This is a genomic window from Caballeronia pedi, assembly GCF_001544915.2.
GTDB lineage: Bacteria > Pseudomonadota > Gammaproteobacteria > Burkholderiales > Burkholderiaceae > Caballeronia > Caballeronia pedi.
Map to the genome: position 1 here is coordinate 170,645 of NZ_FCOE02000004.1, position 57,020 is coordinate 227,664.

The 57,020-nt window shown below is 64.5% G+C and carries 53 protein-coding genes (2 of these 53 running past the window's edge); 28 read left to right on the top strand and 25 right to left on the bottom strand.

Translation table 11 applies throughout. The features are described from left to right. The 6 genes from AWB80_RS07915 to AWB80_RS07940 form a co-directional block, all read right to left on the bottom strand. Positions 1-594 carry the 5' portion of a glutamine amidotransferase gene (locus AWB80_RS07915; RefSeq protein ID WP_061174315.1) on the bottom strand. It extends 129 nt beyond the left edge of the window, so 594 of the gene's 723 nt are visible here — the first part of the coding sequence; it begins with the start codon at positions 592-594; the stop codon falls past the left edge of the window. A 129-nt stretch (positions 595-723) separates the two neighbouring features. Then, positions 724-1,368, bottom strand: coding sequence for a MarR family winged helix-turn-helix transcriptional regulator (locus AWB80_RS07920; protein ID WP_061174096.1), 645 nt, complete (start codon positions 1,366-1,368; stop codon positions 724-726). A 705-nt stretch (positions 1,369-2,073) separates the two neighbouring features. Next, positions 2,074-3,186 carry a YbdK family carboxylate-amine ligase gene (locus AWB80_RS07925; protein WP_061174097.1) on the bottom strand — a complete coding sequence of 371 codons (1,113 nt, stop codon included), beginning with the start codon at positions 3,184-3,186 and terminating at the stop codon, positions 2,074-2,076. A gap of 41 nt (positions 3,187-3,227) precedes the next feature. Beyond that, positions 3,228-4,430, bottom strand: a complete 1,203-nt coding sequence (locus AWB80_RS07930; RefSeq protein ID WP_061174316.1) for a cation:proton antiporter — start codon at positions 4,428-4,430, stop codon at positions 3,228-3,230. Positions 4,431-5,251: 821 nt separating this feature from the next. Continuing rightward, on the bottom strand, positions 5,252-7,051 hold the full coding sequence (mnmC, locus tag AWB80_RS07935; RefSeq protein ID WP_061174098.1) for a bifunctional tRNA (5-methylaminomethyl-2-thiouridine)(34)-methyltransferase MnmC2/FAD-dependent 5-carboxymethylaminomethyl-2-thiouridine(34) oxidoreductase MnmC1: 1,800 nt from the start codon (positions 7,049-7,051) through the stop codon (positions 5,252-5,254). Positions 7,052-7,069: 18 nt separating this feature from the next. Further along, the gene (locus tag AWB80_RS07940) at positions 7,070-8,116 is read right to left on the bottom strand and encodes a VTT domain-containing protein (protein WP_061174099.1); all 1,047 of its coding nucleotides are present in this window, start codon (positions 8,114-8,116) and stop codon (positions 7,070-7,072) included. Between the two features lie 297 nt (positions 8,117-8,413). Between AWB80_RS07940 and AWB80_RS07945 the strand changes: the two genes are divergently transcribed. Further along, positions 8,414-8,692 (top strand): HU family DNA-binding protein, encoded by a 279-nt coding sequence (locus AWB80_RS07945; protein WP_008352404.1) that lies wholly within the window; start codon positions 8,414-8,416, stop codon positions 8,690-8,692. Positions 8,693-8,782: 90 nt separating this feature from the next. Here the strand turns inward: AWB80_RS07945 and AWB80_RS07950 are convergent, their stop codons facing one another. Together AWB80_RS07950 and AWB80_RS07955 are read right to left on the bottom strand one after the other, a co-directional pair. After that, positions 8,783-10,045: a GTP-binding protein gene (locus AWB80_RS07950; protein ID WP_061174100.1), complete on the bottom strand. Its 1,263-nt coding sequence runs from the start codon at positions 10,043-10,045 to the stop codon at positions 8,783-8,785. A 125-nt stretch (positions 10,046-10,170) separates the two neighbouring features. After that, positions 10,171-10,614: a lytic transglycosylase domain-containing protein gene (locus tag AWB80_RS07955; protein ID WP_061174317.1), complete on the bottom strand. Its 444-nt coding sequence runs from the start codon at positions 10,612-10,614 to the stop codon at positions 10,171-10,173. Positions 10,615-11,212: 598 nt separating this feature from the next. Between AWB80_RS07955 and gspD the strand changes: the two genes are divergently transcribed. The 12 genes from gspD (at position 11,213) to AWB80_RS08015 (ending at position 22,605) form a co-directional block, all read left to right on the top strand. After that, the gene (gene gspD, locus AWB80_RS07960; RefSeq protein WP_061174101.1) at positions 11,213-13,582 is read left to right on the top strand and encodes a type II secretion system secretin GspD; all 2,370 of its coding nucleotides are present in this window, start codon (positions 11,213-11,215) and stop codon (positions 13,580-13,582) included. After that, positions 13,579-15,066, top strand: a complete 1,488-nt coding sequence (gene gspE / locus AWB80_RS07965; RefSeq protein WP_061174102.1) for a type II secretion system ATPase GspE — start codon at positions 13,579-13,581, stop codon at positions 15,064-15,066. Before gspD ends, gspE begins: the two co-directional genes overlap by 4 nt. 3 nt (positions 15,067-15,069) lie before the next feature. Further along, the gene (gene gspF / locus AWB80_RS07970; protein ID WP_061174103.1) at positions 15,070-16,287 is read left to right on the top strand and encodes a type II secretion system inner membrane protein GspF; all 1,218 of its coding nucleotides are present in this window, start codon (positions 15,070-15,072) and stop codon (positions 16,285-16,287) included. Next, the gene (locus tag AWB80_RS07975; RefSeq protein ID WP_061174104.1) at positions 16,287-16,700 is read left to right on the top strand and encodes a hypothetical protein; all 414 of its coding nucleotides are present in this window, start codon (positions 16,287-16,289) and stop codon (positions 16,698-16,700) included. Before gspF ends, AWB80_RS07975 begins: the two co-directional genes overlap by 1 nt. Positions 16,701-16,856: 156 nt before the next feature. Then, the gene (gspG, locus tag AWB80_RS07980; protein ID WP_061174105.1) at positions 16,857-17,327 is read left to right on the top strand and encodes a type II secretion system major pseudopilin GspG; all 471 of its coding nucleotides are present in this window, start codon (positions 16,857-16,859) and stop codon (positions 17,325-17,327) included. After that, positions 17,299-17,820: a GspH/FimT family pseudopilin gene (locus tag AWB80_RS07985; RefSeq protein ID WP_061174106.1), complete on the top strand. Its 522-nt coding sequence runs from the start codon at positions 17,299-17,301 to the stop codon at positions 17,818-17,820. The genes gspG and AWB80_RS07985 overlap by 29 nt, the downstream gene beginning before the upstream one ends. Then, positions 17,817-18,209, top strand: a complete 393-nt coding sequence (gene gspI / locus AWB80_RS07990; RefSeq protein ID WP_061174107.1) for a type II secretion system minor pseudopilin GspI — start codon at positions 17,817-17,819, stop codon at positions 18,207-18,209. The genes AWB80_RS07985 and gspI overlap by 4 nt, the downstream gene beginning before the upstream one ends. Continuing rightward, entirely contained in the window at positions 18,187-18,846 is a 660-nt protein-coding gene (locus AWB80_RS07995) for a PulJ/GspJ family protein (protein ID WP_087131110.1), read from the top strand. Before gspI ends, AWB80_RS07995 begins: the two co-directional genes overlap by 23 nt. Before the next feature lie 2 nt (positions 18,847-18,848). After that, a complete protein-coding gene (gene gspK, locus AWB80_RS08000; RefSeq protein WP_061174109.1) occupies positions 18,849-19,955 on the top strand; it encodes a type II secretion system minor pseudopilin GspK in 1,107 nt (368 codons plus the stop codon). Positions 19,956-19,991: 36 nt separating this feature from the next. Then, entirely contained in the window at positions 19,992-21,329 is a 1,338-nt protein-coding gene (gene gspL, locus AWB80_RS08005) for a type II secretion system protein GspL (RefSeq protein ID WP_061174110.1), read from the top strand. Next, a complete protein-coding gene (gspM, locus tag AWB80_RS08010) occupies positions 21,326-21,829 on the top strand; it encodes a type II secretion system protein GspM (RefSeq protein ID WP_061174111.1) in 504 nt (167 codons plus the stop codon). The genes gspL and gspM overlap by 4 nt, the downstream gene beginning before the upstream one ends. Next, entirely contained in the window at positions 21,826-22,605 is a 780-nt protein-coding gene (locus tag AWB80_RS08015) for a type II secretion system protein N (RefSeq protein ID WP_061174112.1), read from the top strand. The genes gspM and AWB80_RS08015 overlap by 4 nt, the downstream gene beginning before the upstream one ends. 13 nt (positions 22,606-22,618) lie before the next feature. Here the strand turns inward: AWB80_RS08015 and AWB80_RS08020 are convergent, their stop codons facing one another. Both AWB80_RS08020 and AWB80_RS08025 read right to left on the bottom strand, forming a co-directional pair. Then, positions 22,619-24,163 carry an efflux transporter outer membrane subunit gene (locus tag AWB80_RS08020; protein WP_061174113.1) on the bottom strand — a complete coding sequence of 515 codons (1,545 nt, stop codon included), beginning with the start codon at positions 24,161-24,163 and terminating at the stop codon, positions 22,619-22,621. A gap of 203 nt (positions 24,164-24,366) precedes the next feature. After that, positions 24,367-24,660 (bottom strand): hypothetical protein, encoded by a 294-nt coding sequence (locus tag AWB80_RS08025; protein WP_061174114.1) that lies wholly within the window; start codon positions 24,658-24,660, stop codon positions 24,367-24,369. 207 nt (positions 24,661-24,867) lie between these two features. Between AWB80_RS08025 and AWB80_RS08030 the strand changes: the two genes are divergently transcribed. Continuing rightward, positions 24,868-25,362, top strand: a complete 495-nt coding sequence (locus AWB80_RS08030; RefSeq protein ID WP_061174115.1) for a MarR family winged helix-turn-helix transcriptional regulator — start codon at positions 24,868-24,870, stop codon at positions 25,360-25,362. Between the two features lie 125 nt (positions 25,363-25,487). Then, entirely contained in the window at positions 25,488-27,050 is a 1,563-nt protein-coding gene (locus AWB80_RS08035) for a DHA2 family efflux MFS transporter permease subunit (protein ID WP_061174116.1), read from the top strand. 1 nt (position 27,051) lies between these two features. On the opposite strand, the gene AWB80_RS08040 is transcribed toward AWB80_RS08035, so the two are convergent. The 12 genes from AWB80_RS08040 to AWB80_RS08095 form a co-directional block, all read right to left on the bottom strand. After that, positions 27,052-27,612 carry a hypothetical protein gene (locus AWB80_RS08040; RefSeq protein ID WP_087131112.1) on the bottom strand — a complete coding sequence of 187 codons (561 nt, stop codon included), beginning with the start codon at positions 27,610-27,612 and terminating at the stop codon, positions 27,052-27,054. A gap of 156 nt (positions 27,613-27,768) precedes the next feature. Beyond that, positions 27,769-29,388, bottom strand: coding sequence for a glutamate--cysteine ligase (gene gshA, locus AWB80_RS08045; RefSeq protein ID WP_061174117.1), 1,620 nt, complete (start codon positions 29,386-29,388; stop codon positions 27,769-27,771). Between the two features lie 228 nt (positions 29,389-29,616). Further along, the gene (ada, locus tag AWB80_RS08050) at positions 29,617-30,699 is read right to left on the bottom strand and encodes a bifunctional DNA-binding transcriptional regulator/O6-methylguanine-DNA methyltransferase Ada (protein ID WP_061174118.1); all 1,083 of its coding nucleotides are present in this window, start codon (positions 30,697-30,699) and stop codon (positions 29,617-29,619) included. Between the two features lie 324 nt (positions 30,700-31,023). Then, positions 31,024-32,361, bottom strand: a complete 1,338-nt coding sequence (gene hslU / locus AWB80_RS08055) for an ATP-dependent protease ATPase subunit HslU (RefSeq protein WP_061174119.1) — start codon at positions 32,359-32,361, stop codon at positions 31,024-31,026. An 11-nt stretch (positions 32,362-32,372) separates the two neighbouring features. Further along, on the bottom strand, positions 32,373-32,909 hold the full coding sequence (gene hslV / locus AWB80_RS08060) for an ATP-dependent protease subunit HslV (RefSeq protein ID WP_014192734.1): 537 nt from the start codon (positions 32,907-32,909) through the stop codon (positions 32,373-32,375). A 375-nt stretch (positions 32,910-33,284) separates the two neighbouring features. Then, a complete protein-coding gene (gene dksA, locus AWB80_RS08065) occupies positions 33,285-33,701 on the bottom strand; it encodes an RNA polymerase-binding protein DksA (RefSeq protein WP_008352366.1) in 417 nt (138 codons plus the stop codon). 532 nt (positions 33,702-34,233) lie between these two features. Then, a complete protein-coding gene (locus AWB80_RS08070; protein ID WP_061174120.1) occupies positions 34,234-35,304 on the bottom strand; it encodes a CobW family GTP-binding protein in 1,071 nt (356 codons plus the stop codon). Between the two features lie 137 nt (positions 35,305-35,441). After that, positions 35,442-36,641: a class I SAM-dependent rRNA methyltransferase gene (locus AWB80_RS08075; RefSeq protein ID WP_061174121.1), complete on the bottom strand. Its 1,200-nt coding sequence runs from the start codon at positions 36,639-36,641 to the stop codon at positions 35,442-35,444. Between the two features lie 38 nt (positions 36,642-36,679). Then, positions 36,680-37,615, bottom strand: a complete 936-nt coding sequence (gene xerC, locus AWB80_RS08080) for a tyrosine recombinase XerC (protein ID WP_061174122.1) — start codon at positions 37,613-37,615, stop codon at positions 36,680-36,682. Between the two features lie 2 nt (positions 37,616-37,617). Beyond that, complete coding sequence (locus tag AWB80_RS08085; protein ID WP_061174123.1) at positions 37,618-38,337, bottom strand: DUF484 family protein; 720 nt, start codon at positions 38,335-38,337, stop codon at positions 37,618-37,620. Between the two features lie 15 nt (positions 38,338-38,352). After that, the gene (dapF, locus tag AWB80_RS08090) at positions 38,353-39,225 is read right to left on the bottom strand and encodes a diaminopimelate epimerase (protein ID WP_061174124.1); all 873 of its coding nucleotides are present in this window, start codon (positions 39,223-39,225) and stop codon (positions 38,353-38,355) included. A 50-nt stretch (positions 39,226-39,275) separates the two neighbouring features. Beyond that, the gene (locus AWB80_RS08095) at positions 39,276-40,160 is read right to left on the bottom strand and encodes a lipid A biosynthesis lauroyl acyltransferase (RefSeq protein ID WP_061174125.1); all 885 of its coding nucleotides are present in this window, start codon (positions 40,158-40,160) and stop codon (positions 39,276-39,278) included. Between the two features lie 275 nt (positions 40,161-40,435). Here AWB80_RS08095 and metK point away from each other — a divergent pair, with 275 nt between their 5' ends. Both metK and AWB80_RS08105 read left to right on the top strand, forming a co-directional pair. Further along, a complete protein-coding gene (gene metK, locus AWB80_RS08100; RefSeq protein ID WP_061174126.1) occupies positions 40,436-41,623 on the top strand; it encodes a methionine adenosyltransferase in 1,188 nt (395 codons plus the stop codon). A gap of 124 nt (positions 41,624-41,747) precedes the next feature. Beyond that, on the top strand, positions 41,748-42,827 hold the full coding sequence (locus tag AWB80_RS08105; protein WP_061174127.1) for an alkene reductase: 1,080 nt from the start codon (positions 41,748-41,750) through the stop codon (positions 42,825-42,827). A 7-nt stretch (positions 42,828-42,834) separates the two neighbouring features. Here AWB80_RS08105 and AWB80_RS08110 read toward each other — a convergent pair whose 3' ends face one another. Continuing rightward, a complete protein-coding gene (locus AWB80_RS08110; protein ID WP_208635625.1) occupies positions 42,835-43,185 on the bottom strand; it encodes a hypothetical protein in 351 nt (116 codons plus the stop codon). 312 nt (positions 43,186-43,497) lie between these two features. Here AWB80_RS08110 and AWB80_RS08115 point away from each other — a divergent pair, with 312 nt between their 5' ends. Continuing rightward, the gene (locus AWB80_RS08115; RefSeq protein ID WP_061174128.1) at positions 43,498-44,274 is read left to right on the top strand and encodes a phytanoyl-CoA dioxygenase family protein; all 777 of its coding nucleotides are present in this window, start codon (positions 43,498-43,500) and stop codon (positions 44,272-44,274) included. 10 nt (positions 44,275-44,284) lie between these two features. On the opposite strand, the gene AWB80_RS08120 is transcribed toward AWB80_RS08115, so the two are convergent. Next, on the bottom strand, positions 44,285-44,488 hold the full coding sequence (locus AWB80_RS08120) for a DUF3185 family protein (RefSeq protein WP_061174129.1): 204 nt from the start codon (positions 44,486-44,488) through the stop codon (positions 44,285-44,287). Between the two features lie 59 nt (positions 44,489-44,547). Then, positions 44,548-45,345 carry a mechanosensitive ion channel family protein gene (locus AWB80_RS08125; RefSeq protein ID WP_061174130.1) on the bottom strand — a complete coding sequence of 266 codons (798 nt, stop codon included), beginning with the start codon at positions 45,343-45,345 and terminating at the stop codon, positions 44,548-44,550. A 233-nt stretch (positions 45,346-45,578) separates the two neighbouring features. Between AWB80_RS08125 and mgrA the strand changes: the two genes are divergently transcribed. The 10 genes from mgrA to AWB80_RS08175 all read left to right on the top strand — a co-directional run. Continuing rightward, positions 45,579-46,622, top strand: a complete 1,044-nt coding sequence (gene mgrA, locus AWB80_RS08130; RefSeq protein ID WP_061174131.1) for an L-glyceraldehyde 3-phosphate reductase — start codon at positions 45,579-45,581, stop codon at positions 46,620-46,622. A gap of 481 nt (positions 46,623-47,103) precedes the next feature. After that, positions 47,104-47,874, top strand: coding sequence for a ferredoxin--NADP reductase (locus AWB80_RS08135; protein WP_061174132.1), 771 nt, complete (start codon positions 47,104-47,106; stop codon positions 47,872-47,874). 327 nt (positions 47,875-48,201) lie between these two features. Further along, positions 48,202-49,056, top strand: a complete 855-nt coding sequence (locus tag AWB80_RS08140; protein ID WP_061174133.1) for a sensor histidine kinase — start codon at positions 48,202-48,204, stop codon at positions 49,054-49,056. Between the two features lie 11 nt (positions 49,057-49,067). Next, positions 49,068-49,721: a response regulator transcription factor RqpR gene (gene rqpR, locus AWB80_RS08145; RefSeq protein ID WP_061174134.1), complete on the top strand. Its 654-nt coding sequence runs from the start codon at positions 49,068-49,070 to the stop codon at positions 49,719-49,721. A gap of 156 nt (positions 49,722-49,877) precedes the next feature. Then, positions 49,878-51,320 carry a branched-chain amino acid transporter BcaP gene (gene bcaP / locus AWB80_RS08150; protein WP_061174135.1) on the top strand — a complete coding sequence of 481 codons (1,443 nt, stop codon included), beginning with the start codon at positions 49,878-49,880 and terminating at the stop codon, positions 51,318-51,320. Positions 51,321-51,548: 228 nt separating this feature from the next. After that, the gene (locus AWB80_RS08155; protein WP_061174136.1) at positions 51,549-52,025 is read left to right on the top strand and encodes a (2Fe-2S)-binding protein; all 477 of its coding nucleotides are present in this window, start codon (positions 51,549-51,551) and stop codon (positions 52,023-52,025) included. Between the two features lie 60 nt (positions 52,026-52,085). Then, positions 52,086-54,467 (top strand): xanthine dehydrogenase family protein molybdopterin-binding subunit, encoded by a 2,382-nt coding sequence (locus AWB80_RS08160; protein WP_061174137.1) that lies wholly within the window; start codon positions 52,086-52,088, stop codon positions 54,465-54,467. 11 nt (positions 54,468-54,478) lie between these two features. After that, entirely contained in the window at positions 54,479-55,279 is an 801-nt protein-coding gene (locus tag AWB80_RS08165; RefSeq protein ID WP_061174138.1) for an FAD binding domain-containing protein, read from the top strand. Positions 55,280-55,284: 5 nt separating this feature from the next. Then, entirely contained in the window at positions 55,285-56,178 is an 894-nt protein-coding gene (locus AWB80_RS08170) for an AAA family ATPase (protein WP_061174139.1), read from the top strand. Beyond that, positions 56,175-57,020, top strand: partial view of a vWA domain-containing protein gene (locus AWB80_RS08175; protein WP_244206450.1) — the 5' portion only. The gene runs 345 nt beyond the window's last position; the window shows 846 of its 1,191 coding nt (coding positions 1-846); its start codon is at positions 56,175-56,177; the stop codon falls past the right edge of the window. The genes AWB80_RS08170 and AWB80_RS08175 overlap by 4 nt, the downstream gene beginning before the upstream one ends.

The window sequence follows — 57,020 nt, forward strand, 5'->3', positions numbered from 1 at the left end:
ATCGCCGGGATAGGCGACCAGCCAGCTCTCGAAGCGCTCCGTCAACACTTCCGGATGACATTGCAGCGCGAGCACGTGATCGCCCCAGGCGAACGCCTGATGTGCGCAGACATCGGTGGATGCGAGCAGCGTCGCGTCCTTGGGAAGATCGAAGGTATCGCCGTGCCAGTGAAAGACGGGCACGGCGGCGCCGTCGGCTTCGAGATGACGCAGCGCGGACGCGCGGCCCGCGTCGGTCAGCCTGAGCGGTGACCAGCCGAGTTCGAACTGGCCCGACGGATACACCCGCGCGCCGAGCGCCCGCGCGATCAGCTGTGAGCCGAGACAGATGCCGATGGTCGGCAAGCCCGCCGCGATGCGCTTTTCGAGCATCGACAGCAGCGGCGCGAGATGCGGATAGTGCGCGTCCTCGTATGCCCCGATCGGCCCGCCAAGCACGACGAGCAGCGAGGGATCGAGAGGGTTGGGCGCGTCGATGCGGCCGCGCCCGACGTCCAGATAGCGCACCAGGTGGCCGCGGTCGCCGAGCACGTGTTCGAGGCTGCCCAGATCTTCGAAATAGACGTGGCGAATCGCCAGGACTTCATGTTTCATCGGCGGCATTCTCGGACGGAGTTGTGACGAGCCGCGCCTCGCTGTGAGGCGCGACGGGCACAGTCTAACCGACTCGCCGCGGCCTCACAGCGCCAGATGACGCCAGATGCTGCTACCGACCGACCGCGCTCAGGCGAGCTGGGCGAAGATTTTCCAGCTCTTCTTCTGCGTGGCGAGGTCGGCTTCTTCGTATACCGAACAGTCGAGACGCAGATCGGTATCCGCCATGTCGAGGTGCAGAAGCGCGCAGTGATGCGGCGTCTTCTTCGGATTCTTGCTCGCTTCGAAGTGCGAGCAGGACAGGCACATGCGATGCGCCGGAATCTGCTGCTGCGATTCGAGCTGACGGATCGTCTTCAACAGCGTGCGATAGAACGCCACCTGCTCGTCCTCGCGCAGCGTGCCGACCGCCTTCGCGAGGAAGTCCGGCCATTGCAGCGCCTTTTTCGCAGCCGTGCGGCCACGCGCTGTCAGACGCACCGCGAGCGCGCGGCCGTCGTCGAGCGCGCGACGTTTCTCGACGAGACCTTTGCCTTCGAGCGTGCTCACCGCATCGCTCGTCGTGGCGGCGGTCAACGCCGTTTCACGCGCGATCTCGCCGAGGCGCATCGGCCCCTTGCGCTGCATCAGCAGAACGAGAATTTCACCCTGGGTCGGCGTCAGCCCCGCGCCTTCCGCCCATTCCCATGCCTGGCTGCGCATCGCGGTGCTCAGCCTCAGCAGGCCGTGGGTCACCCGCCCCGTCGCCTGCTCTCCGTAAACGCCTTCACTCATAATCTTTCGCTTGTTGTTCCGCTTATGTGTTCTGACGGCCCGTTCGCGCAACCGCCGCGAACACCTCGTTCGAAATGTCGCCCGCAGAATGTACTCCGAACCCCTTGCGAGCTGCCCTTCGTTCTCGGTCCCCGCCGTCTCAAAATTCAGGCGTGCCAACCCAATTAGCGGTGCCTGAATGGGGACGTTGCTACCCTCTTCGTTATGCGCCGTCTTATGTTGCTGCCAGTGGCGCTGTTTTCCTGCCGACTATAACGCCATATCCGCAGAGTCGCCATTCTAAGCGACATAGAACAAACGTACACCTTAATTATCCACGCAGAACTGTGGATAACCCGTGGAAAAGCGTGTTCTTTGTATGTGGACGTATTCTTGATAACACTTAACGCGCCGTCAAGCGACTTTCCGTTGTCCCGAATGTCATCTCGCGACGCACAAAGACCCCGCATGGTTATCGTCCTGCTAGCTGGTTGACTTTGCACTGCTTTTTGACGTTTTCCACAGCGAGGCACGGGACTTGTTAACTACTATTACGTATGTATACGGATTTCCTGAAGTAAACCTTAGCGACACCGAATCAGTTCTCCTTCTGACGGCGCACGTGATGCAAATGTTTCATACGAACCAGAGAAAAAGGCCGCTTCGAAGCGTATCGAAGCGGCCTTTCGTCGTGATTCGCTGATCTTTCTCAGCGTAAGCGCGGTGTTATCTGCGCCACTGCAGACATTGCTGCCTGACTGCCTCATGCAGCGATTTTTCCTTGTCCACCACCCCGCGCAGCCATGTCGCATCGTTCGTGCCGCGCGCGATCTCGGCCACCTCCGCGAGTGCGGCCTGCGAGCCGAGCACTTCGGCGTGAGGGCCGAGCAGATCGAGCGTTGCGAGAATATCCTCGCCGATGGTCCGGCGCTCGCCCGTCTGCGGATGGATGCAGGTGCCTTCCAGCCCGAAGCGGCACGCCTCGAAGCGATTGAAGGTGTACACGAGGTAATCGTCCTCGCGCGGCGTGAGCGGCTTGTCGAGCAGCAGATAGCGCGACAGCGTCTGGATGTAGCAGGCGATCGCGGCGGCCCTGTCGACCGACAGCGGCGTGTCCATCACGCGCACTTCGATCGTGCCGAAACCGGGCTTCGGCCGGATATCCCAGTAGAAGTCCTTCATGCTGTTGACCACGCCTGTTTTGACCATCTTCGAGAAGTATTCCTCGAAGCCGTCCCAGGTCAGCACGAACGGCGCACGGCCCGACAGCGGGAACGCGAAAACCGAATTCAGGCGCGCCGAATGAAACCCCGTATCGACGCCCTGAATGTACGGCGACGACGCCGAAAGCGCGATGAAATGCGGGATATAGCGCGACATCGAGTGCAGCAGGAACAGCGCGCTGTTCGGGTCGGGACAGCCGATATGGACGTGCTGGCCGAACACCGTGAACTGTTTGGCGAGGTAGCCGTACAGTTCGGAGATGTACTGAAAGCGCGGCGCGTCGTAGATCTGGCGATCGCTCCATTGCTGGAACGCATGCGTGCCGCCGCCGGCCAGGCCGACGTTGAGCTGGTCCGCCGCGGCGACGAGCGTATCGCGAATCTTGCGAAGGTCCGTGACGGCCTGCTCGTGCGTCGTGCAGATGCCGGTCGACAGCTCGATCATGCTTTCGGTGATTTCGGGCGTGATGTTGCCCGGAATCTTTTCGTCCTTGATGAGACGCATGAGGTCCGACGCGGCGCGGGTCAGATCGTAGTCGTGCGTGTTGACGACCTGGATCTCAAGCTCGACGCCGAACGTGAACGGTTCTGAGTTGATGAAGGGTTCGAGTGCCATGGCGCCTCTTGAATGATCAATGCCTGAGCGGAGGGGCGCGCTTACTCGCGCCGCTCGCCCACCGCCGACAGGCTACGGTACACCACGAAAGGCGAGACGATCTGCAGCACGACGATCGAGCACATGATGATCGCGCGCAGCGTCGGATCGTAGTCCGGATAGAGCACGTACATGTCGTCGACGAGCACGTACGCAAGCGCCGACATCGGCGTGAGCGCGAGGCCGAGCGCCGCGCCCTGCTTCCAGTCGAGGCCGCTCGGTTTGGCGAAGATCAGCACGCCCGCCAGCTTGCCGATGAAGCGCGCGACGATCAGCCCGAGCGCCGCGACGCCGCCGAGCGCGATATCGCGCCACTGGAACGACGTCAGCGTCAGCGCGAAAAGGATGACAGTGAGCAGCCATCCGGCGGAGCCGAAATGCGACGGCCAGAGTTGCGGCCGCTCATCGGCGTTCTTCACGATGATGCCGGCGGCGAGCAGTGCGAGAATCGTCGACAGCTTGAAGAGGTGCGCCACCGCGATGGCCAGCAGCACGAGCCCGAACAGCGCGACGAACGAATGCTCGTCGTTCGCGGGCAGACGCCGGACCAGCAGATTGCACGCGCGCGCCAGCAGGAACGCGAGCACGAGCGAGCCGATCAGCAGATAGAGCGGCTGAAGGATCGTCGCGAGCGCGTTGCCGTAGATTTCCTGATGCAGCACGCCGGCCGCGAGCTTTTCGACGATCACCGCATACATGCTGTTGAGCGCAGTGAGCGTCAGGAGACGCTGCGTCACCTGGCCTTCCGCGCGCAACTCGGTCTTCAACTGGATGACCATCGCGGGCGACGTCGCCATGGCGATCGCGGCGATCACGACCGAGGGCATCGTCGGCACATTGAGCAGCATCAGCGCGATCAGCACGAGGCCGAACGTGAGCGTCGATTCGGCGATGCTGGAGAGCACCAGATACGGATTGCGGCGGATCCATCGCAGATCGAGCCGCCCGCCCAGTTCGAAGAGCAGCAGGCCGAGCGCGACATCGAGCAATGGCCGCGACAAACCGCCCGCGCTGGAGTCGATGACGCCCAGCCCTGCGTTGCCGGCGATCAGTCCGATCACCGCGAACCCGGTGATGCGCGGCAGGCGCCACGCGCGCCATAGCAGTTCTCCGGCGAGTCCCGCCGTGACGAGCGCGAGACCGGCCCACAGAATGGCGTCGGGCTCAAGCGGCCACGCGGGCAAAAATGAAAATGCCGAATTCATCGTATTGGCTTCTCCTTCGTTGCTGCAGCAGAGCGTGCACATTCCGTTACGAGACTCGCATCGACGGCGCGCGCTCGCGGGCGAGGCGCATCCGCCGGGTCAAGGCGAGCGCTGGTTCATTCAGGCGAAACGAAAAGCGAACGAACACGGCGTCACGGACAGGCCGTGCACGAATTAGACGACGTATTCGGCTGACAGCGGCGCGCCTTGCATGCCCTCAATGTCGCACCGGAGATCCCGGATTCGTGTGACAGGAGTCGTACAAGCGGCGCCCGCGCGATTGTCGGGCCGAACACAGCAAACGACGGTGCGGCTTCGTTGATCAGATTCTTGGCGCGCAACCATCGTTCCATTGAAGCGGTCGCCGTCTGAACGGCGCGACGCAGGAAGAAGCGCGATTGTGCCATACCTCGGAGCCCCTGACAGAAAGTCCAAGCTCATGATTCTTATGAAGTAAAAGCGACTGCCTTGCCGGGACCAGGATGGAAAGGCTGACCGGTTGCCGTTATCGACGGCTTCCGATTGCGTGCTTACGGCTGACCGATAGCCTCGCCGTCAGGTGTTTACAGGTTTACTTTATATATACGTAGTAGCAGTTAACAAGCATCCGCATGTTCTGTGGATAACACTGCTTTCGTCTTTTTATTCAGTCGTTTGAGAGAAGCAAAAGCGCGCGGTAAACATGTTGGGGCCGCGCGGTCAACCCGGAACAACTTTCGGCCGATTCAAGGCGGCTTCGAGTTGTCCCGTTTACGTGCACAACGCGTGCACATGTCTTTCGCATGCATTCCGAGGGGTTATCCACAGCGCGCCGGGGACAACTAGGCCGGGGCGATTTCTCCATGCCGCAAAGCGCGTAGCAAAAAACGGGCTGGATCGATCGCTTCGGCCAGTTCGCGTTCGATGGGCCACGGCTCCCCTTCGATCTGCGCGGCGATCAGCTCGGCCGCGAGCGTCGCCCAGACGAGTCCGCGCGAGCCGAACGCGAACGCGCCGTAGAGGCCGGGCATACGCGGCAGATCGAGCGGCCACGCGCCCGACAATCGATGCGCATCGCGGCGCGCGGCGATTTCATCCGCGAGCTGGCCGATCATCGGCATGCGGTCGCTCGTCACGCAGCGAAACGCGACCCGGCCCGCGCGCACTCTGTTCGGCGTGGGCGCGAGACCAGGCAACATGCCCGCGACGCGCTCGATATTCTCTTGATGGCCGGCGTCGCGGATCTCGCGGTCGGGATCGTCGATATCGTAGGTCGCGCCGATCAACGTGCCTTGCGCGCCGAGCGGCACCGCATAACCTTCGCCGATCACCGGCATGCGCAATGCATCGAGCGCGCCCGGATCGAGCACGGTGAGCTGGCCGCGCACGCTGCGGGTCGGTGCGCCGTACAGGCCGGCGAGCCGCGCGGCATCGTGAGCATTCGCGAGCACCATGACCGGCGCGCGCGCGATCTCGTCGGCGCTGGCGTCGAACGCGCGCCAGAGCTTGCCATCGTGCGCGATGCGCGTGACGTCGGTCTGCATGCGCGGCGTGATGTGCGCGGACGCATCGGCGAGTTGCGCCGCGCAGACCGCGGCCGGCGAGATCGCACCGCCGCGCGGAAAGAACCAGCCGCCGCGCGCGACCTCCATGCCGGCGAGGCGCGCCGCATCGTCGCGCGTCATCGGCTGCACGTAGTCCGATGGATACGCGAAACGCGCGATGGCGGCGGCGAGCGCGTCGGCATCGTCGGCGCTATCGGCGATCTGAAGCAGGCCCGCGCCGCTGCGCAAGAGGTCGTGCCGCGCATCTTCGAGCGACTGCCAGCGGCGTAACGCGTAGAGAAAGCCCGCGCGCGTGAGGCGTGCGGCGACGCTGTCGTCGCGCCAGACGATCGGATGAAACACGCCCGCCGGATTGCCCGATGCATCGCGCGCGGGCAACGCATGGCGATCGATCAGCGTAACGCGCCAGCCGCGCGCAGCCAAACGCGAACTCACCGCGCAACCCGCGAGGCCCGCGCCGATCACGATGGCTTCGCGCAGGTTCGCATCGCACGGAAGCGGCGGCTCGTGACGGCGCACGCGCCAGCGCGGCGCGAAGCGCGCGATGAGCTGCGTGTCCGTAGACGCCGATGAACACGCGAATCCCGACGCTTCCAGCGCGCGTCGCAAGGGCGCATGAAGCGCATCGGCGGCGCACGCGCTGAACGTCGCGCCGTCGCCGGCAAAGCGCGCGAGCGTCTTGCACAACGTGCGCGCGTCGCCGGTTGCATCGACATGGAACGCGTCGGCGCGCAGCCAGAGTTTCGACAGCAGCGCTTGCGTGTCGTCGCCGATGGCGAGCGTCAGCACCACGCGGCCATCGTCGAATTCGAGCCGATGCACACCCGGCACGCGCATCGGCCACACGCGCGCGAGTTCAGCGATGAGCGTTGGATCATCGGCGCAAGGTGGATCGTCGAGCGCGGCAAGCGGCGCGACGGCGACGACATGCAGCCGGTCGCAACGTTGCTCGTCGGCGCGCCAGCGTTGCCACAGCGAAGGAAAGACGCTGAATGTCGTATCGACGAAAGTGAAGACGCGTCGATGCCGCCAGCGCGCGGGAAGATCGTGCGAAGCGAGAAGCAGGGATTCGGTCATGCGGTAGATGAAGACACCTCAGGCGGAAGACGACTTGGCGATACCGCGCGCCGCGCCGTTCGCGGCGTCTTCGATCATCAGCGGTTCGAGCGCGTAGCCCGCCGCGCGCCATGCCGCGAGTCCGCCGAGCAGCGGCGCGACATCGGTGAAGCCATGCGTGGCCAGTTCCTTCGCGGCGAGCGCGGCGGAGACTTCGCTCGGGCAGTCGCAATAGGTCACGAGCTTGCGATCGCGCGCGATGCCGGCGAGTTGCGACGCAGCGTCGTCGTGCAGAAGCAGCGCGCCGGGGATCGCATACGGATCCATCGCGCGACGTTCATGGCGGCGCACGTCGATGACGAGTGGCGGTGGCTCGCGCTCGAGCAACGCGCGCAGCATCGCGATATCGATACGCGCCATGCGCAGCCTGCGCAACAGCGACACACGCTGCCACCAGCGTATGGCGAGATAGAGCGCGAGCGCGATGACGGCGAGCACCATCACGCCGCGCCCGAACAGGTCGAGCCAGGCGAGCGCGCTATCGACGAGATCCGCGAACATCGCGCCGAACGCGACGCCGATGCCGGACCATATGATCGCGCCGAGCGCGTCATAGAAGAGAAAGCTGCCGAAGCCGATGCCGGTCGCGCCCGCGACGGGAATCGCGAGCGTCGACAAGCCGGGGATGAACTTCGACACGGCGAGAATGCGCACGCCGAAGCGCCCGAAGAAGTCGAGGCTGCGGTTCACGCAGGTATCGCGCGAGATGGAGAGCTTGCACAGGAAGCCGAGCACGCGGCCGCCGTGGCGGCGTCCGAGCCAGAACCAGAGCGTGTCGCCGATGAGCGCGGCGATGCTGGCCGTGATGACGATCGCCGCGAGCGGCCCCATTGCCGCCGATGGAAAGAGCTGCGGCAGGCCCGCTGCAAGGCCCGCGACATCGCCCGATGCAAAGCTCACCGAGACCGTGATGGCGCCCGTCAAAACCAGTGTGGGCAAGGCTGGGAGCGGCAAGCCGAGGCACTCGAGCAGAACGTTGGCAAAAACCAACGGCAGGCCGTATTCGATGATCAGCTCGCGTAGCATGGATCGGACCCAGGTGTTCTGCGCCAAAAAAACGGCCGGGAGCCCCAAAAATATAAGGGTAAATCTTTGAAACCCTTGTCCTGATTGGGTTTGCGCTGCGCTATCATACCAAGCGCCGCGTATAGAGGCGGCGAGAAGGCGACGAAGTGGAGCAACGCCGGTGAGATGGCGCGACAGAACGCCGATTCGTCGGGCGGGCACGCCAGAAGGCCGTCCCTACTCGACTGCACGGCTTGCGCACGTATAATCGGCGCGTTCGCGCTGTTCGTGTCAACCTAAACTGATAAAGGAACCTTAATGAACAAACAGGAATTGATCGACGCCGTAGCCGCTCAGACCGGCGCTAGCAAGGCTCAAACCGGCGAAACGCTGGACACGTTGCTCGAAGTGATCAAGAAGGCTGTCTCGAAAGGTGACGCAGTGCAGTTGATCGGCTTCGGCAGCTTCGGCTCGGGAAAGCGCGCAGCGCGCACCGGCCGCAATCCGAAGACCGGCGAATCCATCAAGATTCCGGCCGCAAAGACGGTCAAGTTTACGGCTGGCAAGGCATTCAAGGACGCAGTGAACAAGCGGTAAGCTTCTTGCCGATTGTGCGGCTACCCAGGGTAGCCAGTTGGTCATAACCCGCCTTCGGCGGGTTTTTTTTCGGCTGCGCTTCGTGTCTGCTCAATGGCGATGATCGTCGCAATCGCAATCGGGACCATGATCGTGGTCGTGCTCATGGTCGTGCTCATGGTCGTGATCCTCGACGTCCCACGCGGGGAACGGATCGGCGAAGCGTTGCCAGCCGTCGGCGCCGAGCGCCCATTCGTCGTCGGTCAGAAGGCATGCATCGAACCGGTCCTGCCACGTGGCAGGATCGAGATTCAGGCCGATCAGCACCAGCTCTTGCCGCCGGTCGCCGACGCTGTTGTCGTCCGGATCGCCATACCATTCCGCGACGATCTCCGCTTCGAGTTCGGGGTCATCGGTCGGCCATTCGCTGCGATCCTGCGCGGCCCACCACACGCCCGCCGGACCATGCCGCAGTGTACCGCCCGCTTGCGATAGCGAACCGCCCACTTCGCTGCGCGTCGCGAGCCAGAAGAAGCCCTTTGCGCGCAGCACGTCCGGCCATTCCTCATGCAGCAGCTTCCACAGGCGTTCGGGATGAAACGGCCGGCGCGCGCGATACACGAAATGGCCGACGCCGAATGCATCCGGTTCGTCGCTCGACGGATGTTCGCCGTTGAGAATCGCGAGCCAGCCGGGCGCGCTCGCGGTTGCATCGAAATCGAAGCGGCTGGTGTTCAGCACGTCGGCGGGCGTGACGTTGCCCGACTGCGCGCGCAACAGAAGCGCGCGCGGATTGAGACCGTGCAGGATGCGTTCGAGCTTTTCGACTTCGTCCGCGCTGACGAGATCGATCTTGTTGATGACGATGACATCGCAGAATTCGATCTGCTCGACGAGTACTTCGACGACCGTCTTGCCGTCCGCTTCGTCGTGGCCTTCATGCGCATCGAGCGAATCGGACGAAGCGTAGTCGCGCATGAAGCTCGCGGCATCGATCACGGTGACGAAGGTATCGAGATGCGCGCGGCCGGCGAGCGTCGCGTCCTCGTCGTCGCCGAAAGCGAGTTGCTCGGCGATGTCCATCGGATCGGCGATACCCGGCGCTTCGATCACGATCGCATCGAAGCGCTGCTGTTGCGCAATCCATCTGATGGCGCTTTCGAGCGCTTGCATCGACCGGTCGGCGAGCGTCAGGAGCAGGCAGCCGTTCGGCAGTTCGGTGGTTTCGCGATCCGCGCCGGACGCGGCCTTGCCGCAGGTCACGGCGCCGATACGCACGCCCGCGGCGTTGGCGAGCAAGGCATCGACGAGTGTGGTTTTACCCGCGCCGGTGAATCCCGATAGCACGGTAATGGGCAATGGCGTCTGGTTCATCGCAGTGGAGCGTAGCGGGGAAGGGAGCGCGCGAGCGCGAACCCGCGCGGCCGTCAGGGCCGCGCAGGCGATCGAATAGGGGATTTTGCATCAAATGCGCGCGGGCCGTGGCGCGCATCGATGCCTTAACGGGTGGCCTGAACCAGCTTCCAGCGGCGCAGGATCTCGATGATCTGTGCCGAATACTTGTCGCGCAGCGCGGGTGTTTCGGAATGGTAAGCACCGACCGCCTGCCACGAATTGCCGTACTTGTTCATTTTCTGGCGGAGATGCCATGCGGCGACATACACGCTCTTGCACGGTTCCATCAGCGTGCCGCTCGAGATGCCATACTGCGCCAGAGTATTGAGATGAATCGAGTTGATCTGCATCAGCCCGTAGTCGGTCGAGCCGTTGGCGTTCTTGTTGATGGCGTCAGGCTTGTTGTGCGATTCCTGCCACGCGATCGCGCGCAGTATGAGCGGATTGACCTTCTGATATTTCGCCGCTTCGTCGAAGCAGTCTGCGTGTGCGGAGGCGGCCGCAAGGAGCGGCCCGCATATCGCAAATAGTCGCACGATTCTCTTCATCTTCTTTCTACTCCATCCGCACACGCGGAACGTCATGCCGCCGTTGCGGCGCCTTGGCGCCAACGCCAACAAATCAACGCCCGCGGCCGGGCTGCATGGGGAAAACCCGCCCTTTTTGCATCCGCCCGGAATGCGGAACCGACCGTATCATACCGGCTGATGATTCAGACCATAAGTTGGCTATCAGACATACGTCCATGGCACCGGCCGGAAGCCGCTTGCACGCGAGCGCGCAGGAATATCCATTGGATATGTCCTAAATGTATGAATAATAAGACTTCTGGACGGGTTACAATTCGGCTCCCGCGTGCATCGGCCCAACTCTGGAACAGCCCAGATACGGTCTATCGGCAAGTTATTCGAAAGCTTGAGAGCGCTGGAGCGGGTTATCGCACGAGCAGCGGAAGAGCGACCTGGTGTCAAACGAATTGGCACAATTCCGTTACATGAAACTGTTATCGTCATATTTTTTAAAATGATCGCGGCGGCCGGGTCTGCCTGTCCTACCGCGGTTGGCGGCGCGTTCGGCTGACGAGCTGCCGCCTCAGCCGGCTCATGAAAATCCGGCTCTGACATCACATCCATGAGAAGACAACCTATGGCACTGCGTCGCACGGCGACGGCACTGCTGGCGGCGGGACTTATCGTCGCGCAAGCCGCTCAGGCGCAAGTGACGTTGAATTTCGTCAACGCGGACATCGACCAGGTCGCGAAAGCGATCGGCGCCGCCACCGGCAAAACGATCATCGTCGATCCCCGCGTCAAGGGGCAGCTCAACCTCGTCTCGGAGAATTCGGTTCCCGAGGATCAGGCGCTGAAGACGCTCCAGTCGTCGCTGCGCATGCAGGGCTTCGCGCTGGTGCAGGATCACGGCGTGCTGAAGGTCGTGCCCGAAGCCGACGCCAAGCTCCAGGGCGTGCCGACCTACGTCGGTAACGCGCCGGCCGCGCGCGGCGATCAGGTGATCACGCAGGTCTTTCAGTTGCATAACGAATCGGCGAACAACCTTCTGCCGGTGCTGCGTCCGCTGATCTCGCCGAACAACACGATCGCTGCCTATCCGGCGAACAACACGCTCGTCGTCACCGATTACGCCGACAACGTGCGCCGCATCGCGGGCATCATCGCGGGCGTGGATACCGCCGCGGGCCGCTCGGTCGACCTCGTCACGCTGAAGAACGCCAACGCGATCGACGTGGCCGAGCAGATGAACAAGCTGCTCGATCCCGGCGCCATCGGCAGCACCGATGCCACGCTGAAAGTCACCGTCACGCCCGATGCGCGCACCAACTCGCTGATGTTCCGCGCCTCCAGCAGCTCGCGCCTCGCCGCGGCGAAGCAACTGGCGCAGAAGCTCGACGCGCCCACGACGCAGCCCGGCAACATGCACGTCGTGGCGCTGCGCAACGCCGACGCGACGCGCCTCGCCAAGACGCTGCGCGGCATGCTCGGCAAGGGCAACAACAGCTCGGACAACACCTCGGGCTCGAACTCGAACTCGTTCGGCCAGAGCGGCGGCGGCCTCAGCAATTCGTCGACGTCCACCGGCCAGTCGGGCATGCCGCCGCTGCCCGGCGGTCTCGGCAGCAGCAGCTCGGGCACGGGCAACAATCCGATGTCGGGCGGCTCGGGCAATCGCGATTCGAGCTTTTCGTCGAACAAGGACAACGAGTCCGGCAACGACCAGGGCGGCGGCATGATCCAGGCCGACGCCGCGACCAACTCGCTGATCATCACCGCGGCCGATCCGGTCTACCGCAACCTGCGCTCCGTGATCGACCAGCTCGACGCGCGCCGCGCGCAGGTCTATATCGAGGCGCTGATCGTGGAGCTTTCCGCGACGACCGGCGCGAACCTCGGCATCCAGTGGCAAGGGCTGTTGCTGTCGAACGGCGGCAATAACGCGGTGTACGGCAGCACGAGCTTCGGCAGCGGCAACACGAACATCGTCGATCTGACCTTGCAGGGCAACGCGATCGCGCAGAATCCGTCCGCGATCACGTCGACCAGCGGTCTGCTCGCGCAAGGCCTGAACATCGGCCTGCTGCACCGCTTCGGCAATCTGTTCGGGCTCGGCGGCCTGTTGCAGGCGCTGTCGACATCGGCGGATGCGAACATTCTCTCGACGCCTAACCTCATCACGCTCGACAACGAGGAAGCGAAGATCGTGGTCGGCCAGAACGTGCCGGTCGTGACCGGTTCCTACGCGACGCCGACCGCCAACGCCGCGACCTCGGTCACCGCGTTCAACACGTTCGACCGCCGCGATGTCGGCGTGACGCTGCACGTGAAGCCGCAGATCACCGACGGCGGCGTGCTCAAGATGCAGATCTATCAGGAAGATTCGAGCGTCGATCAAACCACGAAGACCGATCCGGGCGGCGTGACGATCAACACGCGTTCGGTGCAGTCGACCATCCTCGCGGACGACGGCGAAATCGTCGTGCTCGGCGGCTTGATGCAGGATCAGTACAACAACAACAACAGCAAGATTCCGCTGCTCGGCGACATCCCCTTCATCGGCAGCCTGTTCAGAAGCGAGAGCAAGACGCGCACGAAGACCAACCTGATGGTGTTCCTGCGCCCGGTGATCGTGCGCGATCAGGCCACGTCCACGCAGATCGCCAATACGCGCTACGACTATCTGCGTCAGCAGCAATATGGCTCGACGACGGACAACCGTCTCATCAAGGACCAGAATGTGCCGGTGATGCCGCCGAAGCCGCTCGGTCCGAGCGAGGGCGGCGGCGCGCCGGCGCAGAATCTGCTGGACTGGAGCAACACGACGCGCGGCCCCGGCCCGAGCACGACGCTGCCGCAGAATCCGGACGCAGGCCAGGCGCCGCAGTACGGCCCGACCTATCCGGCGCCCGCGAACGGCGCGACGAACACCATGCCGGCCAACGGCGCGACCAACGCGATGCCGGGCAACGCGGCGACGAACAGCCAACAAGGAGTGCGGCCGTGACCACGGTCAACGAAGCAGTCGAGAGCGCGAGCAGCGCGGCGTCGCCGCTGGCGGCCCGGCTCGTGCCTTACGGCTTCGCGCGCAGCGGGCAGATTCTGCTTGCGCATCAGCACGCGGACGGCATCGAAGTGTGGATCAGCGAGCGCACCACCGACGCGGCGCTCGCCGAAGTCGCGCGCAATTTCGGCGCGCTCTCGATCGTGCGCAAGTCCGCCGACGAACTCGCCGCCGCGATCAACTCGGCGTACGCGCGCAACGACGGCAGCGCGGCGCAGGTGGTCGGCGAAGTGGAAGGCGAAGTCGATCTGTCGCGTCTGATGCAGGACATTCCGGAAGTCGAGGATCTGCTCGAATCCGAGGACGACGCGCCGATCATCCGCATGATCAATGCGCTGCTCACGCAGGCGGCGCGCGAACAGGCATCGGACATTCATATCGAGCCGTTCGAGAACGCGTCGGTCGTGCGCTTTCGCGTCGACGGCACGCTGCGCGATGTCGTACGCCCGAAGAAGGCGCTGCACGGCGCGCTGATCTCGCGGATCAAGATCATGGCGCAGCTCGATATCGCGGAAAAGCGTTTGCCGCAGGACGGCCGCATCACGCTGCGCGTGGGCGGTCGCGCGGTCGACGTGCGCGTGTCCACGCTGCCGACGGGCCACGGCGAGCGCGCGGTGCTGCGTCTGCTGGAAAAGGATGCACAGCGCCTGAATCTCGAAAAACTCGGCATGGCGCGCGACACGCTGGTCAACTTCGACAAGCTGATCGGCCGCCCGCACGGCATCGTGCTCGTGACCGGCCCGACCGGTTCCGGCAAGACGACCACGCTGTACGCGTCGATGTCGCGGCTGGAAACCACGACCACCAACATCATGACGGTGGAAGACCCGATCGAATACGATTTGTCGGGCATCGGTCAGACGCAGGTGAACGAGCGCATCGGCATGACCTTCGCGCGCGCGCTGCGTTCGATTCTTCGTCAGGATCCGGACATCATCATGATCGGTGAAATCCGCGATCTCGAAACCGCGCAGATCGCGGTGCAGGCTTCGCTCACGGGCCACCTCGTGCTCGCGACGCTGCACACGAACGATGCCGCGTCCGCCGTCACGCGTCTCACCGACATGGGCGTCGAACCGTATCTGCTGGCGTCGTCGCTGCTCGGCGTGCTGGCGCAGCGGCTCGTGCGGCAGCTGTGTCCGGTGTGCAAGGAAGAGCGCGTCGAAGAGGACGGCACCAAGCATTACCATCCGGTCGGCTGCGAGCGATGCGGCCAGTCGGGCTATGTCGGCCGTCGCGGCGTCTACGAACTGCTCCTGATCGACGACATCATTCGCCCGCTGATCCACCGCAATGCGGCGGACGCGGAGATTCTCGAAGCGGGCCGCAAGCAGGGCATGCGCACGCTGCGCGACGACGGCGACCGCTGGCTCGCCGCGGGCGTGACGTCGCTGGAAGAAGTGCTGCGCGTGACGGGCGGGGAATAACGTATGCCGGCTTTCCGTTTCGAAGCGATCGATCACGCAGGCAAGACGCAAAAAGGCGTGCTCGATGCCGACAGCGCGCGCGCCGCGCGCAGCCAGTTGCGCACGCAGGGGCTGACGCCGCTCATCGTCGAGGCGGCGGGCTCGCGCACGCGCGGCGAGCGTCAGCAACGGCTCTCGCTCGGCCGGCGTCTGTCGCAGCGCGAGCAGGCCATTCTCACGCGCCAGCTCGCGAGTCTGCTGATCGCGGGCCTGCCGCTCGGCGAAACGCTCGCGGTGCTGACCGAGCAATCGGAGCGCGATTATATCCGCGAACTGATGGCTGCGATCCGCGCCGAAGTGCTCGGCGGCCATTCGTTCGCCAACGCGCTCGCGCAGCATCCGAAGGACTTTCCGGAGATCTATCGCGCGCTCGTCGCGGCGGGCGAGCATACCGGCAAGCTCGGGCTCGTGCTGTCGCGGCTCGCGGACTACATCGAGCAGCGCAACGCGCTCAAGCAGAAGATCATTCTGGCGTTCACGTATCCGGGCATCGTCACGCTCATCGCGTTCGGCATCGTCACGTTCCTGTTGAGCTATGTCGTGCCGCAGGTCGTGAACGTGTTCGCGAGCACGAAGCAGCAACTGCCTTTCCTCACCGTCATGATGATGGCGCTCTCCGCCTTCGTCCGGAGTTACTGGTGGGCGGTGCTGATCGGCGTCGTGATCTTCGCGTGGCTCGTGAAGCGCATTCTCGCGCGGCCCGGGCCGCGCATGTCGTTCGACCGCTGGCTGCTGACCGCGCCGCTCGTCGGCAAGCTGGTGCGTGGCTATAACACGGTGCGCTTCGCCAGCACGCTCGCGATCCTCACCGCCGCCGGCGTGCCGATCCTGCGCGCGCTGCAGGCGGCCGGCGAAACGCTCAGCAACACGGCGATGCGCGAGAACGTCGACGACGCCATCATCCGGGTGCGTGAAGGCTCGTCGCTGTCGCGCGCGCTCGGCAACACGAAGACGTTTCCGCCCGTGCTGGTCCACCTGATCCGCTCGGGCGAAGCAACCGGCGACGTCACCACGATGCTCGACCGCGCCTCCGAAGGCGAAGCGCGCGAGCTCGAACGCCGCACGATGTTCCTGACGAGCCTGCTCGAACCGCTGCTGATTCTCGCGATGGGCGGCGTCGTGCTGGTGATCGTGCTCGCGGTGATGTTGCCGATCATCGAACTGAATAATCTGGTGCAGTGATGAACGCCCTTCAAACTCGTTTGCTCACGCTCGCCGCGCTCGCGCTCTTTTGCGTGACGCTGACGTACTGGGTCGTCACGCTGACCTCCCGGCAGACCGCGCCGCTGCCCGCCGCGGCCGCGACGCGCGCGCCGTCGGTCGAGCAGGCCGCGACCATCTTCGGCGGGCGGCTGGAGCGTCAGGCCAACTCGGACGTGCATCTGTTCGGCATTCTCGCGTTGCAGGGGGGAGCTGCGGCCATCGTGAGCTACGGCGGCGAGGCGGCGAAAGCCGTGTCGCTGGGCGGGCCGCTCACGCAGGGCGTGAAGCTCTCGGAAGTGCGCGCGCGCTCGATCATCATCGATCGCAACGGCGTGAAGTCGGAGATCTTCCTGCCGCAGAATCCGCCCGGCCCGACGATCTGGGTGCGCTGAGCGCGACGCGATGCCTCGCGTGAGTCTGAATCACGCGACGAAAGCGGATCGATAGAATGTGCGGCGGCTTCGGCAACACAGGAAGCCGCGCGATTTTTCAATCATCACCGGGCATGAGGCCCGGAAACGATATTTTCAATTCAAGAGGTAGCAGTCATGCAAATGTGGACCCAACGCCGCATGCGAATTCAACAGGTTCAGGCGCAAGGACGTCGCCAGCGCGGTTTCACGCTGATCGAAATCATGGTCGTGATCGCGATTCTCGGCATTCTCGCCGCGCTGATCGTGCCGAAGATCATGAGCCGCCCGGACGAGGCACGCCGCGTCGCCGCCAAGCAGGACATCGGCACCATCATGCAGGCGATGAAGCTCTATCGCCTCGATAACGGCCGTTATCCCACTCAGGAGCAGGGCTTGCGCGCGCTGATCGAAAAGCCGTCGACCGAGCCGGTGCCGAACAACTGGAAGGACGGCGGCTATCTGGAGCGTCTTCCGAACGATCCGTGGGGCGGCCAGTATCAATATCTGAATCCGGGCGTGCACGGCGAAGTCGACGTGTTCAGCTACGGCGCGGACAACAAGGCGGGCGGCGAAGGCAATGACGCCGACGTCGGGTCGTGGCAGTAAGCCGTCGGCGCAAGACATCGTGAACGGGCATTTGCCGGCGCGTCGTCAGGCCGGCTTCACGCTGCTCGAAATGCTCGTCGTGCTGGTCATCGCGGGGCTGCTCGTGTCGCTCGCGTCGCTGCAACTGACGCGCAACCCGCGCACCGATCTCAACGAGGAAGCGCAGCGTCTCGCGCTGCTGTTCGAATCGGCGGGTGACGAAGCGCAGGTGCGCGCGCGGCCGATCGCGTGGCAGCCGCTCGACGGCGGCTTTCGCTTCGACATCCGCACGGAAGACGGCTGGCGCCCGCTGCGCGACGATCTGCTGCGCCCGCGCCGCTGGGAAGGCGGCGTGACCGGCGTGACGATCAATTTCCTCGATTCGGACAAGTCCGTGAACCGGCTCGTGTTCGGCACCGAAGCCATCGACGCGCCGATGGAAATCACGCTGATTTCGGCGGCGGGGCGCGTGACCATCGTCGGTAGCGGCAGCGGCCGCTTTCAGGTGCGATGATGCACAAGGCTCGTCGACATCAGCGCGGCTTCACGATGATCGAAGTGCTCGTCGCGCTGGCGATCATCGCGGTGGCGCTGGCCGCGTCGGTGCGCGCGGTCGGCTCGCTCGCGACCGGCGAAGCGGACCTGCACCGGCGGCTGCTCGCGGGCTGGAGCGCGGACAACGAACTCGCGCAGTTGCGGCTTTCGCACCAGTTTCCGGCGATCGGCTCGCGCAGCTTCGACTGCTCGCAGGGCAATCTGAAACTCACCTGCACGCAGCGCGTGAGCCAGACGCCCAATCCGATTTTCCGGCGCGTCGAGATGTTCGTCTCGACGCCGGGCCGCTCCGGTTATCTGGCGCAACTGGTCACGGTGGTGGCGAATGAAACGAACCGCTCGCTCTGAGCGCGGCTTCACGCTGCTCGAAATGCTGATCGCGATCGCGATTCTCGCGGTGCTCGCGGTGTTGTCGTGGCGCGGGCTCGATTCCGTGATCCGCGGCCGCGCGACGATCGAGAACGCGATGCAGGACGAACGCATCGTCGCGCAACTGTTCGACCAGATGCGCATCGACGCGCGTCAGGCCGCAACCGACGACGAAGCGGGCCAGCCCGCCGTGCAGATCGGCAACGGCTCGCTGCAGATCGTGCGCGGCGTGTTCGCGCCGGACCGTGCGCCGCGCCTGCAGGTGGTGCGCTACCGGCTCTCGAACAGCCGGATCGTGCGCTATGCGTCGCCGCCGCTCGAGAACGTCGGCGAAGTGCGGCGCGCGTTGTCGTCGGCCGATACGGCGGACGGCTGGAGCTCGATTCCCCTGATGGGTGGCGTGGCCTCGCTCGCGACGCGCGTCTACATCCCGGAAAAAGGCTGGACGACGAGAATGAGCGACGTGTTCTCGCAGATCAACCAGAACGACAACAACCTGAAAGTGCCGCAACTGGGCAATGCGCCGCTGGCGCGCGCGGTGTCGGGCGTTCAGGTCGCGGTCGGCGCGCGCACGCTGGCGACGCCGCTCACGCGCGTGTTCCTGGTCGGAGAGTGAGCATGCGCGCGATGAACCGGAAAAGGCAGCGCGGCGTTGCGATCATCAGCGCGTTGCTGGTCGTATCGCTGGCGGCGATTCTCGTGTCGGGCATGTTGTGGCGTCAGCAGGTGCAGATTCGACGTATCGAGAATCAGCGGCTGCTCGCGCAGGCGCAATGGATTTCGCGCAGCGCGCTCGACTGGACGCGCCTCATCCTGCGCTCGGAAGCCGATACCTCGCCGACGGTCACGTACCTCGGCGGCGTGTGGGGCGTGCCGATCGCGAAAACGAAGCTATCGGACTTTCTCGGGCAGATCGGCGAAGTGCGCGCGCAGCAGGGCGCGTCGACGTATCTGTCCGGCTCGATCGAGGACGCGCAGGCGAAGTTCAATCTGCGCAACCTCGTTTCGACGCCGACGCCCGGCGTACTGACGATCAACGTCGCGCAGATTCAGGCGTTCCAGCGGCTGCTCGCGATGCTCGGCATCAACGGCTCGCTTGCCAAGACGGTGGCGCTGCAGATGCGCGCGGGCCTCGCGCGCTCCGCGACGCGTTTCCAGACGCAGACCGGCAACAGCGCGACCTCGGCGACCGGCACGAGCACGGAAGCGACGATCGCGGCGCTCGCGCAAGGCGGCACGGGCGGCGGCAACTTCACCGACGACCCCGGCCTGAAGGACGCCGACAACAACGCGCCCGTCGCGCCCTTGCAGATGATCAGCGTCGATTCGCTGCTCGACGTGCCGGGCTTCTCGGCGGAAGCGGTCGCGAAGCTCAGGCCGTTCGTCACCGTGCTGCCGACGACGGCCGCCGTAAATATGAACACCGCGCCCGCCGAAGTCATCGCGGCCGTGGTGCCCGGCATGAATCTGTCGCAGGCGCAGGCGTTCGTCGCGCGCCGCGAGACGGTGTTTTTTCACGATATCGGCAACGTGCAGCTCGCGCTGACCGGCGCGGGCGTCAAGACCGTGTCGACCGATCCGAGCGAAATGGACGTCACCACGAAGTATTTCGTGATCCACGGGCGCGTCGAGCACGAACGCGCGCAACTGGAACGCACGACGCTCGTGTATCGCGATCCGACGACGCATACGACGCGCATCGTCTACACACGCGACTCGCTGTGAAGACGTGCCGTTGCCATTGATGAGGGGAAGTGGCCTTTGAGCACACTGATCGTTCTATTACCGCCGCGCGATCCCGCGGTGCGCTCGGAAGAGTGGCATCTGCCGGATCTGCCGTTTCTGCTGCTCGACAAGCGCGGCGAGCCGCAACGTATCGGCCGCGCGGCGCTCGGGCTGCTGCCGCGCGCGAGCGCGACGGTGCTGATCGTCGCCGCGCGCGACACGCTGTTGCTCGCCGCCGCCGTGCCGCCGCTCAAGGGGCCGCGCTTGCGGCAGGCGCTGCCGAACGTCGTCGAGGATCAGCTGATTCAGGACCCGCAGACGTGCCACGTCGCCGTCGATCCGGTCGAACTCGCCGATGGCAAGCGCGTGGTCGCCGTGATCGATCGCGGCTGGTTCCGCTTCGTGGTGGGCGCGTTTTCGGGCGCGGGGCATCGCAACGTGAAGGCGGTGCCCGCCATGCGCTGTCTGCCGGTGCCGGTTCCGGCGGCGAGCGTCGAAGGCGAGGAAACGGCAGTGCTGCCGACGCCGTTCGTCGCGGGCCTGCTCGGGCATGTCGTGTCGACCGCGCCGGCGTTGATCGGCGAGCTGGCCGCGCCTTCGCCTGCTTCGCTCGCCGCGCCGCGCATCGAGATCGCGATCGCGCGTGGCGAACGCTCGGCGCTCGGCGAAGGTCTCGCGCTGCCCGCCGAGTCGATCGAGGCGACGCTCGCCGCGCTCGCGGGCGATCATCCGGTGACGCTGTATTCGCTCGTCGATCTGCCCGGCGACGAGCCGCGCCTGTCCGGCTCGCGCAATGCCGCCGCGGCCGTCGCGGGCGCGTTGCCGGTCGGCTTCGAAGCGCTCGCGCGCAATGCGCTCGCGAGCCGCTTCGACCTGTGCCAGTTCGAATTCGCCGCGCAGCCGTGGCGTCTCGACCGCGCGACGATGCGGCGCCTGCGCGTGCCGATCGCGCTCGTGGCGGCGTCGATCGTCGTGTCGATCATCGGCATCAACGTACAATGGCTGCAGCTTGCGCGTCAGCGCGACGCGATCAGCGCCCAGGAAACCGAGTTGCTGCTCAACGCGTTCCCGAAGACGACCGTCGTGCTCGATGCGCCCGATCAGATGGCGCGCAATCTCGATCGGCTGCGGGTGGCGTCGGGCGAGCTTTCGCCGTCGGATTTCCTTTCGCTCGCAGACGGACTCGCGCGCTCGCTTGCTCCGGTGCCGGTGAATGGCGTCGCGGGACTCGACTATCGCGATCGTCATCTGGAAGTGACCTTCAAGCCGGAAACCAAGGTCGATCCCGACCTATCGAAGCGCCTCGCCGCCAATGGCCTGAACGGTTCGATCGATAGCAACACCGGCAAATGGACCATCAGGAGCGCCCAATGAAAGCGGAAATCGGACGTTCACTGTCGGAATTCTGGGAAGCGCGCACGCCGCGCGAGAAGACGCTCCTCATGTGGGGCGGTCTCGCGCTCGGGCTCGTGCTCGTGTATCTCGTGCTGTGGGCGCCTGCTTACGAAGGCCGCGCGCGGCTGCGCGACACCCTGCCGACGATGCAGCGCCAGCTCGCGACGATGACCGCGCAGGCCAACGACGCGCGCTCGCTCGCACCCGCCACCGAAGGCGTGATGCCGACGGGCGGCGCCTTGCGCGATGCGCTCGCGAAGTCCCTCGCGGACAACGGCATGCAGCCCACGCAGGTTCAGGTGATCGGCGCGGCGGTGCAGATTCAGTTGAAGAACGCGTCGTTTCCCAACTGGACCATGTGGCTCGACGACGCGCGCAAGCAGTTCAAGGTGCAGGTGTCGGAGGCGCACGTCACGGCGCTGAAGCCGGACGGCCAGGTGGATCTGACGGCGTCGCTGCAACCGGCCGGCACGAAATGAGTTACTGGACGCGACGTATCCGGCTCGCGCTGCCGGCGCTTTTCGTGATGGTGATATCGATCGCCGGCACGCTGCTCGTGATGCTGCCTGCCGCGTGGATCGTGCCGCAGTTCTCGAAGTCGACGGGCGGCCACGTCAATCTGGTCGATCCGGCGGGGTCGCTGTGGCGCGGTTCGGCCACGCTGATGCTCGCCGCGGGCAGCGACGGCGCGGGCGCGACGCTGCTGCCGGGGCGTATCGAATGGACGACATCGTTCCTGCCGCTTTTCACCGGGCGCGTGCATATGACGATGCGCCAGACCGAAGCGATGCCCGACGCCGTGACCGTGGACGCCACCACGCGTGGCGCGACGGTCACGGCGGGTCAGATCGCCGTGCCCGCGACGCTGCTTGCGGGCCTCGGCGCGCCGTTCAACACGCTGGATTTCGACGGCAGCGTGCGGCTCTCGTGGACCGAATTCCGTTTGCTGAACCGCAACGCTTACGGACAGGTGGTCGTTTCGCTCGACGACATGGCATCGCGCGTGTCGCGGGTCAAGCCGCTCGGCTCGTATCGCGTCGCGCTGCAGGCGCAGGGCGCATCGGCGACGATCGATCTGTCGACGAGCAAGGGCCCGTTGATGCTCAAGGGCAATGGCGTGATTTCACCGGAATCGACCGGGTTTCAGGGCACGGCGACCGCCGCGCCGGAGCAGCGCGAAAACCTCGCGGGGCTGTTGAATCTGCTTGGCCGTCATACGGATCCGGATACGGTTGCGCTGACCTTCATGCGTTAGGGAAAGCAGACGGTCAACGATTGGCCGTTTGCGTCCCGCTCACACCAGACGCAGCCGCGACGGGCGCGTCCACCGCACCCGTCTCGCGATCCATCTGCGCCACATCCCACCCGCCGCCGAGCGCCTTCACCAGCCCCACCGACGACACCATCCGCTGCCCCGCGATATTTGCAAGCTTCTGCTGCGCGGTGAACGCGGTAGTCTGCGCGGTCAGCACGCTGATGAACGCTACCGTTCCCGCCTTGTACTGATTGTTGATGATCGCGAGCGCCTGCTGTGCCGATTCGACAGCCTGCTGCTGCACGACGATTTCCCGCTCCAGAATGCGCAGCGACGCGAGATTGTCCTCGACGTCCTGGAACGCCGTCAGCACGGCCTGCCGGTAAGTCGCGACGCTCTGGTCGTAAGCGGCACGCGCGGCGTCGGTGCGCGCGGCGCGCAGGCCGCCGTCGAAAATCGTTGCGGCGATGTCCGGCCCCAGGGTCCAGAAACGCGACGGCGCGCGCAGCAACTGCGACAGCACCGAGCTTTCGAAGCCGCCTTGCGCGGAGAGCGTAAGAGTAGGGAAATACGCGGCGATTTCGATGCCGATCTGCTCGTTCGCCGCCGCCGCCTTGCGCTCCGCCGAAGCGATGTCCGGGCGTCGCTCGAGAATCGCGGACGGCATCTGCACGGGCACGGTGGGCGGGGTCGCGTCGAGCGGAATCGGCGGTATCGAGAACGTGGAAGCCGGCTCGCCGACGAGCACCGCGATCGCGTGTTCGAATTGCGCGCGCGCGACGCCGTTGTCGATGGCGGACGCCTGCGCGGACTGCAACTGCGTCTGCGCCTGAATCACGTCCGAGCGCGCGACGATGCCCTGCGCGTACTGATTCTGCGTGAGCTTGAGCGATTGCTCGTAGGCCGCGACGGTTTCGTCGAGGAGCTTTTGTTGCGCGTCGAGCGAGCGCAACTGGAAATAGCTCTGCGCAAGCGTGGCCTGCGCGGACAGACGCGCGTTCGCGAGATCGGCGGCGGCGCCTTCCTGGCCCGCCTTCTGCGCGGTAACTGTGCGCGAGACGCTGCCCCACAAGTCCGGTTCCCAGCTCGCGTCGACCGAGAGGCTGAACTGGTTGTTGACCGAACCCTGCTGGCCGAAGCTGGAACTGTTGGTCGACCGGTTGCCCGCGCCGGTGCCGGAACGCGACGCCGACGCCGCTGCGCCGATCGTCGGGAAATACGCCGCGCGCGCCTCGCCGACGAGCGCGCGCGCCTGGCGATACGCGGCCGCGAACTGCGCCACGCTCTGATTCGCCTGATTCACGCGCGTTTCGAGATCGTTGAGGCGTTCGTCGTTGTAGATGGTCCACCAGGCGCCGCGGTCGATCTGGTCGGCGGGCTGCGCGACCTTCCAGCCTTCGGGCGCTTCCTTGTAGCTGGCCGGGACCGTCGTCGTGGGGCGCTGGTAGTCGGGCCCGACTGCGCAGCCGGCGATGAACATCGCGAGCGTGGCGGCAAGCGCCGTGGCGGTCAGCCGGCGCGGGACGGCGAAAGCGGGAAGGGCGGGACGATACGGCATCTGCTTGTCGAAATTCCTGTCGGCGCGGCTCCGCTCGAAGCGACGGACGCGATCAGCCGAGATGGTAACGGAACGCGGCGCACGCTCGATGCGCGCGCCGGACGTTGTCGGGCAGACGTTAGCGTAACGGGTTCGCCGTAAGGCGGGTGTTACGCGGCGGCAGGAATCGGTTACGACGCGTTACGGGGAAGCGCATGCGCCCCTTACGCGCCGCTTGCGCCGCCGCCTCCGGGACATGCGGAGCAGGGTGCGGGCAGCAACGGCCGGGCCGAAGCTGCCTTCTTCGGCGCCGAAGCCGCCGTCTTGCGCCGCTGCCGGTTCTCGAACCATCCCATGCCCAGCACCGCGAACGAACCGCCCGGCAGCAGGAACACGATCAGATACAACGCGAGTTTCCACGAACTCAGCTTCGGCGGGACGAAGTGACGGGAAGCGTTGGCGATCGTGCTGCTGATGGGGCCGAAGCGTCGGCGGGCGGTGCGAACAAAGCGGGTCATTTGAAGGTCCTTCGGGCGTCGGCGAACGACGGCTGGCGATCAGAACATGGTCTCGAATTGCGCATTACGCGCGTAACTCATTGCATAGAATAATATTGACTGTGCAACTACTTTTCAAGATACTGCCGATTGCTTTTTCGCAATTATCCGCCTCGCGAAGCGCGGCGTAGTGTCGCAACTCCGCAACAGCCGTTTGACCGATGTCGCATGAACAGCAAACCGCTTTACGATCCCGCCACGATTCAGCTCGAAACGAGCCTTGGTTACTTCCTGGCCAAGGCGCGCAACGTACTCGTCATGCGCACCGATGAGGCGCTCAGGCCGCTCGATCTCACGTCGCCGCAGATCGGCGTGATTCTGCTGCTTGCGTCGGGGCGCGCGCGCACGCCGCTGGAACTGTCGCGCGAGATGTCGTATGACAGCGGTTCGATGACGCGCATGCTCGACCGGCTCGAAAAGAAAGGCTTCGTGAGCCGCGCGCGCAGCGAGGCCGATCGCAGGATGGTCGAACTGAGTCTGACCGAGCGGGGGCGCGACGCCGCCGCTCGCCTGCCCGCGATCGGCGCGGCCGTGCTCAACGAGCAACTCGAAGGGTTCAACCACGCGGAGCTGGATCTGTTGATCGGCATGCTGACGCGCATCATCGGCAACTCGCCGATGGCTGTCTGCGCGCCGTGCGGGCTCGGCGAAGAATTGCCTTGATTGATCGGACGAAACAGGCGTTTATTGCGCCGATTTCGCTGTCTGGGCAGAGAATGCCTCGACAATAAATAGTTTGCGTGCGATGCGTGCTTTCGGCATGGTCGGCGCATCGGAGAAACCGAAGAATGTCCACATCTGCGACGAGCACGCCCGCCACGCCGCCCGTGCCCATGCCGCTTACCGGCGGCATCCTCGCCCTGCTGACGATGGGCCTCGCGCTCGGCACGTTCATGGAGGTGCTCGACACGTCGATCGCAAACGTCGCCGTGCCGACGATTTCCGGCAGCCTCGGCGTGGCGACGAGCGAAGGCACCTGGGTGATCTCGTCGTATTCGGTGGCGTCGGCCATCGCGGTGCCGCTGACCGGCTGGCTCGCGCGTCGTGTCGGCGAGGTGAAGCTCTTCACGATTTCCGTGCTGCTGTTTTCCGTCGCGTCCGCGCTGTGCGGCCTCGCGCACAACTTTCAGTCGCTGATCGCCTTCCGGCTGTTGCAGGGCCTCGTCTCCGGCCCGATGGTGCCGCTGTCGCAGACCATCCTCATGCGCAGTTATCCGCCGGAAAAGCGCGGGCTCGCGCTCGGCCTCTGGGCGATGACCGTGATCGTCGCGCCGATCTTCGGCCCGGTGATGGGCGGCTACATCACCGATAACTTCACGTGGCCGTGGATCTTCTACATCAACGTGCCGATCGGCATGTTTTCCGCGGCGATCGCGTACTTCCTGCTGCGCGGGCATGAGACGAAGACGACCCAGCAACGCATCGACGGCGTCGGGCTCGCGTTGCTGGTGATCGGCGTCGCGAGCCTGCAGATGATGCTCGATCTCGGCAAGGACCACGACTGGTTCAGCTCGAACTTCATCGTGACGCTGGCGATCGTCGCGGCGGTGTCGCTCGCGTTCATGTTCGCGTGGGAGCTGACCGAGAAGGAACCGGTGATCGACCTGTCGCTCTTTCGCGACCGCAACTTCGCGATGGGCGTGCTCATTACGTCGCTCGGCTTTCTCGCGTTCTTCGGCTCGGTCGTGGTGCTGCCGCTGTGGCTGCAAACCGTGCTCGGCTACACGCCGTGGCTCGCGGGCCTCGCGACCGCGCCGGTCGGCATCCTCGCGCTGGTGCTCTCGCCGCTCATCGGGCAGAACATGCATCGGCTGAATCTGCGCGTGGTCGCGAGTTTCGCGTTCCTCACGTTCGCGTTCGTGTCGCACTGGAACTCGACCTTCACGCTCGACACGCCGTTTCACGAGATCATCTATCCGCGACTGATTCAGGGCATCGGCGTCGCGTGCTTCTTCGTGCCGATGACGACCATCACGCTCTCCAGCGTCTCCGACGAACGGCTCGCGGGCGCGGCGGGGCTGTCGAACTTCCTGCGAACCTTGTCGGGCGCGATCGGCACGGCGGTCAGCACGACCTTCTGGGAAAACGGCATGATCCGCCATCACGCGCGGCTCACCGAATCGGTCACGCCGTATTCGGCGGGCACGACGGCTTATTCGGATCTGCTTTCGGGACTCGGTCTGTCGGGACAGGCGCTGACGGCGCAACTGGATCGCGTGGTGTCGGCGCAGGCGTACATGATGTCGACCAACGACTTCTTCCGCATTTCGTTCTACGCGTTTCTCGTGCTGGCCGTGATGGTCTGGCTGACGCGGCCGAAGAAGGGCGCGTCAGCCACGATGGGTCATTGATTCACTGCGGCGTGAGCGGCGTCACCGACTGGCCCGGCTGGTTCTCCAGATTGAGCGGGACCGGCTGATCCAGCGGGCTGACCTGCACGCCGCCTGGCGCGGGCGCGGCGGGCGGCGCCGTGACTGCCTGGGCAGCTTGCGGCGTCGCTTTCCGCAGCCCCGGACCGTTTCGGATGAACTGCTTGAAGTCCGCGCCTGCCTGCCAGGGGTTCGGCTCGCAGCCGAGCGGGTTGTCGCAGTGGGCGGCGAAGCCGATCGTCGCGGTGCCTTCGTTCGTCGGCGTCTTGGTGATCTGATACGCGAGCGCGCGCTTGCCGCTCGACGGTCCTGCGGTCTGGATGATCGAATCCGTGACGGTCTGCAGCTTGTATGCGGAATGGTTCGTCACCCAGACCTGGGCGCGCGCCCACCATGCGTCGCATTCGGGCTTGCTCATGCAGGTGAGCGGTTGAGTGGCCTGCTCCATGACGGTGCTGCTGACCTGGTCATCCACCGCGCAGCCGCTCAATAACGCGAGCGACGCAGCCCCCAGCGCGACTGCGCCGAAGAACATCTTTTTCATTGCTCCCCCGATCGTCGAAAAGTCGGCAACATTTTGACCCGTCAACCCGGATGACGTTGTGACGCGTTTCCCTCTGTTGCATAAGCCGGTAAGGCTTTCCGGCGCGCGCGGGCGCCGGAACGGAAAAAGCTGCTCGTCGCGGGGAAGCGTGAACGCTCACGCGCTCGCGGGATTCAGCTTGTAGTCCTGATAGGCGGCGACGAATGCATCGAACGATTCGGTGTCGCTGCTTTCGACCACCGTCTGCTCAACCAGCGATTTCGCCGCGAGTTCTTCCATCGCGCGCTCGTCTTCGACCGAGAGCGGGCGCGCGCGGAACGTTTCGGCGTGACGCGCGCTGAGTTCGAGCGCGAATGCGTCGAAGGATTGCCGATTGTCGCGCATCGTCTGCAACACGCGTGCGGACGGGGTCAGCGATGCATCCGCGACGCGCGGCCGCAACCCCTGAAGCGCGCGCGTGTGGTCGTCTTTGCCGTTGAGCGCGTCGAGCGTCTTCGCGACCGGCTCGATCGCATCGAAGAGCGCTTCGGCCCACTGCTGCATTGGCACGCTCGCGCCGTCGCGTTGCAGCGTGAGCCCCGGCTTGCGTCCTTCCTTCGAAACCGCGCTGAAATTGCCGTTCGCTTCGATGCTCGCCGCGGGCGGCAACAACGGGCTGTCTTCCAGCGCGCAATACAGCAGGTAAGCATCGAGAAAGCGCGCGGTCTCCAGCGAAATGCCGGTCGGCTCGAACGGATCGATGTCGAGACAGCGCACTTCGATGTACTGCACGCCGCGTTCGGCCAGCGCATGCAGTGGGCGCTCGCCCGAATACGTGACGCGCTTCGGGCGGATCGTCGAGTAGAACTCGTTTTCGATCTGTAGCACGTTGGTGTTGATCTGCACCCATTCGCCGTCGCGCTGCGTGCCGATGGCCTCATACGGCGCGTACGGCTGGCTCACCGCTTTGGCGAGCACGTCGAGATACGCGTCGAGCGTGTCGTAGCTCGGCAGCAGGTCCGCCTGCGCGGGATTGTTCGCGTAGCCGAGATCGCTCATGCGCAGGCTGGTCGCGTGCGGCAGATAGAGCGTGTCGGCATCGAACGTGTCGAGATGATGCGTCTTGCCTTCGACGAAGCGCTTGTTGAGCGCCGGCGACGCGCCGAACAGATACATCAGCAGCCAGTTGGTGCGGCGGAAGTTGCGGATGAGCGCGAAGTAGCGTTCCGACTGGAAATCCTTCGCGGACAGCGTGCTGGTGTTGTCCAGCGCCTGCCACGCGCGCCACACATTTTCGTTGAGCGAATAGTTGTAGTGGATGCCCGCGATGCATTGCATCGTGCGCCCATAACGCAGCGCGAGCCCGCGCCGGTACACGTTCTTCAGCGTGCCGATATTCGACGTGCCGTAATAGCCGAACGGAATCTCGTCCTCCGGCGGCAGCGAGTTGGGCATCGAGTCGTTCCACAGCAGCTCGTCGCCCATGTGCGCGTACGCGAAACGATGCAGCACGTCGAGGCGATCGAGCGTGAGCGCCGCGTCGGCTTCGGCGGGCGTGATGAGTTCGACGAGTGCCTCGGAGTAATCAGTCGTGATGAGCGGATGCGTCAGCGCGGAGCCGAACGCGCGCGGATGCGGCGTCATCGCCAGCTTGCCTTGCGGCGTCACGCGCAGGCTTTCTTTTTCGATGCCGCGCAAGCCTTGGCGCAGCGCGTCGGCGTGTGGCCCGGACGCGAGCGCGGCAAGCCTGCGCGCGAAAGCGCCGGCCTTGGGGTGAGCGGGATTCTTGTTTGCCATTGAAGCAATCTGCGAGGAGCGCGAGCGCATGCGCCCGGTCATTTTTTTAGGGTAGCGGGCACTTTAACATCTCGGTGTCAGGCGTGCTTGAGCCCAGAAACCGCAAGGGTTTGCGGGTTTTTCGGAGGATTCGCGCGGGTGTGCGGAGGAGGGGTGCGGAGCCGCGTCGGGAGGCTCGCGAGGCGTTCGAAGCGCCCGCGCGTCATGACGACGGCGAGCGCGTGTGCTTCATGCGACCTTGTTGGCTTCGTGGTGGGCGCGCTCGGTTTCGAGCAGCGCTTCCTTGCGCGGCGTGCCCCAGCGATAGCCGGAGATCGCGCCGTCCTTGCCGATCACGCGATGGCACGGAATCGCGAGCGCGACGGGATTCGAGCCGCACGCGTTGGCCACCGCGCGCACCGCGCGAGGCGAGCCGAGCGTGGCCGCGATGTCCGTGTAACTGCGCGTCTGACCATACGGGATGCGCCGCAACGCGTCCCACACGCGCCGCTGGAAAGCCGTCGCGCCGATGTCGAGCGGCAAGTCGAAGCGCTCGCGCGTGCCTTGCAGATACGCGCGAATCTGCGCGATAAACGGCTCCATCTTCGCGGCATCCTCGACGCGTTCGGCCTGCGCGAAATCGGCGGCGAGCTGTCCGACGAGCGTATCCGCATCGTCGCCGAACGCGATCTTGCAGACGCCCTTGTCCGTCGCGGCGACGATCACCGTGCCGAGCGGCGTCGCGGCGGTCGCGTAGCGCACGGTCAGTCCCGCGCCCTGGCGCTTGTACGCGGACGGCGTCATGCCGAGTTCGGCGGGCACGGCTTCGTACATGCGCGACGGCGAGCCGAAACCGGCGTCGTGCGTCGCCCGAGTCACGTCGCGGCCGCGCTGCAACGCGTCGCGCAGCACGCCCGCGCGTTGCGCCGCCTGATACTGACGCGGCGAAACGCCGACGATCCGCGAAAAGAGGCGCTGCAGATGGAACGGACTGACGTGCACGGCATCGCTCAACTGGGCGAGCGTCATGCGCTGTTGCGGATCGGCGTCGAGCACCTTGCACGCGCGCTCGACGATGGCGAGTTCGCGCGGCAGGCTGGTCGGCTGGCAGCGCTTGCAGGCGCGATATCCAGCGGCTTCCGCTGCATTGGTCGTCAGGAAGAATTCGACGTTCTCGCGACGCGGCGCCCTCGACGCGCACGAGGGCCGGCAAAACACGCCGGTCGTGCGCACGGCGAAGAAGAAAGCACCATCGGCACGCTCGTCGCGGTCGACGACGGCTTGCCAGCGGGTTTCATCGGATGAAAAGACAGGGTTGGCTACGGTTTTCATGACGACCTCGAAGGCTCTTGGGTACGGGACCACTGTAGAGCCGTGCAGACGAGGTTACGCGCCGTTTCTTGCGGTGTCATCGGCAGGCGGAATCCTAAAAGTGACGCACAGATGCCACAGAATCACGCCATAGGGGTTTTTACTAAAATTTCTATTGCGTCGCATCAACCGTCTATGTATTATTGGAACTGTCTCCTCCATGTCTCCTCCTGATATGGATTCAGCCCGCCAACCTAGGCGGGCTTTTTTTCGTCTGTACGTTTTTATCAGACGAAAAAAACCGGGCTCCGCGGCCCGGTTCGTTCCTGGACAACGCCTCCGCCGTTACAGCACGTAGCGCGACAAGTCTTCGTCCTGCGCCACTTCGCCGAGCGCGCGGTCCACATACGCCGCGTCGATCCGCACCGGCTGGCCCGTGTGATTGCCCGCCGCGAACGACACTTCCTCCAGCAGCTTCTCGATCACCGTATACAGCCGCCGCGCGCCGATGTTCTCGGTCTTCTCGTTCACCGAATACGCGATTTCCGCGAGACGCCGGATGCCTTCGTCGGTGAAATCGAGCTCGACGCCTTCGGTCGCGAGCAGCGCCTTGTACTGCTTGACGAGGCTCGCATCGGTCGAATTCAGGATCGATTCGAAGTCGCCGACCGACAGCGAATCCAGCTCGACGCGAATCGGAAAGCGCCCTTGCAGCTCGGGAATCAGATCGCTCGGCTTGGCGAGATGGAACGCGCCGCTCGCGATGAACAGGATGTGATCGGTCTTGATCATCCCGTACTTCGTGTTGATGGTCGTGCCCTCGACGAGCGGCAGCAGATCACGCTGCACGCCCGCGCGCGACACTTCGGCGCCGCCCGCCTCGCTGCGCGACGCGATCTTGTCGATTTCATCGAGAAACACGATGCCGTTCTGCTCGACGTTCTGCACCGCACGGCTCTTGACCTCTTCGTCGTTGAGGAGCTTGCCGGCCTCTTCGTCGGTGAGCAGCTTCAGCGCTTCTTTCACCTTCACCTTGCGGCGCGTCTTCTTGCCGCCGCCGATGTTCGCGAACATCGAACGAATCTGCTCGGTCATGTCCTCCATGCCCGGCGGCCCCATGATGTCCATGCCGACTTGCGGCAGTTCCACGTCGAGTTCGATTTCCTTGTCGTCGAGCGCGCCTTCGCGCAGGCGTTTGCGGAAAGTCTGGCGCGTGGTGTTGTCGCCCTCGCTGCTCGACTCGGCCGCGCCGAACCCGACCGGGCGCGCGCTTGGCAGGAGAATGTCGAGGATGCGGTCTTCCGCGCGATCTTCCGCCTTCGTGCGGACCTTCTTCATCTCGGATTCGCGCGTTTGCTTGACGGAAATTTCGATCAGATCGCGCACGATGCTGTCCACATCGCGCCCGACGTAGCCCACTTCGGTGAACTTGGTCGCTTCGATCTTGATGAACGGCGCGTCCGCGAGCTTGGCGAGACGACGCGCGATCTCGGTCTTGCCGACGCCCGTCGGCCCGATCATCAGAATGTTCTTCGGCGTGATTTCCTGGCGCAGCGGTTCGCCGACCTGCTGACGGCGCCAGCGGTTGCGCAGCGCGACGGCAACCGCCTTCTTCGCGCGCCCCTGGCCGATGATGTGTTTGTCGAGTTCGGAGACGATTTCGGAGGGAGTCATGGTGGTCATCGCTGGGTCCTTTATTCGATCGTCTCGATGACGCGATTGTGATTGGTGTAGATGCACATGTCGCCGGCGATGGTGAGCGCCTTTTCGACGATGTCGCGCGGGGCGAGGTCCGTGTTTTCGATGAGCGCCTGCGCCGCCGCCTGCGCGTAGGCGCCGCCCGAGCCGATCGCCGCGATGCCGTGTTCGGGATCGAGCACGTCGCCGTTGCCGGTGATGACGAGCGTCGTGTCCTTGTCGGCGGTGATCAGCATGGCTTCGAGCCGGCGCAGCATGCGGTCGGTGCGCCAGTCTTTCGCCAGTTCGACGGCGGCGCGCGTCAGATTGCCCTGATGCTTCTCGAGTTTCGCTTCGAAGCGATCGAGCAGCGAGAACGCGTCGGCCGTGCCGCCGGCGAAGCCGACCAGCACCTTGCCGCCATAGATGCGGCGCACTTTCTTCGCGCCCCCTTTCATGACGATGTTGCCGAGCGTCACCTGACCATCGCCGCCCAGCGCGACCTTGCCGTCGCGGCGCACGGAGACGATGGTCGTGCCGTGAAATTGTTCCATGTGCGTTCCTTGTGAAAACCAGAAGGACGCGGGGCGGCTCTTTCGTCGAACGACCGGCCGCCGCGCAGTCGAGAATTCGATGGACAGCACGGCGCGGGGTTCCGTCCGGGCCTCGGAGGCCGCAGGCGGGGCGCCGCGCTCGCGCCCGCCGCGATGATGCTTTCGCGGCGGCGCGTCCGGATCATTTTAGGGCGCTGGAAGATTTATCAAGACTTTCGACATCGACGTGCGGCGTTTTTTACCAGCCCGAAAGCAAAAAAGGCACCCCGTCGATGGGTGCCTTTTCCTTGATTTCTCTGCTCTAGCGCAACTTTTTGCGGCGGCGTTTTCCCCGTGGCGGGGCGGTCCCGCGATAATCGCCTGCCAGCAGCTATTTCAGTCGCCGAACAGCTTCTGACGCAGTTCGCGGCGTTCCTGCGCTTCGAGCGACAGCGTGGCCGTCGGGCGCGCGAGCAGTCGCGGAATGCCGATCGGTTCGCCGGTCTCTTCGCACCAGCCGTAGTCGCCGGACTCGATGCGCGCGAGCGATTGCTGCACCTTCTTCAGGAGCTTGCGTTCGCGGTCGCGCGTGCGCAGTTCCAGTGCATGCTCTTCCTCGATGGTCGCGCGATCCGCCGGGTCCGGCACGATCACCGTTTCCCGCAGATTTTCGGTCGTCTGGCCGGCATTCTTCAGAATGTCCGCTTGCAACTGCTCGAGCCGGTTCTTGAAGAAGGCGAGTTGATCCTCGTTCATGTAGTCCTTCTCGCTCATCTTCAGGATTTCGGCTTCGGTCAAGAGTTTCGTTGTCATCTGCTTGCTTCTTCAATGTAAGGCGATGTCTTCGCAACGCCCGCACTTGCGTTGCCCGCATGCAGCGCATCGGTACGCTTGGGGCTGCGCGACGCGTCGATGCGGGGCCGAACTCCTCTGGAAACCGATATTGGATGATGCTCCGGATGACGACGGGCGCATTTGCATGGCCCAGGATTTCCGGCCCCGGTGCTTTGACTTGATTTGCCTTCCCCCGGCAAATCGAGGCATCGTCCCGACGGGACATCCCTTCTCCTGACTTCCGCCGAGCGAGCGCCTGAAAGACGCGCATCCAGCGGAACTGCCCTTCTCCAGTGGGGCTGTATTGTAACTGAACCGCAATTTCCGACGATAACGAGGAAAACCCTGTCAATTCACGCCGGAATTTCAAAAATATAACGCCTGGACGTGCAAAAAGCGATGTCGGTTCGTGGTCGCGACTACATACCCGCATCGAAAGTCGCTCATGAAAAACGCCGCCCGCGATTCATTCGCAGCGGCGTTTTCGTTTCCAAGCGAGATGCGTGCCGGATTACTTCACGAGGCAGGCGTCGAGTCCGTCGGTGATCAGATCCTTCGGCAGCTCGATGCCGATGAACACCATTTTGCTGTTCTTCTTCTCGATCGGCATCCATTTGCCGGCGAGGTCGCTGCCCATCATCTGATGCACGCCCTGGAAGACGACCTTGCGATCGACGCCCTTCATATAGAGCACGCCCTTGTAGCGCAGCAGGCGCTCGCCATAGATCTGCAGAATGCCGCCGAGGAAGTCTTCGAGGCGGTTCGGATCGAACGGCTTGTCGCTGCGGTAGACGAACGACTTGATCTTGTCGTCGTGGTGCGCGTGATGGTGATGATGCCCGTGCTCGTGATCATGGCTGTGATCGTGACCGCAGGTCGAATGATCGTGGTCGTGATCATGATCGTGCGCGTGATCATGGTCGTGATCGTCTTCCGCGAGGAAATCCGGATCGATTTCGAGCTTCGAATTCAGATTGAAGCCGCGCAGATCGAAGATTTCCTTGATGTCGGCATCGCCGAAATTGACGATCCGGACGGCGGCGCGCGGGTTCATGTGCAGCAGGCGATGCTTGAGCGATTCGAGTTCGTCGGCAGACACGAGATCGGACTTCGTGACGAACAGGCGATCCGCGAAACCGACTTGCCGCTGCACCACTTCATGCTGATCGAGCTGCGCGTTCGCGTGCTTCGCGTCGACCAGCGTGATGATCGCGTCGAGCAGGAATTCGTCGGCGATGGTGTTGTCCATGAAGAACGTCTGCGCGACCGGGCCCGGATTCGCGAGGCCGGTGGTCTCGATCACGACGCGGTCGAAATCGAGCGTGCCCGCCTTCTTGCGGTTTGCGAGGTCTTCGAGCGCGCGCGCCAGATCGCCACGGATCGTGCAGCAGATGCAGCCGTTGCTCATCTGGATGATCTGCTCGTTCGTTTCCTGGACGAGAATTTCGTTGTCGATGTTCTCTTCGCCGAACTCGTTCTCGATCACGGCGATCTTCATGCCGTGCTGCTCGTTCAGGATGCGCTTGAGCAGCGTGGTTTTGCCGCTGCCCAGAAAGCCGGTCAGGATGGTTACGGGAATCATGGTGTCGCCTGTGTCCTTGTCTGTGTTCGGTCGTCTGTGTCTTGGAACCGCGCTGAATCGATTATTGAAACATATTTGTCAAGCCAGCGCCGCGCGCGGCCTTGGACAGAGCGCGAATTGCGGCTACTTTGGGGCGATCAGGCGATTTGCAACAGCAGCCCTTTCAGGTACTCGCCTTCCGGGAACGCCGTCAGCAGCGGATGATCGACGCCCGCGCCCAGGCGCTTGAGAATGCGTGCATCGACGCGCGCATCCGCCGCCGCGCCCGCGACGATCTTCTGAAACAGCTCGGAATCGATCGCGCCCGAGCACGAATAGGTGAAAAGCAGCCCGCCCGGCCGCAGCAGCTTGAAGCCGCTCAGGTTGATGTCCTTGTAAGCGCGCGCGGCGCGATCGACGGTTTCCTTCGATGGCGCGAATTTCGGCGGATCGAGCACGATCAGGTCGAAACGCCGGCCTTCGTCGTAGAGACGGCGCAGCGTCTTGAAGGCATCGGCGTCGAGCCATTCGGCCTTGTCCGCGTCGAAGCCGTTCGCCTTCACGTTTTCGCGCGCGAGCGCGAGCGCTTCGCCGGATGAATCGACGGATACCACGCGCGTCGCGCCGCCCTTGAGCGCCGCAAGCGAAAAGCCGCCCGTATAGCAGAAGCAGTTCAAGACCTCGCGTCCTGCCGCGTGCTGCGCGACGAGCACGCGGTTGTCGCGCTGATCGACATAGAAGCCCGTCTTGTGGCCGTTGCGCACATCGACGTGATGACGCACGCCGCATTCGTTCGTGATGAGCGTATCGGGCGGTGCGTCGCCGGCGAGCACCCCGGTGGTCTGCTCCAGTCCTTCTTTCTGGCGGATCGACACGTCCGAGCGCTCGTAGACGTTCGGGCAGCCGGTCGCGTCGATCAGCGCCTGCACGATGGCCTCTTTCCACGTTTCGACGCCCGTCGCCATGAACTGGCAGACGAGCTGCGCGCGCGGCTTTTCGTCGGCGACGTAGTAATCGACGATCAAACCCGGCAAGCCGTCCGCCTCGCCAAAGATGAGACGCGTGGCGCCGGTGTCCTTCACCATCGTCTGCCGGTGCGCGACCGCGCGCTGCACGCGGCGCTTGAAGAACGCGTGATCGACCGGCTCGCTTTCGTCGAAGGTCCATACGCGCGCGCGGATCTGCGAATGCGGGCTGTACGACGCGCGCGCGAGAAAGCGTCCGTCCGCCGCGCGCACGATGACCGTCGCGCCGGGCGCGGGATCGCCGTCGATACGCGCGATCGCGTTCGCGTAGACCCACGGATGGCGGCGAACGAGCGATCTGTCCTTCGACGGCTTGAGCGTGATGGTGTTCATTGCGGTGATGAAAGCGGCGCGCGGGGCGCCGTCGGGGGTCAATCGCGCTTCTTTGCGCGCGGGTGCGCCGCATCGTAGACGCGGGCCAGATGCTGAAAATCGAGCGACGTATACACCTGCGTGGCCGTGATGCTCGCGTGACCGAGCAGTTCCTGCACCGCGCGCAGATCGCCGCTCGATTGCAGGACGTGAGTGGCGAACGAATGCCGCAACACATGCGGATGCACGTTCGACGGAATGCCCGCCTGCAGCGCGAGACGCTTCACGCGCTCACGCACCACGCCCGGCGACATGCGATTGCCGCGCACCGAGACGAAGAGCGCGTGCGGATCGAGCTTGACGAACTCGCCGCGCACTTCAATCCACGCGCGCAAGGCGTCGATTGCCTTCCTGCCGACGGGCACTTTGCGCATGCGCTTGCCCTTGCCCAGCACGGTGACTTCCGCGCTGTCGAGATCGATCCAGCCTTGCGACGTGTATTCGCTGCTGTCGACGAAACGCACGTCGAGCCCGACGAGTTCCGCGAGCCGCAAGCCCGACGAATAGAACAGTTCGAGCATCGCGTGATCGCGCAGCGCTTCGGTCGTGCCGGCTTGCGGCGCGTCCATGAGCGCCATGGCGTCGTCGACGGAAAGCGCCTTCGGCAGCGTCTTTTCGCGTTTCGGCGCGCGCACCGTCGCGACGGGATTCGCGGGCATCTCGACGCGCTCGGCGAGCCATCGATAAAACGCGCGCCACGCCGACAGCCGATGCGCAATCGAACGCGACGACAGCCCGCCGGCGTGCGCGCGCACGACCGCGCCGCGAATATCGGCGGCGGTCAGCGATTCGAGTGGACGGTCTTTGGCGAGCGCACGCAGCTCGCCCAGTTCATGCGTGTAGCCGCGCAGCGTGTGCTCGGAGAGATGCCGCTGGTGCTCCAGCATCGCGAGATAGTCGGCGATCGCATTTTCCGAGGGCGCGGCGGCGTTCATGTTCAGTGCGGCAGCAAGCGCGACAGCGCCGCGCTCGCCAGCGCGCCGATGTGCGTGAGAAAGTCCGTCGCCATGCCGTCGTGAAAGCGGCGCGGATCGGGCGAGCCCATCACGAGCAGGCCGAAGCTCGGTGCGTCCGGACCGCCCTGCGGGTCGCGCAGGGCGATCAGCGAGACGGATTCGATCTTGCGGTCGGTGTCGGCCGGGCCGTCGCTGGGCGCGACCGTCGCCGATGCCGAGTTCGCCGCGCCGAGCCATTGCGCCGCCGCGAAGCCCGTATTCGTGCCGCAGTACGGCGCGGCGAGGCTGCTCGTGAAGATGCGCACTTCCTCACCGACCTGGCGCGCGAAATCCGCCTGCCGATACGCTTCGTCGATATCCCACACGCGCAGCGCGGCGTGCGGCACGTCGAAGACTTCGCACAGGCCTTTGCTGATGGTCGCGGGCAACGCGTATGGATCACGCTGCGAAATCACGCGCACGGTCCAGCGATTGAACTTGGTCGAGATGCTGTCGTTCTCGTGGCCGTAGCGCAGCAGTTCGGCGAGACGCCGCTCGAGCTGCTTGTTCTTGTCGCGCAGCATTTCCATCTGGCGTTCCTGCAGCGACACGGCCGCCTTGCCGTGCGGATTCGAAAGCCGGATGGTGCCGAGCAGTTCCGCATGCTCGACGAAGAAATCGGGGTTGGCGAGCAGGTAGTCGGCGACTTCGCGTGGGTTCATGATGACCTGGTTGCGTTAATCAATGCGATCGAGCTCGATCTCGCCTTCGAAAACGGTCGCGGCGGGCCCGGCCATGAGCAGCGCGGCGGATTCGTCGCGCGCGCCGTCCCAAGTGATCGTGAGCGTGCCGCCGTGCGTCTCGACGCGCACCGGCGAATCGAGCAGACCGCGCCGGATGCCCGCGGCCACCGCCGCGCACGCGCCCGTGCCGCAGGCGAGCGTTTCGCCCGCGCCGCGCTCGAATACGCGCAGCTTCACCGAATGACGGTCGACGATCTGCATGAAGCCCGCGTTCACGCGCTTCGGAAAACGCGCATGACGCTCGACGAGCGGGCCTTCGATCAATACCGGATACGCCTCGACATCCTCGACGATCTGCACCGCGTGCGGATTGCCCATCGAGACGGCGGAAATCCAGCGCGTTTCGCCGTTCAGGTCGAGCGGCCAGAGCGTGTCGTTGCCTTGCCGGCGGCCTTCGAGGCCGAGCGCGTCGAACGGTACGAGCGGCGGATCGAACACCGGCGTGCTCATGTCGACGACGACTTCGCCGTCTTCCTGCATGGTCAGCGTGATGACGCCGTTCTGCACCTGCACGCGCACGGTCGAGGCGTCCGTCAGACGCCGGTCGCGCACGAACTTCACGAAGCAGCGCGCGCCGTTGCCGCAATGCTCGACTTCGCCGCCATCACAATTGAAGATGCGGTATTTGAAGTCGACACCGTCGATCGTCGGCTTTTCCACGAGCAGCAACTGATCCGCGCCCACGCCGAAGTGGCGGTTCGCGAGCGCGCGCACCTGCGCGGCGGTGAGAGCGAGGGCCTGCGTGTAGCCGTCGAGCACGACGAAGTCGTTGCCCGCGCCCTGCATCTTGGTGAATTTGAGTTTCATGGCGGCTATTGTATGTGACCCGCGCTGCGGCGTTTCGCGCCGCTCACGCTTCAATAGAATCCCGGCTCGCCCGGCGGCCGGGTCTTGAAGCGCTTGTGCACCCAGTAATATTGCTCCGGCATGCGCGGAATCTGCTCTTCCAGAAACGCGTTCATGCGGCGCGCGTCGGCTTCGTCGTCGCCGGTCGGGTAGTCGTCCCACGGCTTGAAAATCTTCAGCCGATAACCCTTGTAGTCCGGCAACACCTCGCCGATGAACGGCACGACCTGCGCCTTGCCCGTTTTCGCGAGCCGGCCGACGGCCGTCAGCGTGCAAGTGGGGATGCCGAAGAACGGCACGAACGTGGAGTTGCGCATGCCGTAGTCCATGTCCGCGCCGAGCATCACAGGCTTGCGATCGCGCAGCCAGCGCAGCACGATGCGCGCGCTGTCGGCGCGGCTCGCCATGTCGGCGCCGAAGCGGGCGCGCTGCGCCTTCGCGAGCTCCTCGATCTGCGGATTCGAGAACGGCTGATACAACGACCCGCAGCGCCGATGCAGCGAGTAATTGAGAAAGATCGAGCCCGCCTCGATCCCGACGAAATGCAGCCCGAGAAAGAGCGTGGGCGGCAGGTCGGGATCGGTGAGATCGACGGCGCTATCGACTTCGATCAGCTTTTCCAGCTTCTTCGCCGAGCCGAACCATTGCACGCTGCGCTCCACGTAGCTGCGGATCGCGTGGCGGAAGTGCTTCTGCGCGATGTCCTCGCGTTTTTCGTCGGACCACTCAGGAAAGCACAGCTTCAGATTCGTATGGACGATGCGCCTGCGGCGGCTCGGAATCTGATAGAGCAGCCAGCCGAGGGCATCGCCGAAACGCGCGGTGATGCCGTAAGGGATGAGCGCCAGGAACTTGAGAAAGCCGATGGCGAGCGCCACGCCGATGCGCCCTAGCATGAGCGGCTCCAGCGTGCGGACGGTCGGCCGCGATGAGCGGATGTTTGATGCGTGGCGGATTGCGACAAGCGTTCGGCTCTGTGAAAACAAGGGAAACCGGTATAATAGAACCTTCGCCGAGTTAATGGACAACTTGCGGGGCGAAGCGGGTCGGAGTCTTCTTATCTTTCGAGAAGAAGCCGGCCCGGAAAGACATCCGCTAAAGCGTCGCCGCTTCAGACTCCAAACGAAGTCGGCTACGTGAATATCAACCGTACTCAAATGGAGTCTGAAGCGTGTCGAACGACTATCTCTTTACTTCCGAATCCGTTTCCGAAGGCCACCCGGACAAGGTTGCCGATCAAATCTCCGACGCTATCCTCGACGCGATCCTGTCGCAGGACAAATATTCGCGCGTCGCGGCGGAAACGCTCTGCAACACGGGTCTCGTCGTCCTCGCGGGCGAAATCACGACCACCGCCAACGTCGATTACATCCAGGTCGCGCGCGACACCATCAAGCGCATCGGCTACGACAACACGGATTTCGGCATCGATTATCGCGGCTGCGCGGTGCTCGTCGCGTACGACAAGCAATCGCCGGATATCGCGCAAGGCGTGAACAAGGCGCATGACGACAACCTCGACCAAGGCGCCGGCGACCAGGGCCTGATGTTCGGTTACGCGTGCGACGAAACGCCCGAGCTCATGCCGCTGCCGATTCACCTTTCGCACCGTCTCGTCGAACGTCAGGCGAACCTGCGCCGCGACGGCCGTCTACCCTGGCTGCGCCCGGATGCGAAGTCGCAGGTCACCGTGCGCTATGTCGACGGCCGCGCGCATTCCATCGACACCGTTGTGCTCTCCACGCAGCATTCGCCGGACATCGATCTGCCGCAACTGCGCGAAGCGGTGATCGAGGAAGTCATCAAGCCGACGCTGCCGAAGGAACTCATCAAGGGCGACATCAAGTTCCTGGTGAACCCGACGGGCCGTTTCGTCATCGGCGGTCCGCAGGGCGATTGCGGTCTGACGGGCCGCAAGATCATCGTCGATACCTACGGCGGCGCGGCTCCGCACGGCGGCGGCGCGTTCTCGGGCAAGGACCCGTCGAAGGTGGACCGTTCGGCGGCCTACGCGGGCCGTTACGTCGCGAAGAACATCGTCGCGGCGGGCCTGGCATCGCGCGCGCTGATTCAGGTTTCGTACGCGATCGGCGTCGCACGCCCGACTTCGGTCATGGTCAACACGTTCGGCACGGGCCGCGTGTCGGATGCGGAGATCACGAAGCTCGTGCAGGAGCACTTCGATCTGCGTCCGAAGGGCATCATCCAGATGCTCGACCTGCTGCGCCCGATCTACGAAAAGACGGCGGCATACGGCCATTTCGGCCGCGAAGAGCCGGAATTCACGTGGGAAATCGCCGACAAGGCGCTGGCGCTGGCCGAAGCGGCTGGCACGGAACCGGTCGCGAGCGTGGCGTAACGCCATCGTCCGAACGAGCAGGACGAAAGCCGGCAAGCATTGCGCTTGCCGGCTTTTTTGTCTCTGTGCGGCGCGTTTCTTGCGGAATGTCTGAACGGCAAGACCAGACATCCGCGGAGTCGCCATGCCGCACGACACGCTTTTCTCACCCGTCACCATCGGCAAGCTCGAACTGCCGAATCGCATCGTGATGGCGCCGCTCGCGCGTCATCGCGCGTCGCAGCCCGGCGACGTTCCGTCCGAAATGAACGCGCATTATTACGCGCAGCGCGCGAGCGCCGGGCTGATCGTCACAGAACCCACGCAGATTTCACGGCAAGGCCAAGGCGGCTGGGCCACGCCCGGCATTTACACGGCGGCGCAGGAAGCGGGCTGGAAAGGCATCGTAGGCGCGGTGCATGCGCGGCACGGACGCATCGCGGCGTTGCTGTCGCATGCGGGGCGCGTGTCGCATCGGCGCTTGCAGGAGGCGGGAGCGCCGCCCGTGGCGCCGTCCGCGATTCGTGCGCGCGGTGCGACGGTGTTGATTCAGCACGACGACGGTACGACAGGCTTCATCGACGCCGAAGATCCGCGCCCGCTCGACACCGACGAGATCGCGGGCGTCGTGCTGCAGTATGTCGACGCTGCGCACCGCGCTGATCGTGCCGGCTTCGACCTGATCGAGATCGACGCCGCGAACGGCTGCCTGCTGCATCAGTTCATCGCGACCGGCACGAACCGGCGCACCGATGACTACGGCGGCAGTGTCGAGAACCGGGTGCGGATCGTCGTCGATGTACTGGACGTGGTGGCGGGCGTGGTCGGCGCGCATCGCGTCGGCATCCGGCTTTCGCCGGGATTCACCGGCGCGGACATCGAGGATGCAGAAGCGCTGGCGTCGCTATCGCATCTGGCGGGGAAGTTGAAGCGCATCGGCATTGCGTACGTGCAGCTCGCCGATGCCGACGACGCCCTGCGCAACGCCTACGATGGCGCGATCATCGCGACGGCCGATTGCGGGCCCGAGGAAGCGCATGCGCTCATCGAGCGCGGCACCGCCGATGCCGTGGCGTTCGGCCTTCCGTTCGTGGCGAATCCCGATCTGGTGGAGCGCATGCAGGCGAATCGTGCGCTTGCCGATGCCGATCCGTCGACGCTTCACGGCGGCGGCGAGGCGGGCTATACGGACTATCCGGCGTTCGACGACACCCAACGCCGATGAAACGCGCTCAACGCGCGGCGAACGCGTACCAGCCCGCGCTGCTCGTGGACAGCCTGCGCGGACGGCGGCTCGTCTGCGCGGCCGCCTTCGGTTTCGGCGACGGCGCGCGCAACTGCACCGGTCGGCGCAACAAGGCGCGCAGCGACACGCGGCGGGACGCCGCACGCACACGCAGATTGAAGAAGAAACCACGGAACCACGACCGGATGCCGTCGACCGGATGCACGTTTTTCAGTTGCTCGGCGAGCAACTGCGTGCGGGTGGAGTGATGACGCAGCGCGCGGATCATGCCGCGACGGGCAGGACGCGCGGCGCGCGAGGCAACACGCGAAAGGCCGATAGCAATACGGTGGTTCATGTCGGAGGGGAGGTCGGATGCGTGGAAGCAAACTCGACGATAGTCGTCTCAAAAATAGCGTTCAAGGATTCGATTCAAAGGCGTTCGCCAAGTTGCACCGAATTGATGCGGCCAATGTACAAGAGCTTTATTACTCGGGTAAGTCCGCGTTTTCCCTGCTGTTTTATGAAGCGTCTGCTGATAAATATTCCGCAATACATTGTGGCGCGGGCCTTTGCGCGACGCCGGATTTACAATCGCTGTATTCGCCCCGATTCCGGATATAGCGTCACCGGCATGATTCATTCGAAAGCGGCAGGACCAAGAACTGAAATGTCTGATCAAAACGCGTTGAAATCGAAAAAAGAACAGGTTCACGAGCTGCGCGAGAAGGGCTACGTGATCGTCAAAGGGCTGGTCTCGCAGGAGCGGCGCGAGGCGATGCGCGAAGTCGCGCGCCAGCAGCTTGCGCAGGCCGCCGCGCCCGTGGAGTTCGAAGCCGATCTGAAATATCCCGGCGCGCCCGATTCGAAAGACGCGCCCGGCGGACACACCGTGCGCCGCCTGCTCGACGCCTACGCGCGCCATCCGCTCTTTGCGGAGTTCGCGACGTCGCCCGAAGTGCGCGGCTGGATGGAGTTGTATTTCGGCGAGACGCCGTACCTTTCGCGCGCGCATCACAACTGCATGATGACGAAACATCCGGCGTACGGCAGCCTGACGGGCTGGCATCGCGATGTGCGCTACTGGGCGTTCGAGCGCGACGATCTCGTATCCGCGTGGGTCGCGCTCGGTCACGAAACGGTCGATAACGGCGCGCTCTGGTTCGTGCCGACATCGCACAAGCTGCCGTTCACGTCCGACCGTTTCGACGACGCCAAGTTCTTCCGCTCCGATCTGCCTGAAAACGCGGCGCTGATCCGCACGGCGATATCGCCCGAACTCGAACCCGGCGATGTCGTGTTCTTCCATTGCAACACGCTGCATTCGGCCGGCAAGAACCTCTCCGATCAGGTGAAGTTCTCGCTCGTCTTCACGTATCGCGGCGCCAGCAACGCGGCGCTGCCCGGCACGCGCTCGGCGTCGAAACCGGAAGTGCCGCTGGTCTGACGTCTGACACTCAGCGCTTCGACGGCATCGCGAGGCCGATCAGCCCCGCGAGCGACGCGATGATGCCGCCCGCGATCAGCCAGATGGTCTTGTTCGTGGGCGAGCCCGTGAAGAAGCGCGCGACGTCGTTAGAGAGCGAATGGAATGACGTGCCGCCGAAATACAGCAGCACGACGCCGCCGACAAGCAGCGCAACGGAAATCGCTCGGGTCATATCGTGTGTCTCGTCTGTCAGGGCGCGTCAGCTTATTCGCTCCGCGCGAACGCGTCCAGTCAGGCGGCCACCGCCTGTTCGCGCGTATACGGCTGAATCTTGCGCAGCAGATCGGCCATCACGTACTGATGGTCGCTGCGCGTCGTCCACGCGCCGAGGTTGTACTTGACGCCGGTATCGGTGTAATCGGTAACCGCGACCCACGGCGCGGAAGGCCCGTCCTGCACGATGCGCTGATCTTCAGTCATCAGCCGGCGCAGTTCGCCCAGCACCTGTTCGACCTTCAACCCGTGCTGCGCCTGAAAATTGATCACGACGCGCCGGCGATCGTTCGCGCTGTAGTTGGTGATCGCGTTCGCCCAGATCAGGCTGTTCGGCACGAACATGACGATGCCGTCGGCTTTCGTGAGGCGCGTCGTAAAGAGCCCGATCTCGTTGACGGTGCCCGCCGTCGTGCCGATGCCCTCGATATAGTCGCCGACGCGAAACGGCCGCAGCAGCAACAGCATCAGGCCGGCCGCGATGTTCTGCAGCGTGCCCTGCAGCGCGAGCCCGATGGCGAGGCCGGCGGCGCCGAGCACGGTCAGGATGCTGGCCGCGGCGATGCCGAACTTGCCGAGCGCCGCCACGATGGCGATCACGCGGATCGCCCACATCGCGAGGCTGGCGAGCACCGGCGTGAGCGTGGCGTCGACGTTGGTGCGCCCGAGCGTGCGGCGCAGCGCGTTCGCGACGGTGTTGGAAATCCACCAGCCCACCGCGAGAATCAGGATCGCCAATACGATGTCGATGCCGTAGGTCACGGCGATCGCGGTGAAGGAATCGTAGGCGGGGCGCAGTCTGTCGATCGAATCCATGGGTCAAGCTCCTCGAAACGGAATCTGCATTGGTCCGGGTTCGGGCGCGATCGTTCCCCTTGCCGGCCATTCGGCCGATGCCGAATATCGGGACGGCGGCGCGTGCCGTGCGCGCGGCGCCCCGATTGGCTTACCATTGACGCCCTTGGTTGTGCGCCGCGCCCCGGCCGCGACGCGCTGTCTGTCGTTCTTCGCAAGTCCGTTCAATTCGCAATCCGCAGAGGAAATTTGTCATGGCCTATCAAGCAGCGTCCGAGCGATACACGCAGATGCAATACCGCACCTGCGGCAGGAGCGGGTTGAAGCTGCCCGCGCTGTCGCTGGGTTTATGGCACAACTTCGGCGATGACACGCCGATCTCCACGCAACGCGACATCCTGCGCACCGCGTTCGATCTCGGCGTCACCCATTTCGATCTCGCGAACAACTACGGTCCGCCGTACGGCAGCGCGGAGACCAATTTCGGCCGCATCTTCAAGGATGACTTCCGGCCTTATCGCGACGAACTGCTGATTTCGTCGAAAGCCGGCTGGGATATGTGGCCCGGTCCGTACGGCCAGGGCGGCGGCTCGCGCAAGTACGTGCTCGCCAGTCTCGACCAGAGCCTGAAGCGCATGGGCCTGGAATACGTCGACATCTTCTACTCGCATCGCTTCGACGCCGACACGCCGCTGGAAGAAACCGCCGGCGCGCTCGCGACCGCCGTGCATTCGGGCAAGGCGCTTTATGTGGGCATTTCGTCGTATTCGGCCGCCAAGACGCGCGAAATGGCCGAGCTGCTCGCCGAACACAAGGTGCCGCTTCTGATCCATCAGCCGTCGTACAACATGCTGAACCGCTGGATCGAGCAGGACCTGCTCGACACGCTCGACGATGTCGGCGCGGGCAGCATCGCGTTCACGCCGCTCGCGCAAGGGCTTCTGACGAGCAAATACCTGAACGGCGTGCCGCAGGATGCGCGCGTCAACAAGCCGGGCGGCGGCTCGCTCAAGCAGGAACATCTGAGCAATGCGAATCTCGCGCATGTGCGCAAGCTCAACGAACTCGCCCAGAAGCGCGGCCAGAGCCTCGCGCAGATGGCGCTCGCGTGGGCGCTGCGCGGCGGGCGCGTGACGTCGGTGCTGATCGGCGCGAGTCGGGCGGAGCAGGTCGTGGAAAACGTCGGCGCGCTGAAGAACCTCGATTTCACCAAGGAAGAGCTCGCGGAAATCGATCAGCACGCGCAGGACGGTGGCGTCAACCTGTGGGAAAAGCCGTCGACGGATCAGCGCGTCTGACGCGTCGAACCTTTCGCCAGAAGGGTATTTCGAGATACGCGCGAAAACCATTGCTATCATGCGGGCTCGGCAGCTTTTCAGCAGCGATCGAGGTCGCCGCCGATTCGGGCTACCGGCCCGCGCAGCCCGCCGAAAGCGCACTTCTTCAGCACGCACGTTCGCCCACGAGGCGCGCGTGCGCGACTTTGCCGCCGTATCGACGTTCGGACCGCGAAACGACTATCGGGTTAAAATAGCCGATTGCGCCGGGCTGTCTGGTTTTTGCGCGATGTTCACGCAAGGCGCAGCGTGAATCGCTGTCTTCGAATCGCGGCTCCGGGCCGGCTTTGAATCGGCCTGAAGTCGAAGCCGCGGCCGTCATCGTTCGATCGTCCTTTTCGGGCAGCGCAGCGCCCTCGTAGCGCGCTTATTTTCGACGCCGGCCGCGCGCGCGTCGGAGCGTCATCCGCTATCGCACAGTTAGAGCACAGTTCAAGAAGCCATGAGCAACCTTAATTCTCAAACCGTTCTGAGCGTCCACCACTGGACCGACACGCTTTTCAGTTTCACCTGCACCCGCGACAGCGCGTTCCGCTTCGAGAACGGCCAGTTCACGATGGTAGGCCTCGAAGTCAATGGCAAGCCGCTTTTGCGCGCCTACAGCCTCGCGAGCGCGAACTATGAAGAGCACCTCGAATTTTTGAGCATCAAGGTTCCCGATGGTCCGCTCACCTCGCGCCTGCAACACTTGAAAGTGGGCGATTCCGTGCTGATCGGCAAGAAGCCGACGGGCACGCTCGTCGCCGACAACCTGCTGCCCGGCAAGACCCTGTGGCTGCTTTCCACCGGCACGGGCCTCGCGCCGTTCATGTCGATCATCAAGGACCCGGACGTCTACGACCGCTACGAGAAGATCGTGCTGACGCATACGTGCCGTTTCGTCGACGAACTCGCGTACAAGGACTTCATCACCGAGCACTTGCCGGCGCACGAGCATATCGGCGAAATTGTCTCCGAGAAGCTCGTCTATTACCCGACGGTCACGCGCGAGGAATTCGCGAATCGCGGCCGCATCACCGATCTGATCGAGACGAAGAAGCTGTTCGCGGATCTCTCGGTCGAGCCGTTCTCGGTCGAAAACGATCGCGTGATGCTTTGCGGCAGCCCGCACATGCTGCGCGACACCCGCGAATTGCTCGATTCGATGGGCTTCCAGGAAGGCAGCAACAACCATCCGGGCCACTATGTCGTGGAGAAGGCGTTCGTCGGCTAAGCCAGACGTACCGCCCGCAAAGACCGGAGCCGCGCGCTCCGGTTTTTTTTCGCCCGCCGAAAACAGCGCTGTTACAAATTAGGCATCGCTAGTAGGTGTTTTTCCTACGCATTGTGTGCGCCAAACCTGGCAAACGACATGAAGTTCGTTCGCCCGAGCCTTGTCGGACATGGATTTATAATATTTTTGAGATATGATCCGTTTACGCCGAGACGACGCGCACCGCCGCGCAGTGCGTCATCGATGTTACAGAGTGTAAATTCAGTTACGCCGCTCGTGTGCTGGCCGAGGACGTAGCTCCAGTTGCGCTCATAGCGAGGACAGTGAATGAATTCGTCGGCCACGATCACGCTCGATGAGAGCCCGATTCGCCGCGCTCCGCTGCGCGGGGTTTCCGCACCGGCGCTGGAATGTGCCGGCGCGCCGTTTGGCTCACCCTATTCCGCGCTGATCGACGCCAAGCTCAGGGGCGATCGGCAGATCCAGCGCCTCACTGCCCGCGTCCAGGAACTCGCCGCGCTGCTCGCCGCAACGGAAGAGCGCGCGCGCCAGGCGCTCGCACAGGATCTCCACGACGAAACCGGCGCCGCGCTCACCGTCGCCAATCTCGCGCTCGCGCGCGCCGGCCACTGGCTGCCCGCCGATGCGCCCGCCACGCTCGGCGATGCGCTGCATCAGGCGCGCGCGGCGCTCGCCGAAGTCTGCGAGACGAGTCATCGGATCGTCGAGGGATTGCAGACGCCGAAGTTCGATGCGAATTTCGCCGCCACGCTTTCCGGCTGGATCGCGAGCTTCGGCGCGCGCACGGCGATCGACGTCGATTTCTGCTGCCCCGGCGATGCGCGGCTCGACCGCATGTCGCACGATATGTCGCTCGCGTTCTTTCGGCTCATGCAGGAAGCGCTCGGCAACGTCGCGCGCCACGCGCACGCCACGCGCGCGCGCGTGACCATCGCGCTCGACGCCCACGGCGTGGTACTGAGCATCGTGGACGATGGCGTCGGCATCAGCGCGGCCGCGCGGCGCAAGAGCGGGCGCTTCGGTCTGTCCGGCATGCGCGCGCGCTGCGAGGCGCTCGGCGGCAGCTTGCGCGTGGCCGCGGCGAAGCCGGCGGGAACCTGCGTGCGCGCGCGTCTGCCGTGGACCGCGGCGCGTCCCGGCCTGTTCGCGCTGAGCGCCTGAGGCGGCCCGCGATGCTCAAGATCCTGCTCGCCGACGATCACGCCATCGTGCGTCGAGGCGTCGCGCAATTGCTCGTCGAGCGTGGCGTGGCGTCGGAGGTGTTGGAAGCCGAAACGGGCATGCAGGCGCTCGCGCTCGCCGCGCGGCGTCCGCTCGACGTCGCGATGCTCGACATCTCCCTGCCCGATGTCAACGGAATCGACCTGCTGAAGCGTCTGAAACGCGAAACGCCGCGCCTGCCCGTGCTGATGTTCTCGATGTATCGCGAGGATCAATACGCGGTGCGGGCCTTGAAAGCGGGCGCGTCGGGCTATTTGTCGAAGACGGCGGACCCGGCGCTGATGATCGGCGCGCTCCAGCAGGTTGCGGCCGGCCGCAAGTATGTCAGCCCGGAAATGGCCGAAGCGCTCGCGACTTACGTGTCGCTCGACTCGGACCGAATGCCGCACGAAAAACTTTCGGACCGCGAATATCAGACGCTGTGCATGCTGGCATCGGGCAAGCGGCTGACGGACATCGCGAACGCTTTATCTCTTTCAGTTAAAACCGTGAGCGTTTATCGCGCGCGGTTGCTGGAGAAGATGAAGCTCGCCAATAACGCCGAGCTGACTTTCTACGTGATGAGTAATCGCCTGGTCGATATGAATCCGGCGATTGCGGGATAATTTTTATCTCGCGCAAGATAAGATCGGGTGGATCGTAAAAATTCACCTCAATAGTGCGTCACGCGCCCGATCAATAGGCAATCATTGAGTCTCCGATAAAATGCCGGGTTTTCCCGCATAGGGGCGCCCGCATGCGCCAGAAGGAGACTCACCGCAATGTCGTTGTTCCGTAAGAAAAATATCGAGCACATGCTGGCCGGCGCGCATAGCACGTCGCTCAAGAAGACGCTCGGCGCCCTCGATCTGACCTTTCTCGGCATCGGGGCCATTATCGGCACGGGGATTTTCGTGCTGACCGGCACCGGCGCCGTGCAGGCCGGCCCGGCGCTCATGATCTCGTTTCTCGTCGCGGCGATCGCGTGCTGCTTCGCCGCCCTCGCCTACGCCGAATTCTCATCGACCATTCCTGTCGCCGGTTCCATCTACACCTATTCGTACGCGACGCTCGGCGAACTCGCGGCGTGGATCATCGGCTGGGACCTGATGCTCGAATACGGGCTCGCGACATCCGCGGTGTCGGTCGGCTGGTCGGGCTATCTGCAATCGCTGCTGTCGGGCTTCGGCGTTTCCCTGCCGATGGCGCTCACCGCCGCGCCCGGCGCGCTGCCCGGCCACGTCACCTTCTTCAACCTGCCCGCGTTTCTCGTGATGATGGCGATCACCTCGCTGCTGTCGGTCGGCGTGAAGGAATCGACGCGCGTGAACAACCTCATGGTCGCGATCAAGGTGACTGTCGTGCTGCTCGTGATCGCGGTCGGCGTGTTCCACGTCAAGCCGGCGAACTGGCATCCGTTCATGCCGAACGGCTGGTCCGGCGTGTTCGGCGCGGCGGCGGTGATGTTCTTCGCGTTCATCGGCTTCGATTCGGTGTCGTCGGCGGCGGAGGAAGTGAAGAATCCGAAGCGCGATCTGCCGATCGGCATCATCTCGTCGCTCGCGGTGTGCGCGGTGCTGTACGTCGCGGTCGCGGCGGTCGTGACCGGCATCGTGCCGGCGGCGCAGTTCGCGAACAATCCGCATCCGGTGTCGTTCGCGCTGCAGGTGGCGGGGCAGAACTGGGTCGCGGGCTTCATCGACCTCGGCGCGGTGCTCGGCATGCTCACCGTGATTCTGGCGATGAGCTACGGCCAGACGCGCATCATTTACGCGATGTCGCGCGACGGTCTGCTGCCCAAGCGGCTGTCGAGCGTGCATCCGCGTTTCGCGACGCCGTTCCTGACCACTTGGCTCGTCGGCATTTTCTTCGGCTTGATCGGCGCGCTCGTGCCGCTCAACGTGCTCGCCGAGCTGATCAACATCGGCACGCTGGCCGCGTTCTCGATGGTGTCGATCGCCGTGCTGATCCTGCGCCGCACGCATCCCGATCTGCCGCGTGCGTTCCGTTGCCCGGGCGTGCCGGTGGTGCCGGTGCTCGCGGTGGCGTCATGCCTGTTCCTGATGCTCAATCTTCAGGCGATGACGTGGATCGCGTTCGCGGTGTGGCTCGTGATCGGCCTCGTGATCTACTTCCTGTATTCGCGCCGCAATTCGGTGCTGGGCCGCGCGTCGCTCGAAGCCCCGGTCCCCAACGCGAAGCAACGCGAAACCGCCACGCACTGAGTTATTTTCGATTCACGCGAAAGCGCCGCCCGAGAGGCGGCGCTTTGCATTTGGAGCGCGCCGCACCGCGATTTGGGACGGGCGTTCGAGCCGATGGCGACGTGCGCGGAATTATGTTTTACTCGCTGCTACAAACACATAACACCAAACCCAGCTGAACGCTCACGGCGGCAGTAAGGCAGGTGCAACGGCGTGAAGCTGGATCGTCCTCACCAAGGAGACAGTGAAATGGCGCTCAGCATCAGCCTGACGGTCAACGGGAAACCCGTGACCGCCACCGTCGAACCGCATCTTCTGCTCGTCCAGTTTCTCCGCGATCAACTCAGGCTCACCGGCACGCATATCGGCTGCGACACCGCGCAGTGCGGCGCGTGCACCGTTCATCTCGATGGCCGCGCGATCAAGTCGTGCAATATCCTCGCCGCGCAGGCGGACGGCATGGAAGTGACGACCATCGAAGGCATGGCGAAAGACGGCCAGCTTCATCCGATGCAGGCGGCGTTCAAGGAATGTCACGGCCTGCAGTGCGGCTTCTGCACGCCGGGCATGGTGATGAGCGCGAGCGCGCTGGCCGCGCAGTCGCCCGATCTCTCCGAAGAAGAAGTGCGCGAACAGCTCGACGGCAACCTGTGCCGCTGTACGGGCTATCACAACATCGTCAAAGCGGTTCTCCAGGGCGCGCAGGCCATGAAAACCAGCGCCTGATTCGCGCGTTGCGCCCCTTCCATTCGAAACGATGAATCGCGCCTTGAAAAGGAGACCGCGATGAATGCCCCTGAGCAACAGAAATTGATCGGCGCCGGCGTCAAACGCAAGGAAGATTACCGCTTCCTGACGGGCGCGGGCCAGTACACCGACGACGTCGTCCTGCCGCAGCAAAGCTACGGCGTATTCCTGCGCTCGCCGCACGCGCACGCGAAGATCACGCGCATCGATATCGAAGCCGCGAGGAAGTCGCCGGGCGTGATCGGCATCTTCACCGGGAAGGACATGGCGGATGAGAACGTCGGCGGTCTGCCGTGCGGCTGGCTCATCCACAGCACCGACGGCTCGCCGATGCACGAGCCGCCGCATCCCGTCATCGCGCACGACAAGGTGCTGCACGTGGGCGATCAGGTCGCGCTGGTCGTCGCGGAGTCGGTGAAGGAGGCGAAGGACGCGCTCGAACTGATCGAAGTCGATTACGACGAACTGCCCGCTACCGTCGATACAGGAAGCGCATCGGATGCCGGTCAGCCGCTCGTGCACGACAGCGTGCCGAACAACGTCTGCTACAACTGGGGCCACGGCGACAAGGCGAAGACCGACGCCGCATTCGCGCAGGCCGCGCACGTGACCACGCTCGATATCGTGAACCAGCGCCTCGTGCCGAACGCGATCGAGCCGCGCGCCGTCAACGCGAGCTATTCGAAACACGACGAGAGCTACACGGTGTACGTCGCGAATCAGAATCCGCACGTCGAGCGTCTGTTGATGGCAGCGTTCGTGCTGTCGCTGCCGGAGTCGAAGCTGCGCGTGATCGCGCCGGACGTGGGCGGCGGCTTCGGCTCGAAGATCTTTCTGTATCCCGAAGATGTCGCGCTGACGTGGGCGTCGAAGAAAGTCGGGCGGCCGATCAAGTGGACGGCCGAGCGCTCCGAAGCATTCCTCTCCGATGCGCATGGCCGCGATCACGTGACGAAAGCCGAACTCGCGCTCGACAAGGACGGCAAGTTCATCGGCATGCGCGTGCATACGACGGCGAACATGGGCGCGTATCTGTCGACGTTCGCATCGTCGATTCCGACCGTGCTCTACGCGACGTTGCTCGCCGGCCAGTACACGACGCCCGCGATCTACGCCGAAGTGAAAGCGGTGTTCACGAACACGGTGCCCGTCGATGCGTATCGCGGCGCGGGCCGTCCGGAAGCCACGTATGTCGTCGAACGGCTCGTCGAAACGGCGGCGCGCGAACTGAACATCGACCCGGTCGAACTGCGCCGGCGCAATTTCATCCGCGAGTTTCCGTACGCGACGCCAGTCGGTCTCACCTACGACACCGGCGATTACGACGCGTGCCTGAACCGCGCGCTGGAGCTTGCGGATGTCGCAGGTTTCCAAAAGCGCCGGGACGAATCCAGGCAGAAAGGCAAGCTGCGCGGCATCGGCTATTCGTGCTACATCGAGGCGTGCGGGCTCGCGCCGTCGAATGTCGCGGGGGCGCTGGGCGCGCGTGCGGGGCTGTTCGAAGCGGGCGAAGTGCGCGTGCATCCGACCGGCTCCGTCACTGTCTTCACCGGCTCGCACAGCCACGGGCAAGGGCACGAAACGACCTTCGCGCAAGTTGTCGCGGACCGGCTCGGCGTGGCGATCGAGAACGTCGAAATCATTCATGGAGACACCGGCCGCATTCCGTTCGGCATGGGCACGTATGGTTCGCGTTCGATTTCGGTCGGCGGCTCGGCGATCATGAAGGCGCTCGACAAGGTCGAAGCGAAAGCGAAGAAGATCGCCGCGCATCTGCTCGAAGCGGCGGCGGAGGACATCGAGTTCAAGAACGGCGTGTTCCGCGTCGCGGGCACGGACCGCACGAAGACCTTCGTCGATGTATCGCTCGCGGCGTACGTGCCGCACAACTTCCCGCTCGAAACCATGGAGCCGGGTCTCAACGAAAACGCGTTCTACGATCCGACCAACTTCACGTATCCGTCGGGCGCGTATGTGTGCGAAGTCGAAGTGGATCAGGACACGGGCGAGACGCGCATCCAGAAATTCACGGCAGTCGATGACTTCGGCAACGTGATCAATCCGATGATCGTCGAAGGCCAGGTGCACGGCGGGCTGGGGCAGGGCATCGGCCAGGCGATGCTGGAACGCTGCGTGTACGACAACAGCACCGGCCAGCTACTCTCCGGCTCGTTCATGGATTACGCGATGCCGCACGCGATCGACCTGCCGAACTTCACGGTCGAAACCGCGAAGGGCACGCCGTGCACACACAATCCGCTCGGCGTGAAGGGCTGCGGCGAAGCGGGCGCGATCGGCTCGCCGCCCGCCGTCATCAACGCGATTCTCGATGCGCTCGCGCCCCTCGGCGTGAAGGATCTGCAGATGCCCGCGACGCCGCATCGCGTCTGGACCGCGATGCACAACGCCCAACACGCCTGAGGAGACCGGCCATGTACACATTCGAATATGAGCGTCTGGGTGAAGCGAAGGCGGCGGTCGCGGCGCTTTCCGGCGACGCCGACGCCAAGTTCCTCGCGGGCGGCCAGAGCCTCTTGCCGACGATGCGCCTGCGCCTCGCGCAGCCCTCGAAGCTGATCGACGTGACGCGCGTCGCGTCGATGAAAAGCGTCACGCTCGCTGGCGACACGCTCACCATCGGCGGCGCGGTGTGCCATGCGCAGGTCGCATCGAACGCCGATGTGAAGCGCGCGCTGCCGGGCCTCGCGGATCTCGCGGGCCGTATCGGCGACCAGCAGGTGCGCGAGCGCGGCACCATCGGCGGCTCGCTCGCCAACGACGATCCGGCGGCGTGCTATCCGTCCGCCGTGCTCGCACTGAAGGCGACGGTCGTGACGGACCGAAGGCGCATCGCGGCGGACGATTTCTTCATCGACATGTATCAGACCGCGCTCGAACCCGACGAACTCATCACGGCGGTGGAGTTTCCGCTCGCCGAACGCGCGGGCTACGAGAAGTTTCGCAATCCGGCGTCGCACTTCGCGCTCGTCGGCGTGTTCGTCGCGAAGTTCAAGGACGGCGTGCGTGTCGGCGTGACGGGCGCGGCTTCTTCGGTGTTTCGTCCGGCCGAACTGGAAGCGGCGTTGTCGAAGGACTTCTCGGTCGCGTCGGCGCGCGGCGTGACGATTTCGCCCGACCAGCTGAACGAAGACATGCACGCGAGCGCCGCGTACCGCGCGCATCTGATTCCGGTGCTCGCGGGCCGCGCGATCGAGCGCGCGATGTCGTTCTGATCGCGATGCAGGGCGAGCCCGCTTCCATCGACGAGACGCTCGCGCGCCTGCGCGAGCATCAGTACTTCGCGAACCGCGAGCTCGCGACGGCGCTCTTTCTTGCGCTGAAGATGCAGCGGCCGCTGTTCCTCGAAGGCGAACCGGGCGTCGGCAAGACCGAGCTTGCGAAAGCCGCGGCGGGCCTGTGCGGCACCACGTTGCTGCGCCTGCAATGCTACGAAGGGCTCGATACGGCGAGCGCGCTGTACGAATGGGACTATCCGCGCCAGATCATGGCGCTGCGGCTGGCGGAGGCATCGGGTGAGACGCCGTCGAACGATTCGCTGTATCGCGGCGAGTTTCTGTTGAAGCGCCCCTTGCTTCAGGCCTTGCTGCCCGATCCCGTGAATCCGGACGCGCGCCGCGTCCTGCTGATCGACGAAATCGATCGCGCCGACGAGCCGTTCGAAGCGTTCCTGCTCGAACTGCTGTCGGATTTTCAGGTGTCGATTCCGGAGTACGGCACGGTGCGGGCCGCGCGGCCGCCGCTCGTCGTGATGACGTCGAACCGCACGCGCGAAGTGCACGACGCGTTGAAGCGCCGCTGTCTCTATCAATGGATCGGCTATCCCGAACGCGAGGTCGAACTGGCGATCGTCGCGGCGCGCGCGCCGGAAGCGGGGCGCGCGTTGCAGCAGCGCGCCGTCGCGTTCGTACATGCGCTGCGCACACTGGACCTGTTCAAGGCGCCGGGCGTCGCGGAGACGATCGACTGGTGCCGCGCGCTCGCGGCGTTGTCGGTGTCGGAGCTCGATCCGCAATCGGTGCAGAACACGCTCGGCGTGCTGCTGAAGTATCAGGACGACCTCGCGCGCATGGATGCCGACACGCTCGCGCAATGCCTGTCCGCCGCGCCATGACGATGGAACCGCTCGCCCGCAACGTCGTGCATTTCGTGAGGCTCCTGCGGGGCGCGGGTCTCGGCATGTCCCCCGCGCACGCGGTCGATGCGCTCGACGCGCTGCGCTTCGTCGATCTGAACCGCCGCGACGACGTGCGCGCGACGCTCGCGTGCCTGCTCGTTCACGCCAGCGACGAGCGCGAGATTTTCGACGCGGCCTTCGATCTTTTCTGGCGCGATCCCGATTGGGAAGGCAAGCTGCGCGCGCTGTTGCTGCCGAAGGTGACGAACGGCATGCCGCCGCCCAAACGCAACAACCGTCTCGCCGACGCACTGGCGGCGCGCGCGGCGGCATCGAAGGCGCAGGCGTCGGAATCGAAGCCCGAGGAGGCGCATGCGCGCATCACGTTCAGTTCGCAGGAGCGGCTGAGTCATCGCGACTTCGACACGCTCAGCGCCGACGAATGGCGCACGCTGCGGCATCAGATTCGCGCGCACCGCATGCCGCTCGCGACCGAGCCGACGCGCAGGCTGAAGGCGGCATCGCGCGGCACGCACGCCGATCTCAAGGCGAGCGCGCGACATGCCGTGCGCTCCGGCGGCGACTGGACCGTGTGGAAGTATCGCGCGGCGGTCGAGCGCCGGCCGCCGCTCGTGTTGCTGCTCGACATTTCCGGTTCGATGAGCGCGTATTCGCGCGCCGTGCTCTATTTCTGCCACGCGCTGTTGCAATCGCGCGAACGGCTGCAGGTATTTCTGTTCGGCACGCGCCTGACCAACGCGACGCGCGCATTGCGCGAACGCGATCCCGATGTCGCGATCGCGACGCTCGGCACACAGGTGGCCGACTGGTCGGGCGGC

Bases quoted from the DNA above. Each gene is read 5' to 3' on its own strand.
- AWB80_RS07920 (WP_061174096.1), bottom strand. From the start codon at position 1,368: ATGAGTGAAGGCGTTTACGGAGAGCAGGCGACGGGGCGGGTGACCCAC.
- AWB80_RS07925 (WP_061174097.1), bottom strand. From the start codon at position 3,186: ATGGCACTCGAACCCTTCATCAACTCAGAACCGTTCACGTTCGGCGTC.
- AWB80_RS07930 (WP_061174316.1), bottom strand. From the start codon at position 4,430: ATGAATTCGGCATTTTCATTTTTGCCCGCGTGGCCGCTTGAGCCCGAC.
- mnmC (WP_061174098.1), bottom strand. From the start codon at position 7,051: ATGACCGAATCCCTGCTTCTCGCTTCGCACGATCTTCCCGCGCGCTGG.
- AWB80_RS07940 (WP_061174099.1), bottom strand. From the start codon at position 8,116: ATGCTACGCGAGCTGATCATCGAATACGGCCTGCCGTTGGTTTTTGCC.
- AWB80_RS07945 (WP_008352404.1), top strand. From the start codon at position 8,414: ATGAACAAACAGGAATTGATCGACGCCGTAGCCGCTCAGACCGGCGCT.
- AWB80_RS07950 (WP_061174100.1), bottom strand. From the start codon at position 10,045: ATGAACCAGACGCCATTGCCCATTACCGTGCTATCGGGATTCACCGGC.
- AWB80_RS07955 (WP_061174317.1), bottom strand. From the start codon at position 10,614: ATGAAGAGAATCGTGCGACTATTTGCGATATGCGGGCCGCTCCTTGCG.
- gspD (WP_061174101.1), top strand. From the start codon at position 11,213: ATGGCACTGCGTCGCACGGCGACGGCACTGCTGGCGGCGGGACTTATC.
- gspF (WP_061174103.1), top strand. From the start codon at position 15,070: ATGCCGGCTTTCCGTTTCGAAGCGATCGATCACGCAGGCAAGACGCAA.
- AWB80_RS07975 (WP_061174104.1), top strand. From the start codon at position 16,287: ATGAACGCCCTTCAAACTCGTTTGCTCACGCTCGCCGCGCTCGCGCTC.
- gspG (WP_061174105.1), top strand. From the start codon at position 16,857: ATGCAAATGTGGACCCAACGCCGCATGCGAATTCAACAGGTTCAGGCG.
- AWB80_RS07985 (WP_061174106.1), top strand. From the start codon at position 17,299: ATGACGCCGACGTCGGGTCGTGGCAGTAAGCCGTCGGCGCAAGACATC.
- gspI (WP_061174107.1), top strand. From the start codon at position 17,817: ATGATGCACAAGGCTCGTCGACATCAGCGCGGCTTCACGATGATCGAA.
- AWB80_RS07995 (WP_087131110.1), top strand. From the start codon at position 18,187: ATGAAACGAACCGCTCGCTCTGAGCGCGGCTTCACGCTGCTCGAAATG.
- gspK (WP_061174109.1), top strand. From the start codon at position 18,849: ATGCGCGCGATGAACCGGAAAAGGCAGCGCGGCGTTGCGATCATCAGC.
- gspM (WP_061174111.1), top strand. From the start codon at position 21,326: ATGAAAGCGGAAATCGGACGTTCACTGTCGGAATTCTGGGAAGCGCGC.
- AWB80_RS08015 (WP_061174112.1), top strand. From the start codon at position 21,826: ATGAGTTACTGGACGCGACGTATCCGGCTCGCGCTGCCGGCGCTTTTC.
- AWB80_RS08020 (WP_061174113.1), bottom strand. From the start codon at position 24,163: ATGCCGTATCGTCCCGCCCTTCCCGCTTTCGCCGTCCCGCGCCGGCTG.
- AWB80_RS08025 (WP_061174114.1), bottom strand. From the start codon at position 24,660: ATGACCCGCTTTGTTCGCACCGCCCGCCGACGCTTCGGCCCCATCAGC.
- AWB80_RS08030 (WP_061174115.1), top strand. From the start codon at position 24,868: ATGAACAGCAAACCGCTTTACGATCCCGCCACGATTCAGCTCGAAACG.
- AWB80_RS08035 (WP_061174116.1), top strand. From the start codon at position 25,488: ATGTCCACATCTGCGACGAGCACGCCCGCCACGCCGCCCGTGCCCATG.
- AWB80_RS08040 (WP_087131112.1), bottom strand. From the start codon at position 27,612: ATGAAAAAGATGTTCTTCGGCGCAGTCGCGCTGGGGGCTGCGTCGCTC.
- gshA (WP_061174117.1), bottom strand. From the start codon at position 29,388: ATGGCAAACAAGAATCCCGCTCACCCCAAGGCCGGCGCTTTCGCGCGC.
- ada (WP_061174118.1), bottom strand. From the start codon at position 30,699: ATGAAAACCGTAGCCAACCCTGTCTTTTCATCCGATGAAACCCGCTGG.
- hslU (WP_061174119.1), bottom strand. From the start codon at position 32,361: ATGACCACCATGACTCCCTCCGAAATCGTCTCCGAACTCGACAAACAC.
- hslV (WP_014192734.1), bottom strand. From the start codon at position 32,909: ATGGAACAATTTCACGGCACGACCATCGTCTCCGTGCGCCGCGACGGC.
- dksA (WP_008352366.1), bottom strand. From the start codon at position 33,701: ATGACAACGAAACTCTTGACCGAAGCCGAAATCCTGAAGATGAGCGAG.
- AWB80_RS08070 (WP_061174120.1), bottom strand. From the start codon at position 35,304: ATGATTCCCGTAACCATCCTGACCGGCTTTCTGGGCAGCGGCAAAACC.
- AWB80_RS08075 (WP_061174121.1), bottom strand. From the start codon at position 36,641: ATGAACACCATCACGCTCAAGCCGTCGAAGGACAGATCGCTCGTTCGC.
- xerC (WP_061174122.1), bottom strand. From the start codon at position 37,615: ATGAACGCCGCCGCGCCCTCGGAAAATGCGATCGCCGACTATCTCGCG.
- AWB80_RS08085 (WP_061174123.1), bottom strand. From the start codon at position 38,337: ATGAACCCACGCGAAGTCGCCGACTACCTGCTCGCCAACCCCGATTTC.
- dapF (WP_061174124.1), bottom strand. From the start codon at position 39,225: ATGAAACTCAAATTCACCAAGATGCAGGGCGCGGGCAACGACTTCGTC.
- AWB80_RS08095 (WP_061174125.1), bottom strand. From the start codon at position 40,160: ATGCTAGGGCGCATCGGCGTGGCGCTCGCCATCGGCTTTCTCAAGTTC.
- AWB80_RS08105 (WP_061174127.1), top strand. From the start codon at position 41,748: ATGCCGCACGACACGCTTTTCTCACCCGTCACCATCGGCAAGCTCGAA.
- AWB80_RS08110 (WP_208635625.1), bottom strand. From the start codon at position 43,185: ATGAACCACCGTATTGCTATCGGCCTTTCGCGTGTTGCCTCGCGCGCC.
- AWB80_RS08115 (WP_061174128.1), top strand. From the start codon at position 43,498: ATGTCTGATCAAAACGCGTTGAAATCGAAAAAAGAACAGGTTCACGAG.
- AWB80_RS08120 (WP_061174129.1), bottom strand. From the start codon at position 44,488: ATGACCCGAGCGATTTCCGTTGCGCTGCTTGTCGGCGGCGTCGTGCTG.
- AWB80_RS08125 (WP_061174130.1), bottom strand. From the start codon at position 45,345: ATGGATTCGATCGACAGACTGCGCCCCGCCTACGATTCCTTCACCGCG.
- mgrA (WP_061174131.1), top strand. From the start codon at position 45,579: ATGGCCTATCAAGCAGCGTCCGAGCGATACACGCAGATGCAATACCGC.
- AWB80_RS08135 (WP_061174132.1), top strand. From the start codon at position 47,104: ATGAGCAACCTTAATTCTCAAACCGTTCTGAGCGTCCACCACTGGACC.
- AWB80_RS08140 (WP_061174133.1), top strand. From the start codon at position 48,202: ATGAATTCGTCGGCCACGATCACGCTCGATGAGAGCCCGATTCGCCGC.
- rqpR (WP_061174134.1), top strand. From the start codon at position 49,068: ATGCTCAAGATCCTGCTCGCCGACGATCACGCCATCGTGCGTCGAGGC.
- bcaP (WP_061174135.1), top strand. From the start codon at position 49,878: ATGTCGTTGTTCCGTAAGAAAAATATCGAGCACATGCTGGCCGGCGCG.
- AWB80_RS08155 (WP_061174136.1), top strand. From the start codon at position 51,549: ATGGCGCTCAGCATCAGCCTGACGGTCAACGGGAAACCCGTGACCGCC.
- AWB80_RS08160 (WP_061174137.1), top strand. From the start codon at position 52,086: ATGAATGCCCCTGAGCAACAGAAATTGATCGGCGCCGGCGTCAAACGC.
- AWB80_RS08165 (WP_061174138.1), top strand. From the start codon at position 54,479: ATGTACACATTCGAATATGAGCGTCTGGGTGAAGCGAAGGCGGCGGTC.
- AWB80_RS08170 (WP_061174139.1), top strand. From the start codon at position 55,285: ATGCAGGGCGAGCCCGCTTCCATCGACGAGACGCTCGCGCGCCTGCGC.